Origin of the sequence: Enterococcus sp. DIV0421, from assembly GCF_051713745.1 — a bacterium.
Lineage (GTDB): Bacteria > Bacillota > Bacilli > Lactobacillales > Enterococcaceae > Enterococcus_D > Enterococcus_D casseliflavus.
This window is the reverse complement of record NZ_JBIOQM010000002.1, coordinates 115,344-173,014: the sequence shown is the minus strand read 5'-3', so window position 1 is coordinate 173,014 and position 57,671 is coordinate 115,344. Positions and strand designations below refer to the sequence as shown.

The following is a 57,671-nucleotide window of genomic DNA, read 5'->3' as shown; positions in this document are numbered from 1 at the left end:
TGTGCTATAATTTCACTAGCAAGTTTTGAATAATCTTTTGCCAAATGACTCACTCCCGTGTTTGATTTATAAAGCGCTTTATGGCGTTACTATAGCAGATTTTTTTCTCTCACCTGCGAAAGTTCGCAATTTGGAAACTGCTTACAAGAAAGGAAAGAAAATGGGCCTCTTAATCATTCGTTTATTGAATCTTTTAAATAATGCACCCACTGATTCCACCAACTACTATATCGGTTTGACCATGATCAACTATTACGATCAGATCCAAACTCTAAGTATTGGTGAATTCGCCGCTCTTTGCCATGTGTCAAAGTCAACCGTTTCAAAATTCGCCCGTACCTTAGGCTTTGATGACTATGGTGATTTAAAAGACAACGCAGCTTTCATCGAGAACCGCTTCAACAATCCGCTAAATTATCGCTCGAATATTTTGTCTGCTTTGGAGCAAGAAGGCGTAGACTCCTATTTTGACGCAGTGATACAAGACATCGATTATCTGCGGCATCATCTTGATCTGCCAGCCATCGAACGGGTCGCACAAGCAATTGTTTCGCATAAAAATGTCTTTGCTTTTGGAATATTATTCTCAGAATCGGCTGCTATTGATTTCCAGATCAAACTAGCTTACAACGGCAAGTTCATTCGGACCTTCCAAGACGATCTCGTACAGGAAGAAATCATCAAATCTGCCGATGAAGAATCGCTTTTTATTATTTTTACCAATTCCGGTGACTACCTGACCAAGCAACAAATTCGAAATGGAACGCCTCGAAAAGATTTCTTTGATCGAACCAAAGCCAAAGTCATTGTGATCACCGCCAACCCACAGATCTCGGAACTTCCTTTTGTCCAAGAAGCAATCATCTTCCCTCATCAAACCCATTTCCAAACCCATGCCTTTATGTATCAGTTCATCATGGATTTGATCGTATCGAAGTTCAAGCAGTTGACGGATCGAAAGCGCATGTAGTAATGACCCTCCATTATAGAAGAAGGGCATTTCTTCCATAATGGAGGGTTCTTTGTGAATAAGATGTCTCATTCATTCGTAAGCGTCACTCATTTATTCCTAGTTTCTTTGAAATTTTTTTAATCCTAGGCTGCTATTTATTAAATTTCTCCTCATTTATGTTTTTTGTTTCACAAACTTCACCTCGGTATGGTATAATCATTTTGTTTTTAAGAAAACTATGGGAATACAAAGGAGAAGGAAACATGAAAAAAACTAAAATCACTTTAATCGCTGCATCATTGCTTATGGGAGGCACTCTTTTAGCTGCATGTAGTTCAGATAACGATACAGCTGCAAGCTCATCATCATCAACAGCAGCTTCAACTGCTGCATCAACTGAATCATCAGATGACGTTGTTTCAACTGCTTCTATCAGTGACCAAACTTCAGTGATCGAAAAAGCATTGAGCGCAGATGGTAACTGGATCGTTGCTGTAACTGGCGACATGACATTTGATAACGATGTAACCGTTGATGGCGAATTCCACGACAAAGGTGACGACTCTGCTGATATCTACCGTAAATTTGCATTGTACTCACAAGATGAAGACCGCAACGTAACAGCTGAATACACAGTAACTGTTCCTAAATTGATCGTTAACTCAGAAAACTTCAACATCGTTCACGGTGTAATCAAAGGTGACGTTGAAGTGAATGCTAACGGCTTTGTATTGAACGGTGCAAAAGTTGAAGGTAACGTAACATTCACTTCAAAAGAATTCCAAGATTCAGCAACACTTGACGAAGATGGCGCTTCTGTAACAGGTGACGTAACAGTTAGCGAATAATCTTTCACTGGATTTCTGTGAAATAGATGAACAAAAAACGAGGTTGGCAAGTCGATCGTTGATCCCTTGCCAACTTTTTTTGTTTTTTTATAAACAATTGCATCCGCTCTCATTACTAACATTGTGTAAGTAAGAACAAAGCCCAAGAAAAAAAACTGGCTTGCTTACGCAAAACCAGTTTCTTCTTTAGGCGCTTATTCTTCAATAACTGCCCACTTGTAGTCATATTGCGCACCAGCACCGTGTGATACGACCCCTTTTACTTTTGGTGCACGTAAATGAGCTTCAACGTTTTGGTACACAGGGATGACCCCTTGTTGATCCATAATGATTTTCTCTGCATCTAACAAATCTTGCCAGCGAGCATCTGGATTGCCAGCATTTGTCGTGGCAGACGATTTCACTGCTGCATCGTACTCCTCACTTGTCCAACGACCGCGGTTGTAGGAATTGTCGGTAACAAACAAATCAGTAAAGCTGCTAGCATCCGCATAGTCAGCTCCCCAACCACCCATGACGACATCAAAGTCACCTGAGTTTGAACGATCTAAACGAACGGAGAAAGGAACAGGACTTAGGCTAACTTTCACCCCATCCAGCGTGTCTTGAATCGCACTTTGAATATACTCAATGGCCTTTTTGGTTGAATCTGTATCAGAAGCCAAAATTTCAAAGCTCAAGGAATCGATTCCTAACGCCTCTTTGGCTTTTTCCCAATGTTCTTTGGCCTTTTCTTGATCGTATTCAATGACACTTTCCGCTTCATCGACAAAATCAGTATTATCAGTTGGGTTAAAGGTCATTCCTTTTGGTATCAATCCTGTGGAAGCCAATGAACCGTCCCCTAAAATCGATGTCACTAATGCATCACGATCGATGGCATAAGAGATTGCTTTACGCAGATCCTCATTGCGGAATGGCGAATCTTCTTCGCGCTGATTCAACTCGATATAGGAAGTACGGGCTAATGGTTCTGACACAAACGCTTCATCATTGGCCATTTGCTGTGCCAATTCTCCTGTTAAGATGACGTCGTCTGCTTGCCCATCTTGGAATAGATTCAAGGAGGTCGATGATTCTTTTACGACACTAACATTGATGGTATCAAGTTTCACCGTCTCTTTGTCCCAATATTGGTCGTTCTTTTCATATGACCATTCTGTATCGGTTCCTGGCCCATCAAAGCCAGCCAACACAAAGGGTCCATTGTAAACGGCATTGTCGCTCGTTGAAGCATATTGATCGCCGTTGTCTTCTACGACTGCTTGGCTTTGTGGGAAGAAGGATGGAAATGCCAATAAGTATTGGAAGTATGGCGTAGGTGTCGTCAGCGTGATTTCTAATTCATAGTCACTGACTGCTTTGATCCCTAATTCTGAGGCATCTTTTTCACCTGCTGTTATCGCTTCGGCATTGGTTACGGGCGCAAATAAGTACGCATACTCAGAACCTGTTTCCGCACTTACGGTGCGTTGCCAACCAAACACATAATCCGCTGCCGTTACTGGTTCTCCATTTGACCATTTGGCATCTTCTCGTAGTTTCAATTTATAGGTCAGACCATCTTCACTGACTTCCGCTAATTCGGCGGCACCTGCAGGTTCGGGCTTACTATCAGCATCTAAGCGGTACAACCCTTCATACACATTATTTAAAGCACTGAAACTGATCGTATCGGTGGCTAAGGATAGATCGGCACTCGGCATTTCTTGTTGAACCACAACATTAAAAATTTGTTCGGCAGCTGCTGTCCCACTACCACTTGAACTTTCACCTGTACTTGATGTCCCTCCTGTTGAGCAACCTGCTAATACGATTCCACAAACAGCGACGACACCATATCCCCATTTTTTCTTCATCTTACCTACCCCTTATGAAAATCCAAAATTTTCAGAATTATTACAAAACTCTGAATGTAAATAAGATTTTAATAAATATTAATTATAAAAGCAAGCTATTTTTCTCATTTTATTATTATTTATTTTTTATGTTAACACTGCATGTTATTATTTATGACACAAAAACAAAAAACACAAAGCGAAAAAGATCTCACTTTGTGTTTTTTTATCTTTGGATAGAAACGTGGATTACTCCATTTTATAGCTTTGACGCGTCACTTTCCCCTCTCGTACCGTAGCGATAATAGTTGGCACAGCCCCAATCGCCGTAAAGAGATAGACCAGACCTAAGTTCCCGTAATATTGACTCGCTTCCAAATATCCTTCACGAATCAAATCAGGTAAAATACGGAAGGCATAGAAGACATCAACGTCCGTGTAATAATTCGCTACACTGATCGACCAGTCGATACGATTCCCGACATAGACCATGATGATCATGACGATAATACTACTAATAATACCTTTTGTGCTGAGTTTTCCACCTAATAATTCATACCCTTTGATGGCACAGATCGCCATCGCGATCCCAGACAATGCAGCAACATACCCCAGTTGTCCTAATAAAATAATTGCGCCGGCACCAATCAGTGAGCCAAGAAACGCACCCACGGTTCCAGCTAACCAATTTTCTTTTTTCTGCCCTTTTTCCCGTTCTTGCGCAAGGACTGCTTCTTGTTGTTTCTTAAAGCAAGCTTCACAGGCAATGACAGGAGCGCCGCCAATAGCATACAGCGAAACCGGCTCAGTGACCGCGCCGCAGAAGGTACAAGCATTTTTGAAGCCTTTCGTCTTCAAAAAATTCGTCAACTGGTCCAACGCAGTACGTAACTTGTCCACGGTTTTCCCTGCAGTCATCGCTCCGCGTAAAGTATAGGCAACTTGATATCCTTGGATCACACAGTCGATGATCTCTTTTGACTCACTTAAAACTTCTTTGACTTCTTCTTGGTTGGGAAGTTCGCCATCTTTGCTAAGTGAAAAATGAGCCACTAGAGAATAACTATTGTTATTCTCTTGAACTAAAAAAAGTTTATAACTATGATACGTTCCATAAATCACCCCAGTGGAAGTATCAACGGAGAGCCCCAACGGCTCGGCAAATTTGGTCAATGTCTTCTCGATCTTCTTATTCATTTTTCTCCTTCTTTCCAACAAACACTTACCTTTTTAGGTATAGCTAAAAGTTTAAGGAGAGTAGAAATGAAAGTCAATCAATTTGTTCAAAAAACCTAGTTTTTTTATCTATTCTGTGACAAATCGCCGCAACGCATCAGCAACCCCATGGTCTGTATTGCTAGTCGTCACAAAATCAGCTTTTGCTTTGACCAATTCGGGCGCATTCTCCATCGCAACACCAATACCAGCTGAAGCAATCATTGGCAGGTCGTTAAAATTATCGCCAATCGCTAAGGTTTGCGCCAGCGGCACTTGAAAATAGGCCGCCAATTCATTTAGCGCCTTATCTTTTCCCACAGCTTGATGAGTGACTTCCAAATAATTCTCTTTGGATAAGTAAAAGGCGCTTTCTAAAAATCCAGCGTTCTGGCAGGCAGCATGAAGCGCTTGGATTTCTGCCGTTGTGCCGATCAAAAGAAACTTATGAACCTCAAAAGCTTCTTGTGCCAACAGTTGTTCTAATGAAGTTTCTACAGGAGTCTCTTTGGTGATCGCCGCTTCTGCTCGTGCCCATTGGTCCACTCTTTCGCAATACCACTGATCACCAGAGTAGACATTGATGGAAACACCAGGAAAATCAGCTTTGATGCGCGCAACCAAAGTATTTGCTTCTGCTTTTTTGACCTCATGACTGAAAATCGGTACCAGTGTGCCCTTTTGATCGTACCCTCCAATCAGGGCACCGTTGTAACAAGCCAAGGGCCAGTCTTCTATCCCTAATTCTTGAGCTATCGGTAGCATTCCTTTCGGGGAGCGAGCGGAAGCCAAAACAAAAGGAATCGCTTGCTGCTTCAATCGTTTGATTTCTTCAATCAAATCCAGATCGATTTGATGCTTATGATCCAAGATCGTCCCATCAATATCACTTAAAATAAACCCTATCTGCTTTTTTTCCAAATAAACCATCCTTTCCCATTCCCCATCCTTTTTACGAAAGCGGATTGAGCCATCGCTTTCGACCAAAATAAGCGCCGTTTCCATAAAACGAAAACAGCTTCCTTGACCTTCTTTGCTTCCAGTTTACCATACTAGCCAATGAAAAAAGAGTGCATCGCTGCACTCTTAGGAAGTATAGATATAAAACTCGATTTCCTTCTTCATCGGTTTTTTGATCCAGCGTTTCACAGCAGCTGCCCGCTTCAAGCCCATATGCTCATCAAAACCGAAATTACAGGTGGTATCGGTATAAAGGAAAAACGGAGCCGTTTTTTTCTGCTGGACCATCGCTAAAAAGGAAGTAAAGAGCTGCTTGCCTACACCCAATCCTTGTGTTTTGGGACTAACGGCAAACAAACCAACTTCGGTCTGAAAAGGAATTTGTAAGTCTTTCAACATCGCTTGATTTAACTCAGCCACCTCCTTGGCATAATGCAGCAGCGTGTTTCTCCCTTCTTTCGTAAGCAGTAAGCAGCCAGCATGCCAAATCGTTTTCCCCCAATAGCGCGCTGGATGAAGCTTCTTCCCTCTCTTACTGTCTGCTAATAAGATACCGACAGCTTCACCATTTAAAAGAGCCACCCGCGAATAGGTCGCACGGGCAAGTTCATAACACAAAAAGACATGAGCAAAGTGCTTGGCGGTCTTCTTGTCAAATTGCTTGTCGTAGTTCCAGCTATCAATAATTACTTGCACAAGCGCAGGCAGATCTTCTCGTTTAAATGGTCGATACGTTACTTTTTTATTCATTCTATCTTCCTCCCAGTAGTTGACTATCCTTAGTATAAAGTTTACAGTAACTGTAAGGTCAAGGAGGAGTTTCATGAAAACCAAATTAAAAGTATCGGAAATGGCACGCTTCGCGCGGATCAATCCTCGGACACTCCACTATTATGACGAGATTGGGCTATTTCAACCAAACAGTAAAGACGAGAACGGGTATCGGTATTATTCCCTTGATCAACTTTTGGATCTCGGATTGATCCTGTCATTGAAAGAATTATCGATGCCCTTAAAAGAGATCCAAACAGCGCTGCAGGGGGATGCCGAGACCATGAGAAACTTATTGGAAGCCAAGCGGCAAACCATCGATGAAAAAATTCAGCAGTTGACCAACATCAAAAAAATCATCGAACGAAAAGCTGCGGACTTGCGCCTGGCTGCAGAAAAAACTTCCCCCTTCACCTTGAAGGAACAGCCAGAGGAATATTTCTCCCTTAGTCCTAGATTAAACGGCAGCTCCATCCCAGAGATGATCACCCAAGCCTACGACCTTTTGATGGCACAGCCTTATCTTTTTTCGAATAACGAGTACGGTTTTATGATTCGGACGAACAAAGACGATACGCAAGACATCGACTACGTTTACGTGCGTCAAGAAGAGCCGCAAAGGACTTCCTTCGTGAAACCAGCAGGATGCTATTTAACCGCCATTTATCAGGGGGATGACGAAGGATTGAAGCAGGTCTATCAAAAACTCAAGCAGCTGATTGCGACGCACCAATGGCAAGTCGATGACTACTTCTATGAACGATCGATCCACGAAACGACCCTTAGCAACGAGCGAGCTTATTTGACAGAGATCCAAGTTCGGATTTTATCTGAGGAATAATGATTCGTTCAAACTGCGCTAAAAAGTAAATAAAAAACGCAACGACAACGAGCAGCTTCTTTCGCCTCGTTGTCGTTGCGTTTTATTTAAATCAAATGGTTTTCTTTCAACAGATCGCCAATGTAGGTATGTTCGGTTTTCTTAACGAAGCCTTCCAAGAGTTTCCGTTCGATAAACGGCAGCTCCATTTCCGTAATTTTTTTCTTATCGGTCAGATAATAGACAGCTTTGGCCAAAGTACGTAGATCATAAGCGGAAGCAAACACTTCTGGTACCCCACGTTCCACATCTAATAGCTGATAAACAGCCTCCATTGCAGTCCGAACGGAATATTCTGTTGTAAAAACAGTGTCTCGTTCAGTCTCTGCGAAATTACCGATAAAAGCTAAGTTTTTGGAGCCATTTGGAATAACCAATGGCCGATCCCCTGGTTCACGCAGCATGAAGTAAGAAGTGATAAACGGCATGTAGACTGGAACTGCCACACTTGATTCTTTTGAAATGCGTTGGATTTCTGCTTCCGGCACGCCTAAATGGTAAAGCAGTTCTTGCACGATTTCTTGTCCAGAACATTGTTCAATTGGTTTTTTGATGTAGTTTCCTGGTGTATTTGACAACAAGCCATACACCCATGTGATCGTTTGTTGGTCTTTTTGTTCTTTAAAGTGCGGTTGGCGATGGGTCGCAAAGCTCATCATCCAATTGGAATCTTTGATGGTGATGATCCCGCCAGTGACGATTCTGCCTGTTCGTAACTTGCGATGGGTCAATTTTTCTAAATAAGGTTCCACATCAAAATTCTGCCAAGTCACGGTTGCCGAAACAAACCAGCTTTCTTCAGGCAAGTTTTCATAAAAGACTTCTGGATGACCAAACTCAGGCGATTGCGCCGCCAAGTTTTTCCATAAACGCCAGCTGCCACCAGGTGCTTTTGAGATAGGCGCTGGAGTATAATGGTCCCCTTGCGTGGAACTTTCAGTGATCGATCCGTTGGTAACAAAGACCAAGTCATCTTCTGATAAAGGAATTTCTTCGATTGCCCCCGCTTTTTCTAGCACAAGTTTTTGAGCAACTTTTTCCTCGCCCACGATCCGAACATCAATATTGCTGACGGTGCATTCATATTGGAAGTCAACTCCTTGTTCTTCCAAATAAGCAAGTAGTGGTTTGACCAATGACTCATATTGGTTGTAACGGGTAAATTTTAACGCAGTAAAATCAGGCAAGCCATCGATATGGTGCACAAAACGCAACACATAGCGGCGCATTTCAATCGCCGAATGCCATTTTTCAAAGGCGAACATCGTACACCAGTATAGCCAAAAATTGGATTCAAAGAATTCATCGCCAAAAACATCTTCGATTTTTTTCCCGATCAATTGATCTTCTGAAGTCATAAATAATTGGGTTAATTCTTTTTGTGCTGTAGCAGACAAGGTAAATTCTCCATCATCTGCTGCTCGTTGGCCGCGATTGTGAATGATCCGACAGTTAGACGAATTTGGATCATCGTGGTCCAACCAGTAAAACTCATCTAACACCGAAGCATCTTCCACCTCCAAAGATGGAATCGAGCGAAATAGATCCCACAGACACTCAAAATGATTTTCCATTTCTCGACCGCCGCGGGTCACAAATCCATCATGGGGAATGAATTTTCCGTCCAATGAACCGCCTGATAAAGAAAGTTCTTCAAGGACGTGGATTTTCTCACCCGCCATATGGCCGTCACGGATCAAGAAGACTGCCGCAGCAAGTCCTGCTAATCCCCCACCAACAATATAGGCTTCTTTCTTTTCGACATCTTTCGGTTTTCTGCTTCTTGCAAAAGCTTCGTAATTTCCGTTCGTATATCTCATGTAGATCCCTCCTAATATTGGTACGTATTTATGGTATCAGTAACTATTTTTTTTGACAAAAATTTGTACTAGTAAAAACAAGTGATTTTGACAAATCGGCCTTTTTGTCAAAAAAACAGGGCAAAGCCCACCTTTTAAAAAGATCTGCGCCCAACCCAAAAAGCGCCCATAAGAAAACTGATGGCAGCTTTCTTATGGGCGTTTCTAACAAAGGACAAACCCTTTGCCTATTCAATGAAACATTTATTTCACTCGTAGAGCGAAGCTAGCAGTCGAAAAGCCTGATTGTGCTTCAGTGACTGTATAACCCGTGCTTGGCGCATGGATATAGCTTGTATTACTGGTAGCGATCGCTACGTGGTAGGTATTCCCTTTTTGACCCCAGAACAGCAAGTCGCCAGCTTGTGCTTGCGAGACAGGAATGATCGTCCCTGCGCTTTCTTGTGGGACTGTCCAATCACCGATGTTTTTGCCCGTCACTTTTAAGAAGACGTAGCGTGTAAACCCGGAACAGTCGAAGACATCTGGTCCTTTGCCTCCCCATTGATAAGGAGTGCCGATATGTTTTCTAGCTTCTGCAACGATCGCTGCTCCGTTCACGCTCATCGGAACATTGGTATTGCCTGCGTTGTTATTGTTGCCAGGAGTCGTTGCACTGACTTCCTTCACATACGCTGCAGATACCCAGCCACCCGTTGATAACTTATACCAAGTGGCATTGCCATTGACTGACGTTCCTTGTTTTTGAGCGACTGCTTTGAAGGTCGCATTGCTGCCCAAACTGCTGACTACACTTGCAGAAGTCGATGCATTTGAGCGGACATTCATACCAGTGGTTGTTTGGAACGTTTTATTGATGGCTTGCTCACTCGCATTGCTTGAGCCATTTGATGAACCAGTGTTGCTTGAACCTGTGTTTGAATTATTGTTATTACTTGTATTTCCAGAACTAGACGTGACGTCACGCACATATGCCGCTGTGATCCAACCACCAGTCGATACTTTGTACCAAACATTGGTGCCGCCAACGGATGTGCCATTTTTCTGGGCAACGACCTTCACCGTCGTGCTGTTGCTTAGGCTACCAACGACACTCCCGCTTGTTGAGGCACTCGAACGGACATTCAATGCCGCTGTTGTTTTCACGTTCTTGTTGATAGCCGTTTCTGCAGAAACACTTGTGTTGCCGCCAGAAGAACTATTTCCTGTCGAACTGCTGGAAACATCTTTGACATAGGCCGCCGTGATCCAACCGCCTGTGGACAATTTGTACCAAGTGGTCGTGCCATTCACCGACGTTCCACTCTTTTGTGCAACGACTTTCACCGTCGCATTGCTGCTTAGTCCACGTACGACACTAGAACTAGTCGTTGCATTTGAACGGACGTTCAATGCAGTGGTCGTTTTCACTGATTTCGAAATTGCTTTTTCCGATGAAGACGACGAATTGGACGAGCCTGTATTGGCAGAAGAAGAGCCTGAAGTGCTTTTCACATAAGCCCCTGAGATCCAGCCGCCTGTTGATAGCTTATACCATGTTGTATTGCCATTCACTGAGGTACCGTTCTTTTGAGCCACCGCAGTGATTGTTGTATTTGCTCCTACACCACTTACGATAGAGGCACTTGTTGAAGCATTTGAACGAACATTCAGTGAAGCTGTTGTTTTAAATTGTCGATTGATCGCCGTTTCAGCTGACGATCTGGCAAGAGTAGCAGTTGTGTTGGTTGATGACGAAGCGTTTGTCGTTTCGGTCGCATGAGCAAGAGACGTAAAGACACCTGAAGTCGATGCTAACGCTGCTGTGATACCCAATCCTTTTTGTACGAAAAGGGACCGTTTTTGTTTCACTAAACGCTTACGTTTGATTTTCCGAGATTCCAATAAAACACCCCCTGTACCCCATTTTAACAAAAATTAATATTTTTTGATATTGTTTTCGTTTTGTATTTTTTTACTTTACGTTTAATAAAACGTGTCATTTATTTTCCTGCGTTATTCTTTTTGATCACTTTCTCTTTGGTGTTGCTCAATGGCACTCTATTTACAAAGATTTCTATAAACTACAGAAAAACGCTATTTCATTCAACGTTATTTTAATTCGCGAATAAAAACAGGATTTTTTTTGCAAACAAACCCACTTTTTGAAAAACAAGACTGTTATTTGAATAACATTTCTTTCCTGATTCCCTTTTTCAAAAATCGATACTAAAACCACCCATTTATCATTCCTTTTTTACACGAGGGATTCTGTGAAAAAATTGTTTCAAAAAGAACGCTGCTTTCACCTGTGTGATCGACGCTTAGATGAAATCCTGTTACATCGCTTCCAACCGGATGCGAATTTCTTAATAGAGAAGTCCCTCATCTCTGCCAAAAGAAATATTTTCACAATGTATTTTACAAGAAAGATTATAACATCAAGGAGAAAATCAAGGATTTGCATAAGTTTGTGAAATTATGCTATACTTAAAAAAAAGGAAGAGGTGACCGAGTATGAAAACAAAGACGAAAGAAAAAGTGTATGCTGAACGACAACATAACTATAAAACGAAAAAAGAAGAGATTTTCAAAAAAGCCCTAGATTCCGTACCGACCACAGACAAGAAAAAAGAAGAACAGAAAAAGAAAGCGTAGACTCCTGCGTTTTCTTTTTCTGTTGATTTATAAAAAAAACGAGACTTCACCGATTTTGGCGAATCTCGTCTTTTTCACAATTTTTTTTGTAAACACATGATGCTCCCTATGACTGCCATAAATCCTAGTATCTCCACCATTGTGAAGTGATCATGAAAAACAATGATCGATAAGAAAGCAGCCAGCAATGGCTCAACTGCTGTTAAAACTGTTGCAAGTGTTGAGGATAAATAGCGTAAACTTGTTAAAAAAATCAAGTACGCTAGTGCTGTTCCAAATAAAATGACCACCAGCAAATAAAGAATTACTTGAACGTTCAGTTGACTACCTATCTGCCACATTGGATGAACCACATTCCCCAAGCCTCCACCAATCAACATCCCCCAGCCGACAATTGGTAAACTCCCATATTTTTGCAAGAGTTTACGCGGCTGTATAGAATAAAAAGCTAGTGATATCGCTGATGCTAACCCCCAGCCTAGTGCAGATTGGGAAGTCGCTAATTGCTCAATCTGTCCTTTTGATGCCACAGCCGTCACACCAAGTAAGGTTACCAATAACCAGAAACATGTCTTTAACGAGGGGAGCTGCCTTTTGGCTATCGCGGCATAGAGTAAAACAAAGAAAGGTCCTGTATATTGAATAATCGTTGCAAACGAAGCATTGCTTTGCTCAATCGTTTTAAAGTAGGTAAATTGAACGAGAAACATGCCTAAGAAAGAAAACAAGAGCAGCTGAATGAAGTCCTTTTTCTCCCGAAATGGGGAAATCAATCGAGCGCGATCCTTTAACCCAATGCTTAGCAACAAACACCCTGAAAGAACCAATCTTGTTGAAACGAGCCAATTTGCTGAAATACTATATTTCGTAAATAAAATTTGTCCAGCGATGCCAGAAACTGCCCACAAAGCTGCTGCTGAACAAGCATAAACAATCCCAACTGTTTTTTTCATAAAAACACCTTTTGTCTTTCACTTTACTTTGTTAGTATTATACCGAATCAGATAGTGAACTTTTGTCAATATCCTGATTGTTTTTAACACTATTCTGTAAAAAGGTGGTGCGGTATGTACTTTGAACGCACAGAAGAAAACGAAGAAACGACCAAACATACAACTACAAATCGCTCCTTCGCAATTTATCAACGTTGCTTGCAACAAAAGCGTGGCGACCAATTGCCTCTGCATTGGCACGACGAGCTGCAAATTGTATGGGTCGAAGAAGGTAGCTTCGTGTATACGATAGACGACGAGCAAATTTTGCTAAGCAAGAATGAGGCGATCATTATTAATAGCCGTGTACTCCATGGTGCTGTTTTAGCTTCAGAAAACATCCGATATTGCTGCTTTGATTTTTCTTCAGGCTTTATTGCTGACCCTGTTTTTAAAGAAGCGATCGAACAATTAGTCCACGATCGCACCCGCAGCTATCGGCGCTTAACCTTAACCGCCCAACATCAAGCATTTGTTCAAACCGTGCGTCTGCCTCTGCTTATTGAACAACGATTTACTCTCTATGAATTGTTTTTAGCTGCCCTTTCACAGCTAATGGCTGCAAGACCTGCTTCACCAAAGAAAGAAACTATCTACTTAATGCTGGCATTTGTCCATGAGCATTATCAAGAACCATTAACGGTTCCTGCGATCGCTAAAGCTGCTGCCATCAATACACGTACTTGTACCGCCCTTTTTCGGCAATACACGACATTGACCCCAATCAACTATCTGATTGATTATCGATTGTCTCAAGCCAAAAACCTATTGATCGAAACGGATGAGCCGATCTCAACCATCTGCTACCACGTTGGCTTCAATCACTTGAGCTACTTTAGCAAAAGATTTCAGCGTAAATTTGGTTTAACGCCGCTACAGTATCGCAAAACCTATCGCGAAGATGATAGAAATTAGCTGATCGGTACCAACAGAGCCTCTCATCTAGATAAATATTGCTATATTCTATAAGCGTTTCAGTACTTTTTTCACTTTTACGCTCATTGGTCCATAAGAATCTCTTTGAAATCCTTTTCTAAAAACCACACACCCAATATTTAGTAGGCGAAAACATGTTCCTACAACATATTGTGGATAAACCTGTTGAAACTGTGCATAACTAAAAAGCCTGCGATTTTTTCGCAGACTTTTTTATTTATTGACAAGCTATTATTATTCTAGAGATAAATAATAGCTCACATTATCTGGTAGCGGTTTAAAGCCATTCTTTTTATAAAAATCCGCTGCTGGCATACTTTCTTCGGTATCTAACAGGATCGTTGGAATCTCTTTCTTGAGCAGATCCTCTTTGATCCTTTCTAAAAAAGTGGAACCAAGGCCTTTTCCTTGATGCGTGCCAGTAATTAAAAAGGTATCGATCACATACTCTTTTCCTTGATACCAGGGCTTGATAAAGCCTAATGAAAGACCAATCAATTCATTCGATGCTCGGTCTGTTAGTCGATAACCAATAAAAGTATTCATTGCCATCATTGATGATACATAGTCGGTGATTTGTGGCACTGTCAATTGGTCATTCCATGGTTCTGCTGAAAATACGGCAATATAGTGGTCCACGACTTCTGCTAAATCTGCCGTGGTTAATTCACGCATGCTTACGTTCTTTTCCATCCTATCTCCTGCTTCCATTTCTATTTCGGTAAGGGCCTATACTCGAGGAATCTACTAGTTTTTGTGCGTGTATCAATTATCGATTCGTTTGGCATAGCCATTGCCATAACTCGTATAACGACGCTCTTGGTTGACGGCCATTTTTTTATGAATCTCTGCTTCAAGATCGATGGAAAGGATTTCCGCTAACCCAAGAAGATAAATCGCCACATCCGCCAATTCTTCTCCTACCTCTTGTTGCTTCCGATACGCGTCAAAGGCTTCCCCTACTTCACCATATAAAGCCAAAAACTCTTTTTCAATATTTGTGACATTGAATTGGTGATCGATTTTGTTTTGATAAATCGCTTTTTGCATTTCTGAAAGTTTCATAGTCGCTCCTTTTGGGATAGTATACCATTTAATTAAAGTTCAAAATAGAAACTTAGTAAAAAATCACCTCAAAAAATAGTGACCCCCAAAACGTTAGAATTTTGTTCTAACTTTTGTAGGTCACTCTAGTATAGGATTCATCCTGTTTTGTTTATTCTGCCCGCTCCAATTCAGCAGATTTGATTGCAACCCGTTGAGCGATTTTTAGAAATGGAAAATAGATTGCTACACAGACGACGATGATGATCACTTGAACCAAAACAACTTTGAAATCCCCTTTTGATGCCAACAATGCACTAAGAATTGGTGGTGTCGTCCAAGGAACCATCACAGAAAGTGGCTCAATGAATCCTACTGCGGTAGCAAAGTAGCCAATCAACGTCGCAACAATTGGACTTGCAACGAAGGGAATGATCATTGGTAAATTGAAGACGATCGGTAAACCAAAGATGATTGGCTCGTTGATATTAAAAATACCCGGAGCTAGGGATAGATTGACGACATCTCGAAAAGGTTGGTAATTGCGGACGAATAAGAGCACTGCAATGATCAAGCTGATCGTAAACCCAGTCCCGCCTAGTTGTGCGAAAACCGTCACGAATGCTGAATTTAAGATATTGGGTGGCGTAGCGCCTTCTTGCACGGCTTGCATGTTTTCATTCATATTGACTAACAGCAATGGATCTAACAAGGTGCCATTGATGACGGTTTGGTGAATGCCTAAAGTAAACAGAAAATTTCCCGTTGAATAGATGATCAAGAACCCAAAAATCGATGTGTTCAATAAACGCAGTGGTTCTTGGATCACTGTTGAAATGATTTGAATCAGGTCGGTATCAAAGGCTGCTAGCACGGTCGCAACTACGGCAAAGAAGGAAATCACCAAAATAGCAGGGATCAACGTGCTGAAGGATTTGCTGACGGCAGGAGGAACTTGATCCCCTAAATTGATTTTTAGGTGCTTGTTTTCTGACAGTCGAATAAATAATTCCGTGGCAACTAACCCACAAATGATTCCAGAAAACATCCCTTTGGTCCCGACATCGTTAAATAGCATCACACCACTGATGGTCACTTCTGCTTGAGCGCCTTCTGGCAACACGGCATGAGCCATCGCCAACATGACCACTAAGCAAGTCGTTGCCACAAAGGTTGCATTGATGGCGCTCGGATTGTTTTTGTTGCGGCAAAGAAAATAAGCGATCATCGGGGCGATCAGCAGACCGGCGATATTCAATGTTCCATTGGTGATGGAATTGCCAAACACTTGCATTCGCGCCAAGGCAGCCCCTTCTAAAAACCATGGAAAGAAGACATTATTAAACAACACAGCGATCCCTGCGATAATAAAGGCAGGCATTAAGGTCGCAAACGCATCACGAAGACTTTTGAGATGAACCTGATTGCCGAGACGGACCGAAAACTCTGTAAATTTATCTAAAAACGTGCGCTTTTCTGCTGCCATTTTTGTTCCTCCTATTCTGTATATGGGTTTGCATAGATCGTACTACCATTTGTTTTGATCACTTCTTTGAACCATTCATACGATTTTTTCGGCACACGTTTCATATCTCGCAACTCATGGTTGCCACGATTGACATACACGAGCCCGTATCGTTTCTCCATATCACCTTGCGAGCTCAAAATGTCGATTAGCCCCCAACCAAGATACCCAAGACAGACCACTCCATCTTCCACCATCGCTTCAAACATCGCTCGAATATGCTCTTGATGGTAGGCAATACGGTAATCATCTTGAATCGGTTCTTTGCCATTCCAATGCTCTCTGACACCAATCCCGTTTTCAATCGGAAACACTGGCAACCGGTACCGCTGATAGACTTTATTTAAGACATCACGGAAGCCGAGTGGATCAATTTGCCAATTCCATTCCGTCGTTTCAATATACGGATTGTCTTGTTTTCCAAAAGTCATGTACCGATTTGGCGGCGTTCCTTCAGGAATTTTTTCAGCGTTCAAGGTAGAAGAAGCATAATAGCTAAAGGCAATGTAATCATTTTTCTGCGCTGCGATCGCTTCTAATTCCCCAGGTAAAATATTCATATTGAGTTGATGATTTTTCACGTATCGGTCTTGTGCTGCCGAATACTTGCCGTGCGCATAGCAATCTAATAAAGTAAAGTTCGCAAATTCATCAAACTCTCTTGCTGCTTTGATGTCTTGTGGACGACAAGTCGCTGGATACGCCTCAGAATACGCCAGCATGCCGCCGATCTTCGCATTTGTTGTTTCATGAAGATAATTACAGATTTCTGCATGGCAAACCATGACATTGTGGAAAATCTGATACAATTCTTCTGTCGTTTCTTCCCCTTCTAAATAACCGCTGATCTTAAAACCATGGTCTTGGTGGAAAAGATTTTGTTCGTTAAAGGTTAACCAATAATGGACTTTATCCGCAAAACGATCCACCATTTCTTTTCCGAAACGAATGAATGCGTCCTTCACTTCTTTGCTGATGAACCCGTTATAGGTTTTCGCCAGATGCAGAGGCATATCAAAATGGTACAAACAAATCATAGGCTCGATCCCTCGAGCTAACAGATCATCAATAAAACGATCGTAATAGGCGATCCCTTCTTCATTAAAGGCACCATCTCCATCGTGAACGACCCTTGACCAAGAAATTTGGAAACGATACATGTTCATCCCCAAATCTTGCATATAATCAAAATCTTCTGTATACGCATGATAGTTATCATTTGCTACATGCCAATCGCTAGCCTGTTCCGAAGCTTCCCGTATATCATAAACGGATAAGCTTTTACCGCCTTCATTCCAACCACCTTCTGTCTGCATACTGCTGACACTGTTTCCCCAGTAAAATTTTTTCATATTGATTCCTCCATCGTTTGTATTCGCTTACAAAACCTATTATAATTAGGCGAAACAGGCATGTAAATTTTTCAAAAACACATGTAAAGCTTTTTCTATACATGTGAATTTCAGCGGATTCTTTAGTGATATACCTTGTTTTTATCCCCTTCAAACAAAACTCAAGTCCATGAATTTCTTTACATAAGGAGTGATGACTATGACAAAATACAAAGAGATCGTTGATCAGTTGCGGACAGATATTTATGAAGGAGTTTTTCCAGCTTTATCAAAACTACCGGAACAAACGGCGTTAGCCAAACGATTTCAAACCTCGCGAATGACGATCCAAAAAGCGCTAAATCAATTGAAGCAAGAAGGCCTGATTTCTACCAAAAGAGGTCATGGCACCTATGTCAATTCAGCGACCTACCAAGGACAGATCAATGAGTATATCGGTTTAGTCAACCGATATGGCGGACGGCATAAAGTGCAAAGTAAAATCATTAGTTTCAATGTACGTTTTCCAGAAGCCAACGAAATGGATTACTTGTCTTTGCGAGAAAACGAACCTGTTTATGATATCGTACGACTGCGCTATGTTGATAACGAACCCTTTGAATTGGAGTACACGATCATGCCCATCAAAACCATTCCCGATATTGATATGGCGATCCTTGAACACTCGATCTATCGATATATCACTGATTCCTTACATCTCAAAATAGGTCCCGCCATACGTAAAATCCGTGCCGACAAAGCAGATTCCTATGATATCAAATATTTAGAAGTCGATCCCAATGATCCGATCTTAGAATTAGAACAAGTTGCTCGTCTCTCCGACGGACGGCCCTTCGAATTTTCGCAAACTCGTTATCCATACCAAAATCGTGAGATTTACTATCTTTCTGAACCTTAATGGCAAAAAAACAAGTCTGAAGAAAACTCAGACTTGTTTTTATTGTCCAGGGAAGGTGAATTCGTTAAGATTCTTCGGTTTTTTTCGCCGTTCGCTCAGGGCTGACCCAAACACCGCTGCCGTAGCCAAGGATGGTCTTGACGGCTGGAATAAAGGTAGTGACGATCGTTATGGCATTGATCATCCAGTAAAACAGCATGTAAAAAGGGGCAAAACGGAAATACTTCAGCTTGCTGCGGTTATCATCCGCCAAGAGGCTGGTAAATAGCTGCATGACCCCCGCAATCATCTCGAAACAAACGAAGAGAAAGGCCATCGTAAACATATGATAGATCCGTTCGTAATTCCCAGTTGCACCATAATAGATCAGATAGAAGACAAACAAGGCAGATGAAAGCCAGAAAAAGAATGACCAAATGATACTTAATGTTTGATCGACAAACATAGCGGTTCGACCAATGTTTTCAAAAGGATGCAAAAAGACCTTTTTAAAGTTGGTCAGCCATACTTCTGTACCGCCCTTCGCCCAGCGTTTCCGTTGTCGGTAGAGCATCTTGAGTGTTTCTGGCACCTCCATGAAAAACATCACTCGTGAAGCAAATAAAGACAGCCAACCTCGGAATTGGTGGTCCCAGGCAATACTGATATCTTCTGTTGCTCGATTTTGTCGAAACAGACCCACGTCCATCAAGGCCGCGCGGCGATACATCGTATTGGCACCGCTATAGGCATAGATGACGCCGAAAACGGCTTGCTGTGTCCGTTTGATAATTCCTACGATACTTGAAAACTCAACAGTTTGTGATTTTCCTACGATCGTTGTGCGGTTTTGAACGTCCATATTCGCCGTAATGGCAGAGATATTGATGGAGTCTTGGCGGATGAAATAATTGACATATTTCCATAACGCATCAGGTTCAGGAACCGTATCTGCATCGTTGCTCAAGATCAATTCCCCTTTGGCAAACCCTACCCCAATATTAAAGGCATGGGCTTTTCCTTGGTTTTTTTCGATGCGCAACACTCTTAGATTTGGGTACTGTTCCATCAATCGGCCTAATATCACAGGAGTTTGATCCGTTGAACCATCATCAGTCACCAACACCTCATAATTGCTGTAGTTCAGATTGTTCATTAAATAATGAATCGTGTCTTCAATAACGATTTCTTCATTGTGAGCTGGTACCATAATCGTGATCATCGGCTCGATCTCTTCGGGGATCGGTATCCACTCTAATTGTCGATAACGGAACAAAAAACGATTGCAGATCACCCCGATGAACCAAGCAAAGCCGCCCAAAATGGGATACGTGAACAGAATCATTAAAACGACTGTTAAAAATGTATCCAACCACGGGAACCCAGTATCAAAATTGACAACCATCAGCCCACCCCATTTCTACGGAAAAGTTCTTGGATCTCTCTTTCTCCGATGTTTTGCTCCGGTGCAACCGCGTAGTATTTTGCCCCGTGGCGTTCTTCTTTCGTCCCGAAGCGTTCTTCGTAAAATGCTTCTAGCAACTCTTTGCGTTTTTCCAAGGCAGCTTCATCATGCATCGATTGCTTTTGCAGCAATCGTTTGAAGCGGCGGTTGTTCCTCAAAGTTAATAAAGCAAACGTAAGAATTAAAATCAAAAAAGAAATGCCTAAAAATAACGCCAAAAAATCAAAAGTCACTGCTTCTTCCAGATATGTTCGAAAGGCAATCCGATCCGCCAGATTCGGCAGCGTCAACGGAATGGCCAGCCAGACAAAGGGAACCAAGACCATCAGCCAAGCAAGAATCGTCAAAATCGTTTGGCGGGTCTTTAAAGCGGAACGACCTTTTTGAAAATACGCATCGGTGACCAACCGTTCTTTGACTTCTTCCCGTGTCACTCGTTGTTTCATTTTACTCACTCCTTTAAAATAACTATTTATTTGCTGTGAAGAAAAAGAAGCAACAAAAGCAAGTCCTCTGGACCTGTTTCGTTCTTCTTCTGTTTGTCTCACTTGGATTTCTTGCCAACTTTCAACGCATTGAACAGCGTGTGAAATTGGCCTTTAAAGGACATCACTTGCTCAAACACATCTTCCCCATCATTCAGCATCTTGACAGTCACCCAGCCTAATGCCTCGGTGATACCACTAGCCACACTGGCATTGATTGCAGCTCCAGCAACGGTGCCGACTGCTGGGACAAATTTCAAGATATTGCCAACGGCACTGCGACCAAAACTCACAACGACTAGCTCTTTCGAAATACTTTTCGCTAACCCTTCACGCCATGTTCGCCCAAAAATACGATACAAACGGGCCATCATTGTCATCTGAACTGGCACAAGTAACACTGCATCTGAAAAGGGAATCGGTGAACAGCCGATGATCGCCGCCGTCAAAGAAGCCGCATGGATCGTGCGGTGGGCTTTTTTCCGCGTTTCATCATCTACGCCAACCAAAAACTCCTCAAACACCTGATCAAATTGATCCTTGCTTTTCGCTAACACTTTTTCCGCCTGGGCTTTTGATCCGTCATAGCCTTTCATCACCAGGGAAGCCGATTTTTTCGGCATTCGCTTCATGACATCCGCAAAAAAAGAAGTAAACTCCGCTTCTTCTTGCAGCTCTTCTCTCGTTTGACTTTGCTCGACTTGAACGGACTGTTCCGTTAATAATTCATTTTCGTTTTGCTTCTTTTTGCGTTTTATCCATGGTTTTTTCAAAGAAATGTCTCCTTCTTTCGACTCGTTGTTCATTTAAAAATCAAAGTGAGCCATGATTTTGTTCCTCTTTCTATTTTAGCTCAGGTTTTTCAAGATAGCGAAAATGTAGCTTGAGAGAGCTTACACTTGCTGAAAAATGCAAATTTGCATCTTTAGATTATTTATTTATATTATCGTTTTTTTATGCTATGATACACAAAAGGAGTGGATCGAATGAAAAAGAAATTGAATTGGAAAGTCCTTTTTTATCTAGGCTTATTGACTTACTTTCTTTTAAGCGGGATCTTCGCATTCTTTGGAGTCGAAATACCGTTTCTTTATAAACGTTGATCTTCACATTTTCTCAGAACCATATCATTCAACTCTTTGCTCTATGTTGAGAGAATCCATCATTCTATCGTCCATTCAATCTAATCAGAAAAGGTGATTTTCTTGTCCATTTTATTTGATCTATTGCAGCTGCTTGCCGTTATCTGTATCGCGTATTTATTGTTCACAAAAAACCATTTCCTCAAACAATTAACTGCTGTTCAGAAAATGGTCTTTGTCGTTTTATGTATTTCGGTGATACTGCCGGCTCTCTACGAATTTATTACTGGTTTTGCGCAGGGATTTTGGGAACGGTTGTAATTGACGTTCCTTACAAAACTCGCTGCCTTTACAAGACAAATAGATAGCTTATATCTACCAATCCTTTCTCCTTTTATTCAAGCAATGAACCAATTCTTTGGTGCTTAGAATACTAAGAAGAAAGGTTTTTTGTCTTTTTCTGTGTTGAAGTATTTTTAGATCGCACAAAAAAAGAACCCCTCAAAAGAGGAGTTCTCAAGGCTTGCTTACATCATGCCGCCCATACCCATTGATGGGTCCATTGCAGGAGCTGCTGGCGCTGCTGGTTCTGGTTTGTCGGCAACGACTGCTTCAGTTGTTAACAATAATGCGGCAACAGAAGCTGCGTTTTGTAATGCAGAACGCGTCACTTTTGTTGGGTCAACGATCCCAGCTTCTAGCATGTTTACCCATTCGCCAGTTGCTGCATTGAAACCAACGCCTAAGTCAGCGTTTTTCAATTTGTCGATGATAACTGAACCTTCGTAGCCTGCATTTTCAGCAATTTGACGAACTGGTTCTTCTAAGGCACGTAAAACGATTTTGACACCTGTTGCTGCATCGCCATCTGTTTCGATTTCTGCAACTTTGTTGATGACATTCACTAAGGCAGTTCCCCCACCTGAGACCATGCCTTCTTCAACAGCGGCACGTGTTGCATTCAATGCATCTTCAATACGTAATTTCAATTCTTTCAATTCAGTTTCAGTTGGTGCCCCAACTTTGATCACTGCAACCCCACCAGCAAGTTTTGCTAAGCGTTCTTGTAGTTTTTCACGGTCAAAGTCAGAAGTTGTATCAGCGATTTGGTTTTTGATCAATTGAACGCGTGCGTCAATTGCTTCTTTTTCACCAGCACCTTCAACGATTGTTGTGTTGTCTTTATCCACAACCACTTTGCTTGCTTGACCTAAGTTATCGATGGTTGCATCTTTCAGCTCAAGACCTAAGTCTTCAGTGATCACTGTACCACCAGTTAAGATCGCAATGTCTTCTAGCATTGCTTTACGACGGTCACCAAATCCTGGTGCTTTCACTGCAACAACATTGAATGTTCCACGGATTTTGTTCAATACAAGTGTTGGTAATGCTTCGCCATCAACGTCATCAGCGATGATCAATAATGGTTTTGATTGTTGTAAGATTTGTTCTAACAATGGCAAGATATCTTGGATGTTAGAGATTTTTTTGTCAGTGATCAAGATGTATGGATTTTCTAACGCTGCTTCCATTTTATCGTTGTCAGTTACCATGTATTGTGATAAGTAACCACGATCAAATTGCATTCCTTCCACAACATCTAATTCTGTTTCGATCCCTTTTGATTCTTCAATAGTGATAACACCGTCATTGCCGACTTTTTCCATTGCATCAGCGATGTATTGACCAACTTTTTCACTACCAGAAGAAACAGCACCAACTTGTGCGATTGCTTCTTTTGAATCAACGATTGATGAAATGTTGTGTAGCTCTTCTACAGCCACTTTTGTTGCCATTTCGATCCCACGACGAATACCTAATGGGTTCGCACCAGCGGTGACATTTTTCAATCCTTCACGAACGATTGCTTGTGTCAATAACGTAGCAGTCGTTGTTCCGTCACCAGCGATATCGTTTGTTTTTGAAGCGACTTCAGAAACAAGTTTTGCGCCCATGTTTTCAAAATGATCTTCTAATTCGATTTCTTTAGCGATCGTTACACCGTCATTTGTGATCAATGGTGAACCGTAAGATTTTTCTAAAACCACGTTACGACCTTTAGGGCCTAAGGTTACTTTTACTGTATCTGCTAATTTATCTACCCCACGAAGCATTGCTGCGCGTGCGTCTTCTGCAAATTTGATTTCTTTTGCCATGATTTCATCACCTCAAGTATTTTTTATTTTTCTTATTCTACTACTGCAATGATATCTTTTGCAGCAACGATCAAATATTCTGTTCCTTCATATTTCACTTCTGTGCCAGCGTATTTTTCGAACATTACTTGTTCGCCAACGTTGACAGCAACAGGAGCTTTTTCACCGTTTTCGAGCGTGCGTCCTTCGCCGACTGCAATAACGGTACCCGTTTGTGGTTTTTCTTTTGCTGCTGATGCAAGCACGATTCCGCCTACAGTTTTTTCTTCTTCTTTTGCGACTTCGATAATCACACGATCACCTAATGGTCTTAACACGATAAATCCCTCCAATGAATGTTATAGAATTTAGCATTAGCACTCTCTTATATCGAGTGCTAACTTACAGTTTCAATATTACTCATTTTCCCAAATTTTTGCAAGCCTTTTGCTAAATTTTTTTTGCATTTCTAATTGATTGATAAATATAGTAGGATTTTTTGTTTCTAGAAGCAACCTAGTCTATAATGAAGCAAAGGAGTGTGAGGAAACAACTATGTCTTTATCAAAATATTCTTTGTCCACGATTCTTACTTACGGCATCGTCTTTTTTCTACCGATCGCCTTCGTCCCTAGCGGACATCAAGTAGCAGCAACAACGATCGGTTACTTAGCTGGTGCAGCGATCATGTTTTTCTTGTATTTCAAACAAACAGAACCGCTATCGTTTGAACACAAAAAAACCAAAGTCTCAGCGATTCTTATTTACGGGCTAACCGGCATTGTCGCAGCGATTTTGTTACAAAATCTAGCCATCTTTATCGAATCCTTTTTCGGAGAAGTCAGCGCTTCGCAAAATACCGAAAACATCATTGCCATCGTGGTGCAAAACCCACTCTTTGCTCTCGCAGCAATGGTCGGTGGGCCAATTATGGAGGAATTTGTCTTCCGCAGAGCCTTAGTTGGCATCATTGGGAAATACAGCAATGTTTGGGTTGGTGTAGTGGTCAGCGCCGTAGCCTTTGCCTTTGCCCACAATGACAATCATCTCTTAGTCTATATTTTCTTAGGACTGTTCTTTTCTGGGCTTTATGCTTTGACCGGCAGTATTTGGACTTCCATGATCACCCATGTGGGAATGAACACTTTAGTTATTATTATTCAGTTATTGCTTCATTACGGCTATATCCAAATGCCCTAAAGAAAAAACGCTACGCAGAAATTTTGCGTAACGTTTTTTTCTTTAGACCTTCGTGCCATTGGACGCAATCACTTGCTGATACCATGCAAATGAATCTTTCTTCTGACGAGCAAGGGTTCCATTTCCTTCATTGTCTTTGTCCACATAGATCACACCATAGCGTTTCTTCATTTCCCCTGTCCCCGCAGAAATCAAGTCAATGATGCCCCACGGTGTATAACCTAATAAGTCGACGCCATCATAAGCTACTGCTTCTTTCATCATTTCGATATGGGCTTTTAGGTAGTCAATACGGTAGTCATCGTGGATTTGTCCATCCTCTTCCACCGTATCCACCGCACCAAAGCCATTTTCTACAATGAAAAGCGGCAATTCGTAGCGTTCGTTAAACCAGTTCAGGGCATAGCGCAAGCCTACGGGATCAATCTGCCAGCCCCATTCAGAAGCATCGACATAAGGATTGTCCACCAGATCTTGGCTCTCATCATAGTCATAGGTTGGATCATTCTCCTTGCCTTTGATCGCAAAAGACATATAGTAGCTAAAACCAATGTAGTCAACACAACCTTTTGCCAAAGCTGCTTCATCTTCAGGGGTGATATCTAAATCAAATTGTTTTCTTTCAAAATAGCTGCGCATATAACTCGGATAGTGCCCACGGGCATGAACATCTGAAAACCAATAGCGCCGTTGCATGGCCACCGTAGCTGCCATCATGTCTTTGGGATCGCAAGAATACGGATAGATTGGGCACATCGCGATCATCGATCCGATTTGAAACGCAGGATTGATCGCATGTCCTAGCGCCACCGCTTTTGCACTGGCAACGAGCTCGTAATGAGCTGCTTGGTACATGACTTTTTCTCGGTCTTCTCCTTCCGTAAAGAACAGACCAGAATTGGTAAATGGCGCAAAATCTTCTTTATAGTTTGCTTGATTATTGATTTCATTGAAGGTCATCCAATACTTCACTTTCTTTTGATAGCGCGTAAAACAAACTTCTGCAAAGCGGACAAACAAATCGATCAACTTACGGTTACGCCAACCTCCGTATTCGGTCACTAAATGATAAGGCATTTCAAAGTGAGACAGGGTAATGACTGGCTCGATGCCATAGCGTAAACACTCATCGAATAATTGATCATAAAAGGCCAGGCCTTCCTCATTCGGCTCGTGCTCATCCCCCTTTGGAAAAATACGGGTCCAGGCAATCGATGTTCGGAAGCACTTCAACCCTAATTCGGCAAAAAGCTTGATGTCTTCAGGATACCGATGATAAAAATCGATCGCTTCATGATTGGGATAGCTTTCGCCCGGTTGGATACCTTCCGTGATTCGGCGAGGAATTCCGTTGCCTCCGACAGTCATGACATCAGCGACACTCACGCCTTTTCCACCCTCACGATAGCCGCCTTCCAATTGGTGAGTAGCGACTGCGCCACCCCATAAAAAATCGCTTCTTAGTTTATTCATTTCTATTCAACCTGCTTCCTTGGTATTAAACGATCTCTGTTTCTTGTTTATAGTTCAAACTATCGACCTTACGAATAAAAGGATAGTAAATAAAGAAGCCGATTGCTAAAACAACAAATTGTAAGATAGCGGTACGAATGCCACCTACTAGAAAACCTGAAATGATCGGCGGGGTCGTCCATGGAACTTGCACAGCAGTAAATAGCGGTACGATACCGGTATAAAGTGCAAAATACGTGATCACGCCTGAAACCATCGGTGTCAAAATAAATGGTAATACCATGATTGGGTTCATGACGATCGGTGTCGCAAAAATAATTGGTTCATTGATATTAAAGAATGCCGGGATCAAGGAAAGACGTCCTAATTGTTTGAACTGCGCCGAACGGGCAAAAGCCACCATGTATAGCACGATCCCAATCGTCATTCCTGCGCCAGTTACCGTCATAAATTGATCCAAAAACTGCTGGGTCACGATGTGTCCGCCATTTTCTAATGTCAATGCTTTACCAGATTCAAGAATAGCCGTATTGGCTAATGAATTGGCTTGTAAAATTGGTCCCATGATCCCGCCCACGATCGTCGAACCATGAACCCCAAAGAACCACAAGAATGGCACTAAGAAGCCTAGCATCATTGCACCACCAAGAGAATCCGTCACCCCTTGCATTGGACTTTGAATCACGGTGTAGATCCATTCGACCACGGTTGTTTGAAAAACTTTATCAAAGAAAATATAAATGCCTAATGCGATGGTCGTCAAAACAGCGGCTGGAATCAATGCTGTAAATGAGTTTGCGACATTGGTGGGTACTTGCTCTGGCAGTTTGATTCGGATGTCGCGTTTCAAGAACCACGTATAACCCCAACCCACAAAAAGTCCCACTAAGATGGCACTGATCATTCCTTGTCCACCGGTCCACGTCTTATCAATGACATTTGCGATGGTCACATTTGCTTCAGCATCCGTCACACTTGACTCCATAGTTAATAAGAAAATAACTAAACCAATCATTCCTGCAGGGAGTCCTTCGTAACCTTCTGCTTTTACATATGAATAGGCGATGCCCATTACGGCGAAAAAGGCCATAATTGCAAAAGAGGCGCCATAGGCTTGGTTGAAGTATTCACCTAAGCCGCTATTCGTTACCCAATCCGCAATCGACTGGACGGGAAAGTTTGCTAATAGCAGGAAAATCGATCCTACGATTGAAAAGGGCATCGTATAGAGCATACCGTTTCTTAATGCAGTGATTGCTTTCGTATTGACAAATTTTAATATTGGGGGTAATAATTTCTCATTGATCCATTCGTTCATCTCACATCACTCCTAAAATAAAATTCCATCCACTGGCCAGTGAATTCGCTTACAAATAAATCTTAATAGATAATATTCCCCTTGCCTATAGCTTTTCCAAGTTATGAAACATGTTCCAACAAAAAAAACAGCCGAAGCTGTTTTTTTACGATCACTTAGATTTGCTTGTAGACTTGATGGGCTAAAAGTTCGATCAGTGTAATCACCGGGACTTGCGTCGTCAGGTTCAAATCGACTTCTTTTCCCCCACTGACGACGGGCATATAGTAGGAAATATTGTAATCTGCCATTTGGGCGATCGTCGATTTTTCATCATTGGTGATGCTGAGTACTTTTGCCCCATACCGTTTGAAGTCCTCCGTTTGCTTGATCATTTGAATGGTTTCCCCCGAAACTGATAAAATGATCGCTAACGTATTTTCCATCCCACGAGGCGGTACTGGCAAAAAGGGATCGACGATGCTATAGGCATTGATGCCTAAATTAGCAAAATAGCGACTGCCATAGGTGCCAAGAATGCCACTTGTGCCGATACCTGAAAACGCCACATGGCGTGCGGAAAGAATCAGTTCTACCGCTGGCTGGATAAACTTACGGTAATCTTCATTATTGACTTTTTTTAAAAATGTATTGACTTGGATCGTTGCATCATAGAAAAGATCAAACGCTCGTGCATCTTGTTCCTTTTTTTGACAGATCGCATACTTTAACTCTGAATACCCGCGATAGCCTAATTTCGTGATACATCGTAAAATCGTCGAGGTCGAGACATGGCATGCAGCTGAAAATTCGCGGATCGTCAACTGATCGATCTCTTCAAAATGCTGGACAATGTACTTGTAAACAGCCATTTCAAGCTCGTTCAGACGCTTGATTTTTTCTTCATCAAACATACCTGCTGCCTCCACCCGACAATTTTATCCTTTGTTTGATCGATTAGATTGCAAATAATTCCGTCGCTTTGTCAGGATCGGTATCATAGACTTCAAATGTTTCTCCAACACCTAGATCATGTTCTTTCATGGTGTTGACCATCGTTAAGTGCGCCAACTCTTTCAAGTTGTTTTCTTTACTTAAATGACCAAGATAGACCCGTTTGGTATTGTCGGTCAAGATATCCGTCATGACCAGAGCGCCATCTTCATTCGATAAGTGACCACGGTCTCCAAGAATTCGTTGTTTGAGGCTCCATGGGTAAGGGCCCATTCGCAGCATTTCTAGGTCATGGTTGCTTTCCACAAGATACGCATCGGCGCCTTTGATAATGCCTCGCACATGATCGCTGCAATAACCGGTATCCGTCAACATTACGAATGATTTGCCGTCTTTATGGAAACGATAAAATTGCGGCGCTGCAGCATCGTGAGAGACGCCAAAGCTTTCAATGTCCAAGTCACCCAAGGTCAGCACTTTTCCCATTTCAAAGATATGTTTTTGTTCGACAGCGACGTTACCGATCATTGGATCCATCGCTTGCCATGTTTTTGTATTCGCATAGACATCAAGTTTGTATTTTCGCGCCAGTACTCCGACACCGTGGATATGATCTCGATGTTCGTGGGTCACAAGAATGGCGTCCAAATCTTCTGGTTTACGCCCTACTTCATCCAATAATGAAGTGATCTTCTTGCCGCTCAAACCGGCATCCACTAAGATCCGCTTTTTATTGCTTTCGATATAGAGCGAATTTCCTGAGCTTCCGCTGGCTAGAATACTTACTTGAAAGGCATTTTCCTTCATCATGGTTTACGTGACTTCCTCTCTGGTTGTTTCAACGAGTTCCATTATACCCGCTTTTTTATGGATTTTCTACCTTTTGAACGGCATTATTCGTGATGATCCGATTGCTAAAGGCATTGACCGTTTCGATTTGGATGGTGTCATCGCCATCTAATTGGAACGCAATAAACCATGCAGGAATGTACACATTTTTTTCCCTAACCTTCAAAATCATCGTATAGGCTAATTCCGTCCAGAGAATTTTCGAGTGACTCGGCAGCTTGTTGTTTAGATAAAGCGTATTTACTGCTTCTTTTTCTGAATAGACCGTCATCTTTTCCCTTAGAGGCGTAATATTGGAGATATGTGTTTGCGTGTAACGAGCAATCTGCAATAGATCATCCGTTTGTTCTAAGGTGATATCGATTCGACTTGAGCTGTCATTGAAAGGAATGCCTTCATAGGATTGAACCGCCACCACGGTCGGATGATTGGCGTTCAAGACAGAGAGGTTTTCCAAATAGTCATATTCATCCCCAAACAGGACTTGATCTTTTCGTTGCAAAAAACCATTGACGGTTTCTTCCGTTTGAGAATCATCACTGATGTAAAAGCCATTGGTTGAGACATGGATCAACTGCTGCCCTTTGACCGTCGACCCTCTTTTGAACTGCGTATTGAGTTGCGGATTTCGTAGCTCCACATCAAAATCCGTCTGTTCACCGCTCAAATAATAGCCACTCAAGACCTCATCTGATAATTCGCCAGAATACCGAATGTCCTCAGACTCGAGACGTTGTTCGATAGGAATCGTTTGGTTTGATTGTGAAACCATCTGATGCTCGCTGCGAGCCTCACTGTAAACATTGAATAAAAAGACGTTCAGACCAAGAAAAGCGAGGAAAAAAATCCATTCGATTCGTTTAAAATCCAATTAATTCTCCTCCGTTTCTGCTAATTTTGTCATTAATGCATCATAACTGATCCAAGACGAGTCATAATTGACATACCAAGCAGGCGTCAAATCAACGAGTGGTGCATCTTTGATCTCCCCCCATTGATAGCCAACGATGATCTGTTGCAATAAATCAGGATCAGCCCCTGCCGCAATCAGCTCATTTTTGACCGACAAACTAGAGGGCAATTCAATCTCGGTTTCAGAAGGAATCGGCACTTGAATCGCGTTCAAACTGGCAGAAATCGTCATTTCCCGACTGCCGGTCTGACCACTTTCTGAAAAAGCCACACTGATCACCCCTTGACCACCAGTACTAAAGACTGGATAGCCTTCAACGAAAACCCGATAATCCAAGTGCTTGTCTTGTTGATCAAAATAGCGGATCGTCCCAAAATTGTTGCCTAAACGAATAATATAATCCGCACTCAACATCGCCAGATCCGTTTCATCGGAACTGTCTGTGGTAGTTTCAAACTTGACTTGCTGCTGATCTTGCAAGACCGTCATGTTTTGCCCACCTTCATAATAGTAGGTATCGACACTTTCATCATTGATCTTGACGTTTTTAGGATTGCTGAAAAAAGCTTCTCGAAATAAGCTCTGAGATTGGGTCGAAGAATAGTAGCTGTATTTTTTCAGCTTGATCGAATCCTGCGTATAATATTGCTTGCTGGATCGTTCTTCATCTGCCACCATTGTGGTCCATTCCCGAGGGTTGTCTGCTAGTAAGTGTTTTACTTGGCTTTTGTCCCAGTCGATTTTGCCTCGCACCACTCGTTGATGGGTAAAATCAACAAATTGGATCGTGTTTTCTTCAAGGTCAAACTGGATGCGGGAAAACGGAAAATCCTCTGTTTCACTTTCGTCCTCTAAGGACAGCTCTTTTTCAAAGGTTTTCTCATAATCTTTCAAGTAAAACGTTGTATAGTAGTTTAAGGACACCCCTTGATTGACTTCTTGGGCTTTTGAAAAAGCTTGTTCCTCGCCATAGGTTCGCAGCGTCAAATCACTGATCGTTGCCTCATTGATCGCCTCTTGGATCTCACGAATCACCGCTTCAGAGTTGGTTTCTTTGATCGCGTCCTCGTCATTCCAAGTCAAATACAGGGGCAAAAACAAATCGCTTTTTTGTTTGTAGGTTTGAACCGAAGGATTGACGCCGGTATCTGTTTCCGTGCTGGCATTGTTGAACCCAGTCGGATTCAGCCAAATCATATAGGAGAAATAAAAACTCAAGGCGATCATCACGATCAAGCCTACACGAATGATTTTTTCTGAGATTCTCATACCCACCAATCCTCCTCATACGGTTCATACGGCAACATGATGTAAAATGTTGACCCGCGATTTTCTCGACTTTCCGCCCAAATCGCACCGCCATGAGCTTTGATGACTTCTCGTGAGATCGCCAATCCTAAGCCAGTACCTCCTTGCTGACGGGCACGAGCTTTGTCGACTCGGTAAAAACGATCAAAGATCTTCGTGAGATCTTTTTTCGGAATCCCTAGTCCTTGGTCATTGATGCTAAGTACGATGTTGTTATGGGTCTCCATCAATTTCACCGTAATGATCCCGCCATCTGGCGAATATTTGATGGCATTATTCATGATGTTATCGATCACTTGGATCATTTTATCGGTGTCGACTTCCACCCACAATTCTCGTTTAGTGAACTCCCGACGAATCAAGTATTTTTTGCTTTCATTCGTCACCATCATGTCAAAACGATCCAACACGAAATTGACCATTTCATTGAAGTTGATGTATTCCAACTGCAGTTGCGAATTGCCGCTATCCATCCGCGACAGACTCAACAAGTCATTGATCATCCGAATCATTCGATCCGTTTCATCCAACGTCACTTTCAAAAAGTTCGGCGCAATTTCTGGGTCTTTCCAAGCACCCTCACTCAACGCTTCGATGTAGCTGCGCATACTCGTTAATGGTGTCCGTAACTCATGAGAAACGTTGGAAACGAACTCTCGCCGTTCCTGTTCATTTTTTTCTTGCTCTGTAACATCGTGCATCACCGCAACTAACCCAGAAATAAAGCCAGACTCCCGACGAATCATGGAGAAATCGATGCGCAAAATCATATTTGCTCCCGTCAAATCATTGCTAGGACGCTCCAACAGCATGTCTTCAGGATTTTCCAAAAGCTTTCGTAACGTGTATTCTTCATCGATTTCCAATAACGTCAAAATCGACTGCCCGATCGCTTCTTCGTTGCTGACATTTAACAAGGACATCGCCATCTCATTGATGGTAATGACTTTGCCTCGTCGGTCGGTGGCAACAACGCCGTCTGTCATGTGAGACAAGACGCTGTCCAAGCGGTTTCGCTCGGATTCCATCGCCTCTTGAGTCTCTTCGATTCGTTCTCCTAGTTGATTAAAGGTCTCCGCCAGTTGCCCCAATTCATCTTTTCCATGAATCGCGACCTTGCGGCTATAATCTCCTTTGGCGATGCGAATCGCTTGTTCGCGCATCTCCCCGATCGGTTGGGTGATGGAACGAGAGACCAATAGTGCCACAATGATCGAAATCACTGCCGCAATCAGCGAGGCTGTCACAAAAATGACCGCAGTCGTACTGACTTCATTGTATTTTGACTCAAGATTGCTCCGTAAATAAAGGGTTCCTAAAACGGTATCCCCTGTCGGTGATTGGATCGACTGCACGATATTGAACACCCGCTGGCCGCTGGATTCATCATAGAGGACTTCACTGCGGTTCGTATCGTAATCACGGTAATCATTTTTTTCTCCCACCGAGCCACGATCATTGATATTGGTGGTTGCACGAATGATCCCTTGCTCATCCACCACCCGCATCTCCAAAATTTCCGATGAGTTGGTACTCGTTAAGATTCGATTCAAGGAAGCATTCATGGAATCCCAATCTAAACCGTCATCATTATCCATTCGACTCAATTCAGAGCCTAACGTTACCACTAACGTGCTGGCACGTGCCTCCATGTCGCGTTTGAAGGCATCGACCGTTGTTCTTTCCAATTCGCGAATAAAATACGCCCCGATAATCTGGATCGCAATCAATAAGATCAAGATAAAAGTCAGGGCGATTTTGAAGTTCACCGATTGAAAAAAGCGAACTTTATTTTTCATAGCTTATTCCTGTTCTGGGTTCCGCAAGTAATAGCCCACTCCGCGACGAGTAACCAAATAATTTGGATGGCTCGGGCTGTCTTCGATTTTTTCACGTAAACGACGCACCGTCACGTCAACGGTCCGAACATCACCAAAGTAGTCATAGCCCCAAACCGTTTGCAATAAATGCTCCCGGGTCATCACTTGACCAAGATGTTTTGCCAAGTAGTGCATCAATTCAAACTCCCGGTGCGTCAATTCGATGGCTGCACCATTTTTAGTGACCATGTACGCATCAGGATGAATGGTTAAATCACCAATCGTTAATTCGCTGTTGGCGTTATCGTCTGCTTCCTTCGCAGCTGCCGAGCCACGACGCAGATTGGCTTTGACGCGGGCCACCAATTCCCGGTTTGAAAATGGTTTGGTTACATAATCGTCCGCACCAAGCTCGAGGCCTAGTACTTTATCGATTTCAGAATCTTTTGCTGTGACCATGATGATCGGCATGTCATGGGTTTTGCGCACTTCCCGTGCAACTTCCAACCCATCCATTTTTGGCAGCATCAAATCAAGCAAAATCAGATCAGGATCGACCTCGGCTACTTTTTCTAATGCCTCTTCTCCATCATAGGCGGTATATACTTCATATCCTTCTTTGGTTAAATTAAATTTGACGATATCAGAAATTGGTTTCTCATCGTCCACGACTAGGATCTTTTTCAAAAATGTCACCTCAATTTTTTTTGGTTTCTTACTTATTATACATTATTTAAACGGGCTTTTCATCTTTCCCAAAAACCGCAGCCTTATTCTTAAGGAAAGCACAAAAAAAGAAAGGCACGGGGCCTTTCTTTTTTACTCTTCTAAAAGCTGGATACCGATCCCTAACAACCCAGGACCCGTGTGGACGACTAATGCGGGAGAAATTTGTCCAAATAAGATTTCTTTGACCTTAGGAAATTCGGCTTCTAATCGTGCTTTCATTTCTTTGGCTTCTTGCAGTGCATCACCTTGCGCCACAGCTAAACGCACATGGCGATGATCACCGATGAATTGCTTGATCAAGTCAACGGTTTTGTCCAAGCTTTTCTTCCGTCCACGAGATTTTGCGACCGTATAGTAGATCCCTTCTTCATTACAAGAGATAATTGGATTCAATTTCAAGGCATTGCCTAAGATGGATGCAACCAGACCGATGCGGCCGCCTTTTTGTAAATACTCTAAGGTAGCTACGTTGAAAAAGACTTTGTTTTTCGGCACTTCATTCGTTAATTGTGCCCGCAGTTCTTCCCAAGTCACGCCTTTTTCTAACAGTTCTGCTGCACGAATCGCTTGCAGCCCTGCACCGATTCCGATATTTTTCGTATCAAGCACGAAAACCTCAAGATCCGTCCGTTGTTCACCTAACAGGCGAACGACGTTAAACGTTCCGCTCAATCCGCTGGAGATGGTTACGGCAAAGACTTTCTCATACCCATCGGCTTTGATCCGATCAAAGATTTCCCCGATCGCAACACCGTCAGGTAACGAGGTACTAGGGATCTCTTGCGGCAAGCGCTCGTAAATTTCTTCCGCAGTAATATCAACTTTATCGGTATAGGTCCGATCCTTGTAGATAATTTGCAATGGCAGCATATACATGCCGTATTGCTCCATGATCTGTGCGGGAACATCGGTACCTGAATCAACTAATAGGGCAATTTTCTCTTTATTCATGGGCTTCTCCTTTATGTGTGTCTAAATAAATGACTTCTAATTCAATCGTTTTTTCTGCCAATAGTTTGTTGGCAAAGGAACGCGTCGCACCTTTCATGGCTACTAATTCAATTGGGATCGGTTCCGACGTCATTTGTTCGGGTTCTCCCATCGCTTCTTTGCCGACAAGGTGGATCGCTTTTTCTTGTTCTTCACAAAATACATTGTAGGCATTTCTGATGCCGACAACTTTCCCTTGAAAAAGGATCCCTGTCTTTATTTCAGGAATCGTCAGCACTTGCTTGAGCATCGTGATCGCAATCAAAAATGCGAGATGCTTTTGATTGTAACGTTTCTTCTCTGGTGCTGGAATCATCCCTTTTTTGACATAATTATTGACCATGGAAGAGGTCAATAGCGGATGCTTTTCCGTTTGGATCACCGGCGATAAATATTGGTCGATCAATGTGATCACCTGATCCATATACAGTTCCAGCGTTGGCAATTCTTCCCATCTCGGCAGGTGGAACTTCAGCAATGAATTGCCCCAATTTTTCATGTCTGCTTGTAATTTTTCCATGTCATCCTCCATTTTGACGAACAGAAGGTTAGATTATCACAAACTAATCATCTAGTTTTGATAACTAGATACATTTTATCACGGTTTTCTGAGTTTTTAAAGCAATCTGATCAATCTTTTAAGAATTTCCTATCATTTGAATTTGGGAAACAAATGGTGTTTTATTAAGATAACGCCAGTTTCTCAACTGAAAAAAGCGCATATTTTTTTCAAAAGAATGATTGATTTTTCAACAATGGAGTGCTAAGATAATGAAGTACTTTTGGTACGGGCCGTTAGCTCAGTTGGTAGAGCAGCTGACTCTTAATCACCTGCCCTCTTATGTAGAGGTGTATTTATAAACGTGATATATAGAGGTTTTAATGAGGTTTACTTAGTTGATAATCTTCAAGCCATTTAATTGCCAACAATTTGCCAACAAACTAACAGACTTTTTTTAATAGTAATCGTTTAAAGACTTGCCATTCAATTTTGATCAAGTCTTTTTTTGTTATTTATTTTTTGAATCCAAATGTATTTGCTAAATTTTCTGCAGAAGCATATTTAAAACTTGGATCAAGGTGTGCGTAAAGATTAGCAGTTGTCGTATAAGAGGCATGACCAAGCCACTCTTGTACCTTCTTCATGTGCTCACCATTTCCAATCATTATAGAAGCGGTTGTGTGTCTCAAATCGTGGAATCGTATCCTTTTTATATTGTTTCTCTTGATTACCTTCGCAAATCTTTTGGAAACGAAATCTGGTCTTATGATATTTCCATTTTCCATGGTAAAGAGGTAATTGTCGTCTTCGTAATTATATTCAGCTCCGAAAAGCTTTTTATTTTTTTCCTTCCACCTCGCTAATTTCACTAACTCCTCTTTAACTGTTTCTATTAAAGGAACAGAACGATAGCTGGAAGCATTTTTAGTTCTGTCTTCTTTAAGAACAGTTGTTAAGTCTTCTTTATTTTCCAAAACTACATGTTTAATGGTAATCGTCTTATTCACAAAATCAATCGCATCCCATTTAAGCCCTAAAACTTCACTTCTTCTAAATCCATAAAATACTGTTAATAGAATTATTGGATAGAGCTTCTCGCCTTTGAATATTTGAAGTAGTTTTAGCACATCATCCTTTGTGTAAAAGTTGGGCACGAAGGAGTCCTTTTTTGGTCTACGTACACGGTCAGCAATATTTTTATCTATCTGTTCTGTCATAAAAGCTTCCTGTAAAGCTTTTCTAATAAAGGCGTGATAGTGTAGAGCCGTATTTCCAGTGCACCCATCATCTAATATTTTTTGATAGAACCTTTGCAAGTGGACCGGTTTTAAGTCAGATAACATAATTCCACTTGGTTCAAAATAATCCTTTATCCTAATATCGATGTAACGTTTATAACTAAAGTAAGACGTTTTAGATAGTTGTGGTTTAGCAGTTTCAAGATAACTATATAGGTAATCGACAAAAGGAGTTTCGATTCTTTCCTGTTTTAAAACAAGATAATCCTCTCGTTTCATAGCAATTTCTTGCTCAATCTCAGATATAAATTGTTCTTTTATTCTTTCAGCTCTTTTCTTATTTCCTTTCTTTTTTAGTTTGGTATCTCTCCATCGTTGAGAAGTTTTTCCAAAATCATCTTTTATTGCAACAACAACTTGGAGAGTTCCTCTTTTTTCTACAATATTCGCTCGTAATTTCAATTCAAATCCTCCTAAAACTGAAAAAAGCAAGCTATGGAAAACGCAATTCTAACACCTTTATTATACCATAGCCTGTGTATGCTCATCTGCCACATTTTGGGCATCTTGTAAGTATTCGATCACACACATTTTAGGAATCTTGTAGTTGCTGCCTATCTTGACATGTTTTATCTTGTTCGATTTTAGTAACCCATAAGCTTTATTTCTCCCTATCCCTCCTAACATTTCTCTCAATTCATTTATTCCAACCAGATCTTTATAGTTCTCAAACATGACGTCATAAATGTTTCGCTCCATTTTTACCTCCTTAAAAAAACCATAGATTATTGTTGCCAACATTTTAAAATAGTGATATTATATCAAAGTAATAATTTTTGGGCCATTAGCTTAGTTGGTAGAGCACTTGACTCTTAATCAAGGTGTCGAAGGTTCGAGTCCTTCATGGCCCATTGGGTGCCAAACCCACGGAACAGGTAAATGTTGGTGCGAAAGCATTTCGAAAACATTTATGCTGTTCCTTTTTTTATTTTAAACATTTTCTAAACCACCTTGGAAAAGGTACACAGGAGTCTCCTCCTCCCCCTGTTCATCAGCGGGACGCTTACGTGAGTATCATTATCTTCAACAATTATCTCTTTGCCTAAAGTTTCCATGCTTTAGTCGCAACTTTTGGTTTATCGCTCCTTCAAATCTAAGAGATCTTGGCGCAAAAGTTGCCTGCTACTTAATCACTGAAAAGAATTTAGAAAATGGGCTATTCGGTTATCAATGAGCAATAAAAGAACGAAAGCGTTCCTTTCTAAAATAGTTTTACCAAATTTTTTTCAGAAGATATATAAGTACAGGCTAGAATGACACATATTGAAAAGTAGTTGATCCGAAACACAAAAACTAGTGATTCTAAAAGAACAGTATGTCTCCTTCCTTCAATTAATTGTTAGTGATTGAAGACGCCACTGGATTCATTTATCGTTCATTTTGATTTTCTTCTATATTGATAATATCCCTTATATGCTCGCTCAACATTAACATGAGTATCATTGTGCATCCTCTTAAGATAGTTGCTTTGCAAATTACTATAAGATATAGATATTAGCTTTTCTTTCACCAAGTATTCATAAATAGTTTTAGAGCTAGTTGGGATACCTTTTTCTTTTAAAAAAGAAGCTATATATAACGAAATAATGTCATAATTATTCTTATATTTTTGGTAATAATTCTCTCTTACATATTCTTCATAAACTCTCTCTTGCGAAACTTTCTTGTCGTATTCAAATCTTTGATTCTTTAACAGAACATATTCTTTTGATAAAGTAACAATTTCATCCATGATTTCTATTAGACGAGTTTCTATTTCTCTACTTCCCATATCACTTTCACCTCTAAATAGTTAGGCTGTGCTCTTTCCAAGAATTAAAATAGTTTTGTCTATATTCTTTTGGAGATAACCCGGTTTCCTTTTTAAAAAAAATAGTAAATGCACTGGCGTTAAAGAAACCAGCTTTCTCACCAATCTCAAAAATTTTTTCATCTGTCGATTCCAATAAATTTTTCGCTAACGTAATTTTGATATCATTAATTAAGTCCTGAGGCACTTTATTTAATTTGTTCATACAAAAACGATTTAAAGTTGGTTTGGACATGTGCATAAACTCTGCTAAGTCACTAACGGTCACATTTCCAGATAAATTCTCTTGTATGAATGCTATTAACTTAAATATTTCAAAGTATTCTTTTAGCGTAGAAAGATTCAAGCGAAATGCCTTTCTTATTATTATTTCGATAGCAGGATTCACTACATATGTTCGATCTCTCGTTTCAAACCTTGTGAAAAGTAACTGGATTAAGCTAGATAACTCTTGATTGATTATCAGATCAATCTTTTGAATATAGTTTGAAGAAGGCTTACAAAATAAATTCAACTCGACAATAATAATTTGATTCAGTAAGCTCTGCGAAATGTAATGGAAGATCATATGTGATTCTATCAGAATTATTTCTACCTCAGATTTCTCCATATACAGTCCTTTCTTCCTCAACAGGATAGCCCAACCATTTGCGCCATGATCATTTGGAGAATAGTTATTACCATTTGTATAATAGATATTTTTGATTTCTATCATTCTTTTCACCCTCCTACTTTATGCTACTCACTTTATTTGTAAAAGTTGACATATTCTGTACGTGTTCATCAACTTCTTAATTCACTTTTATCATAAAAAATTAATAATTAAAACGCTTTCAAAAAATGATGATTAAAAATGTAAAATTATTGATTCAAATTATAAATTATTATTTTCACTTCTAAATATTTCAATCCATCAATGTTATATTACCAGTATATAATTTTTCTTTATTACCCGATTCACTACACAATCCAAAATTCAGTAAAATATATTACATATTGAGAAATAACAAAGATTAAAAAACTGTATTAACGAATTAAAAATAACTTCTTACCTTAACTATCAAAATTTCAAGTCTGCTCACGAAGTCCTGCAAAAAATATTTTTTAATAATCAAATAGTGTAGCAGAATTTTCGAACGTCTAAATCCCACTTTATAAGAGTTAATTGAAGCCTTTGGAGACACAAACCTGGATTTATTCTTTCTCCTTATTTATTGAACTTCCCAAAGTTTTATATAACGGTTTTCGAGTAAATCTTCAAAATTTTCTAACCTCAGAAGAAAAAATTATCACTAATGCGATGTTTTATCCTTACTCTAATAGAAAAATTAAAGATAAGAATACCCAGACAAAGACAATAGTAGGAGTATCCTACGGATTTGAATCATTTGGGTAATTGATAAACAGGGGCTTTTTGATCATCAATTGTTCAATATGGGAAAACAAAAAATCTGAGCCAGAATGAGGTTCAATCTGACACAGATTTTACTTTGCACAACTAATCAAGTCTTAATGACTAAGAGCCATTTTTGATCATGTATTAAATTCAAATCTACTTATTATTACATGCCCAGAAAAATCTTTCACTTACTGAAAAGCTATTCCTGCATTACTTGTAAAGTCATTGTTTATGCTTTGTGAAATCAAGAAATGGAAAATAGTTGCGTCCATGCTAAGCAAAGTCCCTTTTTATAATGTTTTTTGTTTAGATTTCATATTCCTCCACCACTAACTTTTAAGAAAATATTTTTCCTCTTTCTCCTGATATCAAGAGATATTAAATATTATTGAATTTTTCGTTTTCATGCTGAGATCATAGCCACATAACTCTTTAAAATATGTTCTATAATCATTTTCGGTGATTCGAATGAGTTCATTGCTTGAAAATTCTTGAATTTCACACAATTCCACTAAAAGATTTAACTTTGCATCAAGCCCAAAAATTTCCAGAAAATCTTGCCAAAATGTTGTTTTTGAAATATTATCAGTCAGCTCTATCAGTCTGACTATCTGTTTATTGACATACTCTCGCATTTCTAATGTATCTCTGCAAGACTCACCCAATTCTTGCCAAAAATAGTTAGTATATTCTTTTTCTGTTGCGAATAGAAGCATATTTATTTCCTTTTCCAAACTTTTAAAATGTTATATTCGTTACCTTCCAGCTACCTATTATTTTCACTCCCACGATATTTTTACGTTCTCTATCCGTTTAAAGAAACTGTACAAGCCTAAAAGTAGGTTTTTCGTATAGCAATCAGGTGAATATCGTTATACACTTAGACATGTAAAAATACACTGAACCTTTGAAAGAACCACTACCATATCACTGATTTTACTTTAAACAACATAAACAACTGTAATGATCGTTTACTATGCGCATTAAGCATTAATTTTGTTGCTAGAGAATCCACTTATTTTGGCCTCCTAGCACTATGCAATCTTCTGAGGTTACTTTCTCTTCCTTATAAGAATCACTAAGAGTAATAGTATAACAAGAAAAATCGAGACTAATAACCAGTAATTAGTTTGGCTAGGAATAGTTATATCTTGTCGATTAAATGTCTTAGATGTCTGATCATCTACCGCAAATGTTCTCGTCCACTCCCATTCCAGTTCTCCAGAATTTGCTTGTAGATGAAGAACATAAGTACCTGGAACAAATGACTCACCATTCAAAGGAATTGGAAAGGCAAAATTGGAGTGTGGCGCCATTTGCATTCCTGATGCCTCTGTGGAATAGAGGCGTTCTGTTTGATCTTCATTATAAATTGAGGCAATAACCTGTAACTGATTAACAAACGTCCCCGATTGATTCTGGATCTGAGCACTGAACACATTTCTAAAGTTTAATTGATCCGCATAGACAGCTAAGAGATCTAGCTCGGGAGAAAGTTGCTCCCGCTTATTCGATACAACGAGGCCCATAACATAAGACAGTGTGTTCTCAATAGCCATTGATTCTTCTGACAAATGCTCGCTATCTTTGATTTCTTCCACGCGAATTCCTGCTGCTAGAACACCTTCAAATGGTTTATCTTCTGGTAAGGTCAATAAGAGATCTACTTGTTTCGTCTCCCCTTCACTAAGAGTAATCTTGCCATCACCTTGAATATAATCAGCCAAAAAAAATGGTAGGGTGTCATCTGGGACATCGGCGTCGCTACCATATTCCACTACACCACTCACATTTGTAAAAGCTGTATGTACGGATATTGATAAGTTGATCTCTTCATCAGACATATTTCGTAACTCCAAAGATAACGTCTGGCTTTCTCCAGGCTCAAGATTCAGATCAAAATAGCCTACCTCAGAATTCACTTGATTTTCACTCAGAATCGGTCTAACTGAAAAACCAGCAGATTGATCAGCAAAAGCAACTGGGCAAAAAAACAGGGTCAATATAAAAATTACCACTATGTACATCATAGTTTTCTTACTGTCAAATAGTATTTTATTCATAACGATCTTCCTCTCTATATTCCACGGGGATTGCCTTCATTTCTTTTGCTACTACCATTAGTGCCAAATTCCTACCCAGCATAGCAAAATTCATGAATCATATACGCTCGATTTGTGCATGGGACGATGACCAAACTGACCATCATGATTACTAATGAGGAGCAGTACCGCCAGATTCCTCTCGCTTGTAATCCTCGCAAATGGCCAAACAGAAAAATAGCCTAACAACCAAAATGATTTCCTATTGGATGTTAGGCTGTTTGAACATCTGGTGAAGTACGCATCCAGTTGATTTCTATCATTGAATGACATTATCAGGGACCGATTGAAGAATCCACTCCAAGGTGGTTTCATATGTTCCAGTTTGACGTTCCTGTTCGGACTCTAAGTGCAGTACAACACTCTCAGCCGCTTGGTCTGTTGTACCAAAGGCAAATAGCCAAGTTTCTAATCCCGATCCTGCTTGTGCCTGAGCGACAGTAGATGAAACACCCGGAAGGAGCGAGAGTTGTTCTGAATGGGTAGGCTGATTTTCTTGACCGGATGCTGCTATTGCTTGAATATGATGAAACTGCAAAGAAGCGCCAGCTAAAACATGCCCTGTTTCGCTATTCTTAAACTGTTCTCGTTGTTTCACAGATAAGCGCCACCCATCACTTTGATTTCTTCCACGTCTATCAGAAACTTGCACAAAATTTGCACGTGTTTCATTTGCTGTTGTTCTTAATGGTTCGGCGTATAGTGTTTCCGGTGCAAAATACGATATTTCTTGATCCCCAAACTGAATCGTAGGAACAAAATCAATGCTTAAAAATCCTTGATTTTCTGGCAGATCTGGCATCACCTCTGGATGCAATTCTTCTTGAGGATTCTCTGGATCTTTAGGTGAGACTTGTAACGGCCTTATTGTTACTGGAACGGTGTAATCCATTTGAGCGTATTGCCCAGAGGATAACTTTTCTTGCACTCGAACAACCATGGATGAATCTCCTGGCTGATTCGTATCAGGCATTTCAATGATCTCCGCTATAGAAACGTACCCTTCAGCAATGTCAAAATCAAAAAAACTTTCTGCTACTACCAATAACTCCTCTTCAGAAATATATTGCCAAACCTCATTGTTCAGCAACGGCTTCAACTGATTGATCACTAACGGTCTTAGGTTAGTTGCTGTCACTTCATAAAATGCACTATTTTTATGATTCGTGTGATCTGTGCCTACATTTTCTTCTGCTTCATCTTGCATAAGTACATTCCATTCTAGATTAGAGAAGCCAGCTAAGGCGCCATCAAATTCCTCTCCTGATGAAAACAAGTGCGTCGCGCTGACGATATCACCAACCGATAACTGCAGACGTCCATTTTCTCCCACCGCATTTTCAAAATCTTGTTGTGCTTCGGCAGGTGTTTGCTGAGTAGACAACGTAAAGTCAAAAAAATGTTGGCCTTGGTTTACAAGAATAGTGGCGGAGCCTGAGTATGCATGAAGTGAAGCAAACTCTTGATTTGGCAACTGTTGGATCATTGGTGTAGTTGGATTTGTCCCACCGCGTCCTGGCGATAGGGACAGTTCGGGGCCCGATTCTCCAACGTGATGTGTAAAAGCGGCTATTGTTCGCCACTCCTCGAAGTTATTCGCCCATGTTCCACGTAAACGTATTGTGTTGCCCCAACGAACGGAAATGGGAATGCGGACAGATAACGTATGCACCGTTCGATATGTAATGGTCACATCTTTAAATCGATCACCTATATAAAGATAGGGGGATGAATCAATGTAAGTAACATCGTACTCCCCTGAAGACAACAAGACACCATCTGCCGTTACCGTATGAATCGCACTGCCTAAATCAATGTCTTGGGTTCCCTCTCCTAGAAGGATTGTCTGGGGCCTTACTTGTGCTTCAAGATCAATTGTTTCTTCCCAAACATATACGCCAGGATTCGCACCATTATATCCAGACATAAATGCAGTTGAACTAGCAAATGAAACAAAATTAGTTGAACTAGCCAAACTATCTTGAAGTACCCAACGCCCCGTATAGGTTTCCGTTGCCGGTATATTGGATAACCAGGTACCGTTAATTCTTGTTCCGGTACCTAAAGTGAGTTGCTCGAAAGATGTCGCTCTAAACATGTTAATAACCTGGATACTGCGATGCCATGAACTTATATCTAGTTTTTTTAAATTGGACATTTCAGCAAACATTGTGGTAGTACTGGTAACATTGGACATATCCCATTGACTCAAATCTAATTCTGTTATACTACTTGCTCCTTGAAACATTGAGTTCATATTTGTTACATTAGCAGTATCAAACTTTTCAATCCCTTGTATATTTTTCAATTGAGTTAATCTCAAAAACAAGCTTGTAGCACTACTATCCAGGATGACTCGATCTTCAAGAATTATCTGTTCAACATCAGTATAGGTTTTCCAAGGCGCTAGTCCGGTCAACCCAACCTCGCCTCCCCTGAGAACGATTGTTGACGATACCAAATCATAGGTCCATGGAACTGTCCCCCATACGCCAGTGATCAACTGACCTGCGGAAGAGTGGTTTTCAGAAGAAACCGCATTCTCTTCTTGCTTGCTTTCTGAAGTGTCCCTACCACTATCACTGGGAGAAACCGCGTCATCTCTTGCCACTTTATCGCTTGATTGTATTTCATCTTCCTCATTATGATCACTACTTTCCTCAACACTATCTTCCATGAAAGAATCGCTAGTTTCCTCATAGACTTCGTTTATAGATACTGTTTGAGCAAAAGTTAGCAATGGGGATGAATGACTGATTAAAGAAAATATCGCTATTAAAACTATGAATTTCTTCATTTTCTTCTCCTCATATTTCAACGAAATAATCTTCTTACAAATATTGTTGATCTCATTCATATAAAAGAGACCAACAATATTCTGCCAATACGTTTTTCGTTGTTCTTAAATAACAGGGGCCAGCGAAGAAGGGACATTGCTTAGACTCCAATTCAATTCACTTGTGAATTGGCCGTTTGCTCGTTCTCCTGGAATTTCTAAAACAATATTCGGATTCACCTCACCATTTAACGTTCCCCAGGTAATCGAATTCCATCCACGCCCGTTAAGCACTTCTGCACCCATAAGAATTTGGCTGCCATGTTCCGCCGAAATAGTGACAGGATTTGAGTGAATAGCAACCTCGGAATCCCAAGCTTGAGAAAGTCTTGGGTTACGAAACGTAATGGATGCACCATTCAATTGCACATTATTATCATTGATAAATGGTGTTACTTGTTCAACTCTCAATGTCCATCCTGTTGATACATCACGAGTATCACGAATTTGAGCAAAATGTGGACGCAAAACTTCTTCCCCAGAATCGTCATTCACTTCAAAGGATTCTGCCTGGGCCTCAAATTTTAATAAACCTGTTGAGTTAACATTGTCGTGGATCCCAAAATTTAAAGTGGGCACGTAGGTTATGGAAAATTCCCCGGTTTGTACTGGGGGAATGATAATTCCAGGACCTGGGTCTGGATCTGGATCAACCGTATCAACATCATCAATTATCGAAAGAGTTACTTCTCCTTCTGTTTCTGCATTTCTTGTTATTTGTTCGGCTGAAGCTGTAACAACATTTCCAAACAATAGGCTGCTAAGTAATCCAAGTGCTAAATACTTCTTTTTCACTTCTTTTTCCTTCTTTCCTTTTCTTTAATAGGACAAAAACGATCAACAAGATGCCTCCTAAAAAGACATTATGTGTTTCTGTTGTAGCCATTAACTTGGGAAACCTTCCTGGCTTCTTGTATGAGGGGATTTCTTGAATGTCTGCCTGACCTCCATTTGGTGGCTCCGGTTGTATTTCGTCTTGAATGATATTCTGAAAGGTAATCGAACTATTCGATTGAACCGTTTGGGCAGAAACAGTTGGGACAAAAATCCACAATGCTAACAAACAAAACCAAATACATTTCCTCTTTAATAATTGCACATATAATCACCCCTTTTTGAACTTGTGAAAATAGTATCAACCGCATTAAAATTCTACGTTTCCCCATATTTCGTTGGTGTTGGATCAGGTTTTTCTTTAGGGACATACACACTCGTTAAACTAATTATTCGACCTGTTTCAACTTTTTAATTTTCTTGTATAACAACTGATTTGTCTCATAATTCTTCGATTTTGAGAGAGGAACAAAAAAGACATCCGATCCGATCGAATGTCCTAGAAAAGTTATCAGATTAGGTTTTCTATTTTAGAGAATACATAACATATGTTTATTCTAAAAAACGAAGGTTTTTGATACTTTTGTCTGTAAGTTTGTATGCATACCTTTTTCTTACATGATTAAGGTTACATGATTTTTTGGTCAAATTGGAATCAATATTTTCATATGAAGATGAAATAAATGAAAAAAAACACTTGTTAATACCTTTAACGAGTGTACGGAGATTAGAGAAATGGTTTTCGATACGGATCAATTTTTCTTTCCAGATTCCGCCAGCCATGCTCATCTGGGACAGTTTTTAATAACAAGTAATCAATTTCAATAATATAGTCTAAGAAGTATCGATTATAGTTTGTGACAATCAAATCAATATGATCGGCATTTAACATTTCTTGTATCAGATGTTGTAACGGCAAAAAGGTCAACGTGTGCTTTGTGCCAAACTGCTGCATTGCACGAGTTCGAGTCTGTTGGCAGATGAAATAATCACCTTCTAAAAGAAAGTAAATTCTTTTAGAAGGTGATTAAAATCAAAAATCAAATCGCTGTATATCCTTAAACTCACACAAATATCTACAAAATTAGTTAATAGAAATGGGTTTGAAGAATCAGTTCTGATCCAACAGTTTCATAAATTATAAAGCCAATAATTCTTATGTAAACTAAAAAAGGGAATTACAATCGTTTGTAACACATTAAACATGCATACACAAACTTTCAAAAGGTCCCATTTTCAGTTGTGAATTTAGTAAAAACCTAAACTCTATATTGCTACTACTCTATCTTTATGATAAAGTCTGAAATACTTCCCCGAGTAGTCATTCTAGAATCTCTTCAAACATTTATGCACGTTATCTAACACTTTATTCTATAAAATGCATTTATGCAAGTGATTCATGTAGAAAACAATACTAATTTATCGTGACTAAGGTATTAAAAATCTATAGAATCAGTTTAAATGCTTAGCAATTGTTTATAATTTATGACTGTTTTTTCTGAGGTATCAGTCACTGCTGCAGTCGATAAGGTGACAACTGCAGAGTTTCCTAGTAGCTTTATAATTGTTCCAACTACTTGTTTTTTTCTATATTTAAATAAGACTTGTTGATCTTTATGAAATTCTTGTCCTTCTACTGAAGGTTCTTGTGGTTTCCATTGTGAAAAACTCATTCTTTTTCCTCCTTTAAAGTATGAAAAAACCCGCCTCAAACATGTTGAGACGGGTTAAAAAGACATTTTTTTATGCTTTGTAGATATTAACGGCTTGCATGCCACGTTGACCTTCTTCAGTATCAAAAGTAACTGCTTGACCTTCATCTAAAGATTTAAATCCATCCGCTTGAATTGCTGAAAAATGAGCAAAGACGTCTTGACCGTCTTCTCCTATAATGAACCCAAAACCTTTATCTGAATTAAACCATTTTACTGTCCCTTTATTCATACTATTTCCTCCTTGTACATCTCTGCGTATGCGTTTTGTTGCGATAAATGTTTGATTTGCAAAAGGAGAGTATAAATTAAGTATAGCACTCTTAATACGTTTCAAATTATATCACTACAAGTTGTATACCACATAATCAGATAGGATTGTAGTTTTTTTAAAAAAGGTATTTTTTTAAATTAAAACTTAAGAAAATGAGTTTTAACTCTAAAGATGTATTATCACAAATATAACATACTACTCAGTCTCCATCATCCGATTCATAAACCATTCTACTTGTTGGGGTGCATCGTGATCAAAGAACGCAGATTCTTCCCTATCTAAATCTGCTATTTTTTCAATGTCTTCATGTGAATGCTCAAAATCAAAACTCGCTATGTTTTCAGCCATTCGTTCGGGACGAACTGATTTTGCTAATGCGACAATCCCTCTATTCATCAACCAACGAAGGACAACTTGACCAACCGTCTTGCCATATTGTTTACCAGTTTCCGCTAATACAGGATTGGTAAATAGGTCATGACGTCCTTTGCTTTTTTTGATATTCGTCGAATTGTCTCCTCTTTGTTATTCCCATAATAAACCCTGGTCTTAGCTGCAGAGCAAGTGTTCTGTGGAAATTATTTGTCTATCATATTAAAGCTATCACAAGATAAAACGCTTATACTTTAGAATAGATTGTAAGTTTTCGTTTTTGCTCCATCAAAAAGTATGTCGATTCATCGTATTGTTATATGTATCTAATTTAAAGATACGATTTTTTGTATTTTAATATTCATTATGCTTAAATAATGCTAAAATAAAAAAACGAAGGGTACTAGGCGCAGTCCAGAAAAACTTCCCCAAGTTTTCTGTGCCAGTACTCTTCTTAGATTAATGCATGTTGCTTACTCAGCCTACGTTATAAAATCTTTTTTTGCAAGCAATATACGCCACTGTACTAATTATGATTATTTGTCTTTTGTTTATCTAAAATCAACAAATCACTGATATATTAACGTGTTAAGGTGTAGAAATAATATTAATTGATCAAGCAACGGTGCATAAATAATACTTAGGAATCCCTTACGTTTTTTCTGTTTTTACTTTTGTCTTCTTTAAAGTGCTATACTGGATAAGTATCATGAAAGTAGGTGTTCAAATATGAATACTAATTTTTACCCAGTTGAAGTTTTTAGTTCAGACTATCGTTTATATTCCTCAAAAGCAAAAACAAGTTTGTATGATTTTCAATCCAGACCGCCTTTGATCACCTCATTTGCCGTGTTAAATTTGAAAGAGTTGCGCAATATTCAACTCAAGTTATTTATTTACGATATTGATATCGAAAAATTTTCTACTTTAGAGGAAGCTAAATCTAGATGCAACTCTCTTATGTATAAATGATTTAACTAGCTGATTATAGCTAGTTTTTTTGTTTATCTGTTTCTAATAAACTAAAACTAAACCCAAATGTTCATCGTTCATCCGCTTGATAAAAAGAAATATCTAACGCTATACTTTTGATAATAGACTAAGACGTTGATAACTTTATCGAATGATACGAAAATATCTTCCGTCCGCTATTGGAGAGTCGGATAAAATATATTTTTGGATGGTTCCTTTAAAGAGTTTTTCTCCTTCACAACAACTTTTTAAGGAAGTATACACCTTTTTCGAACCATCCAGATAATAAACAATGATCCCTTGAATCTGATTATAATTAATCGGTGAACGTCGAGTGCAAGAAAGCTGGTCTCCTAACAATTTCACCTGATTAACTATCACTGGGTCATTAAGCCAATCCTTGTTAAGTGTCAATTTTACAATTAACTGATGAATAGCTTCTTTTTGCATTTTATTCCTCCATTCAAAAAATCGACTATCTATTTACTTATAAATAGTAAATCATCATATACACTAAGAATGTTCTCCATTGATTTCAGTTACTTATTAAATTTTTATAATTTATAACTGTTCTTTCTGTAGTATTCGTCACTTCTGAATGTGATAAGCTTACAACTGCTGAATTACTGAGTAGTTTTATAATTGTTCCTGCTACTTGTTTTTTTCTATATTTAAATAAGACTTGTTGATCTTTATGAAATTCTTGTCCTTCTACTGAAGGTTCTTGTGGTTTCCATTGTGAAAAACTCATTCTCACCCCTCCTTTAAAGTATGAAAAAACCCGCCTCACACACGTTGAGACGAGTTTAAAAGATCCTTTTATGCTTTATATATATTAGCAGCTTGCAAGCCACGTTGACCTTCTTCAGTATCAAAAGTAACTGCTTGACCTTCATCTAAAGATTTAAATCCATCCGCTTGAATCGCTGAAAAATGAGCAAAGACATCTTGACCATCTTCTCCTGTAATGAACCCAAAACCTTTATCTGAATTAAACCATTTCACTGTACCTTTATTCATACTGTTTCCTCCTTGTGCATCTCTACGTATGCGTTTTGTTGCAATAAATGTTTGATTAGCAAAAGGAGAGTATAAGTTTAAGTATAGCACTCTTAATACGTTTCAAAATATATCACTATAAGTAGTATACCACATAATTATATAGGAATGTAGTTTTTTGGAAATAAGGTATTTTTTTAAAGCAAAGCTTAATGACATGAAATTTACGCCTGATGCACATGGCAATTTTTGTCTATGTAAGTATCTCTTAAAAGCTCTTCCTATATCTACATAATAATATTTCTTAACCCCAAAAATAGAAGTAAACTAAATCTCCATACTTAAATGAATCACTAGTTTGCTTCTATTCTTTGGGATCAATCTTCGTTGAATTGTTTTTTAGCATGTCTGTTGTTAAATTCTTTAAGGTATCAAATTCACCCTGATACGTAGCAATTCTAACTACAAATTCTACAACTTCCTGATTTTCCATTTTTAGGGAATGGCCATTTAGCTTAAGAAAAACATATGCAGCTAAAAATGCTGTACGTTTGTTTGCATTATGAAATGGATGTTTTTTGATCAGGTTTATTAACAGGACTGCTGTTTTGCTGAACCCATCATGATATAAATCTTTTTCAAAAATATGTTGTTTGGGTTCATTAACAGCCATACTCAACGCATTTTTATCAATGATACCAATTGTTTCCTGCGGTGAATAATTCTTTATTTGAATGACATTTAATTTTACTATATCTTTTTCACTTAAATAGATCATCCATCAACGAGTTCCTTAAATGCAACATCACATTCAGATAGAGCTTGGTTCACATACATATCAATTTCAAGATCTAAATTGCTTTCTTCCTTCACGATCGCATCCATCATTTTGTCTTCATCAATAAAAATTGTATCTCCAGACTTCAAACCCTTTTGTAATAAACTTTCTTTTGATAAAGTTACAACTATTGAGTTACCTACTTCTCTAATCTTCCTTTTTTTAATATTCATATTATCAGCTCCCATATTATGTATACACCGTATATCCTAAACGCTCAAAAGTTTTTATTCTGTGTATAGTATCCCTTAGAAAGCACTGTGGCAAAGACGAGTACTACTTTAATGCATATAATAAGTTGGAAAACAAAGTTGTTAAAGCTTAAAAAATTAGGATGGAGACATTATGACAAAAATTGTAGATTTACAAGGTGATTCAAGAATCATGGGATCAATGAAACCGGACAGATTCGTGGCAGGTATTACTAAAATTGCTCAGTACCATTCAGCAACACCAAAAGGTGATGTGTGGGTATTTGAAAACCATTGGCGTAATTTAGGATGGGGGAACTAGAGCCTACCATAAAGTTATTTTGCATAACGGATCAGTTCAATTGTTTTATTGGGATAACGTGATTAAAAAATGGCGTAGGTGGATACGGTTGTTTAGCCATTGGACCGACAATAGACCGAAATCTGACATCTTATTAAAAGCGGACTTACAATTTTAATAAAAAAAACCGCTTGAAAAAAAGCGGATGTGCATAGTTACCAAGAGTAAAATCTATAGTTCGAAATTAAGCTAATATAAATTGACAAAAAATGCTTGCTAATGAATTTTTTTTAATGTAGGGTTATTATGCAAGGTGTATTAAAAAAGAAGAGTACTAGGCTAGAAAGTTTGGGGAAGTTTTGGGGGAAGTCTTTCTAAGCTTACCTAGCACTCTTCTTTTTTATCTTATCATTATTATTACATAATAGATATTATTAATTAAACTATCGTCCAATTTTTTTCTTACGACCAAATCCCTCTTATTCAGATTCGAACAGGAAGGATTTTATATTATCGTGGTTGGCTCTAACAATTAGATCAACAAATTTCTTGATAAGTGCTTTCCCTGCTAAAGATTAATGTGTTGTCCTCAAATAACGAACTATCGGTTGCATTTGTTTCTGTATCTCCTTTCTCAATCCAATTTGACCACTACCTTGCCATTAGGATGACCCTCTTTGACAAATGTTATAGCTTCGTTCACTTGTTCTAATGCGAACTCATGTGAATCAATTTTTGGTACGATATTTTCTTTTTCTACGATTTCTGATATTGCTCGTAATTGCTGCCCATTCGCTTGAACAAAAATAAAACAATACTCAACACCATGTTTCTTCGCTTTTTGATCTATCTTGGCGCCTGCTACTCCGAATACCAATTGTTTCCATTTTGGCATGTTTTGATTGACTGCAAATTGCTTATTTGGCCCTGCAATCAAACTAAGTAATTTCCCGCCAGATTTGATGATAGAAAGCTCCCGATCAATTTCTTTCGCGCCTAGCGTATCTATAACAAAATCAACTTTATCTAGAACTTCCCAATAGTTTTCTTTTTTATAATTTAAATATCGATCTGCACCTGCTTGGAGAATTCGTTCTTTTGCAGCTGCATTTCCTGATACAATGACATGTAACCCAAGATGTTTCGCAAGTGGCACTGCCATTTGCCCGAAGCTCCCTGAGCCACCAGAAATAAAAACAGATTGACCAGCTTGAACTTGTAATATTTCTGTCAATCCTTGATAAGCGGTAAGTCCAGTCAAAGGAACACCAGCCCCGGTAACAAAATCTAAATTCGTGGGTAAAAACCAAATTGCTGATTGATCGACTGCGACATATTCCGCAAATGCGCCAATTTTATCCACTGGTAATCTTGTATAGACTTTATCTCCTTTTTTAAAATTGGTTACTTCACTTCCGGCAGCTTCGATTATCCCCGTTAATTCATTTCCAAGTGTCAATGGTTTTGGGTAGTCTTGAATCAACTTTACAGCACCCGTAATATTTAAAGTTTCTAATGGATTGACTGCGGCCACTTTTACTTTAATTAGCACCTCATGCTTTGAAATTTTTGGAATTGGAATATCTGTAATTTTTACATCAATTGATTTGGAATAATGATTGATTTGCGCTGCTTTCATCTAAATTTCACTCTCCTATTAAAGAAACCACCAATATTTTTTTATTGATGGTTTCTTTTGTTGTCTAGTTCATTTCAGGATAATCGGCATAGCCAACTTCTCCTTGGTTGACATAAAACGTATTTGGATTCGGTGCATCTAAGGGATACTCATTTTTTAATCGTTCCACTAGATCAGGATTCGCCAAAGAGATGACTCCTACCGAAACAAGATCAGCTAAATCATTCTCTAAATCACTCGCTAAACTTGATAATGGGCGATATGGTCTGTTTACGATTAAAACACTGTCCCATAAATGGCTAATATCTTGTAAAAACGCTTCTTTTCCTACATGCAGTGGATTAAATAGCCGTTTACTCCATGAATTTCCACACCATCTGCTCCTGCTTCGATTGCTAAAGAGGCAGCATGACGGTACTCATCAATGATAGTAGGAATATCTTTTGTTTGTATGGCTTTCGGAACAGGAATATCTTGCATTCCTGTAAGTGTAAACATTTTTTCTTTAGGTGCGATTGCTTTTTTATGAGAGGGCAAGTTATCCGGGTGTGATATTCTCCCAACATACATTAATTGAATAAAAATTTTCCCACCTTTTGCATGGACTTCATCAATTATTGTCTTCCATGCGTTGGCTTGTTCGATAGTATAAATTCCTGCGTATTAAGATAACCTTGACCTATTTCTGATGGTTGTACGCCTTCAGTAATAATCAATCCCATTAAAGTGTGTTGTCCGTAGTACTTTTCTGCGTATTCTCCAGGAAGACCATCTTCTGTTGCGCGATTACGAGTCATCGGCGCCATAACCAGCCTGTTTTTTAATAGGATCTCCCCTAATTGATTTTCTTCGAATAATTTATCCATTTTGTTTTCTCCCTTATCTTATAATCTTTGTCATATTGGGTGAATTCCATCATTCAATACAAATTCGTTCTTTTCATTTACAATCCCTACGATATGATCACTTTCATATAGCTTGATCAAGAATTGTGCCATTTCCTTTGCTGTATGATACTGTTTCACACCCGTGCTATAGTCAAAACTATCAAGATTATTAGCTTTAGCAATAAATTCTGTTTCCGTGATTGCTGGTGTCAAAACTTTCGCTTTCAGTCGATGTCCTTGCAATTCTTTCGCTAAACCCTCGGTATAAAAGCTAACATAATAATTTGTTGCCGAATAAATGGTATTACCTAATGCAAGTATATAACCCATAGCTGATGAAACATTGATTAATTGTGTATTTTCTTTATCGGCATATTCTTGTGCAAAAAGAGTAGACAAAATAGTTACTGCATCAATGTTTACTCGTAACATAGATTCTATTTTCAGGAGGTCTTCATTAATGATTAAACCCGAATCTCCTAAGCCTGCATTATTAATCCATGTTTCAATATTATAGGATTTCAAGTCTTCATATAATTCATAGACCTGTCCTCGATCAGATAAATCGCTACTTTTGAGAACAATGTTAAGTGTATTATCTTCAAAAAGAATCTTTTCCTACAGTTCCTCTAATTTATCCATTCGTCTGGCTACTAATATCAAATTCTTTCCTTTTGCGGAAAATGCCAGAGCTGCTTCATAGCCAATTCCTGAACTAGCTCCTGTAATCACTGTAAATTCTATGTTTTGTGACTCCTTTAGAATATATTTTTTAGTGTTTGGTCAATAATTATATTTAATTTTTGAGAATCATTCGTTGTTTTTGCCAATACTCGAATACCAACTAATTCATTATGAAGATAGTATGCTAACGCTTGTATATTCGTATTTGGCGTCAATTGATTTTTCTCTTGCGCTTTCTCCAATATCTCAGAAATAATTTGAACTTCACGATCAAAATAATCTTGAACTTCTTTAGCTATACTAGGATCAATGTATGCTAGTTCGGTTGCAGAATTTACAATTAAGCATCCTGCCCTATTTTTCTCCGTCGAAAGAACGATTGAAAAAAGACCCTTTAAACGATCATATCCTGATATTCTTACAGATAACGTTTTTTCTATTTTACGAGAAATCATTTCTTCATAGCGCTTTAGGGATAGAACAAATAGATTGTGCTTATCGCCAAAAGTATCATAAATGCTACGTCGATGAATCCCCATTGCATCGACTAAATCCTGTATCGAAGTAGCTCCATATCCATTTTCCCAAAAGACATCCATCGCTCGATCTAAAACTTCTTGAGTATCAAACTCCTTTGGTCTCCCCATATTATCAACTCCTTTGTTTGTAATTTTCATTTGGTCCATTATTTAGAACGAGCCTTCTAAAAAATATCTAAAAAAGAAATCCTCTTTTCGAAATTATTAGAACGATCATTCTCGAAATAGCATAATTATTAAATTTTACAAAGTATTTTGTTTAAAACGCTAAATAAGCTTAATTTACTAACCCTTGTAAAGTAAAAAGATTATTTTGCTTCTCATGTAACCTAATAAACTCTTTACACTAACATTATTCCCATACAATCCATTTGCTATTTTCCACCAATAGAGACATAATTCTGAAGGATATATTTCATCCGGATCAGTTAGAATAAGCTCTTCCTAGTCTATTCCTACCCACATTTAATAAAATAGTATAGTATCTTAAGTAATCAACCTACAAACAAATAATACGTTGCGAGAAAAATATCAGGCTTGTCATATAAAGTTTTAACAGTAGCTTTTAAAACCATAAAGAAAATAGTAAAGAACGGAACTAAACTGAATCATACATAAGCAAAAATACTTTTTAATTTCTTTCTATTTAAGCGCTTACTACCAATAAGGAGATATAGAAGGTTGAATATGTTATACTACATAAAAGGAAGTGATCGCATGATTTACAAGACTGTAATATGGTTAGTGCCAGAAAATAATAGTTATGTTGGCTTCCATGAAGAAAGAATCTCATTCGTCAATTTAAATACAGAGGAGCTTTCCAATTTATATATCATCACTCGTAGTTATAAGTATCAAGATGTATTGCGTAGAATTTTTGATGAAAATATGAATCATAACGATAATGATGTTAGGTTTTATTTCTACAAAGATGAATATCTTGCTGTTAGAGTTCTTGATTGATTCTTATTTTCAATTCTCAAAAATTAAAAATACAAAAAAGAAAATGTTATTATAAAGACCAATTTTGCTCATTTATGAACAAAATACTAGCTTTCACTTTTTATTAATTTATTTTCAATAAATTTTGATTATTCTAAACAGCCTCTTCTCGAATACGCTTTTCAAAATCTACTATACCTTGGAATTAATTAATAGTAATCTGAGCACTAATGAAAGGAGACTATATTTAATGTACGTTGTAAAAGTATTGCATGGCTATATAACACCTAACGGGTACCGAACACTTTTTAAAAGCAAAGCAAGATTATTTCAATATAAATCTGAAGCAGAAGAATTTGCATCCAAGATAGGCGGAAGAGTAAATAAAGTAGAATAGTTGATTGGAAGTAGAGAAGTCATTTTTTCGCTAAAAAAATTTATATATTTCACTTGATTCACTCCACTTTATGTTAATATTTGCTTATTTTTACTTTTATGATTAACCTAAACTATATTTACTATGTCTTCAGAACCAAAATTTTATGGAATATCAAACCTTCACCAGAATTAAATGACAGAACTGAAGCTATAGTACTTTCTCTTATATTAACTTTTTCAATAAGTTTAGGCTATTCAAGATTGATAGAGTTAATTTGTATCTCACAGTCAAATTCATGCTTTAATTGAAATTTGTCATAATTTCCTTTAAGCAGTGTTCATTAAAGAGATGTATAATTAATACTCTGGTGCAGTATTCTAATTCTTCATTAGCTTTATCTGATTTATTATTTTATTTTAAAATTATACAAAGAGGTGACTTTATGTTAAAAACAAAAATTGATATTGTTTCACTAATGAAAAATGTATCCATACAAGCGGCTGATTCTTTCGATAGTACCTCAGTTATTGCAGAGTTCGAAACACCCATTGAAGTACTTGAGTTTTCAGAGAAAAAATTCAATTCCACATCCGAAGAATTCCTACAAACCTTCCATAAAATTTTCCAGGATGCCTATGTTACAGAACTCATTAAACAATTAAAAGATCAAAATGTTAGTTTCAAATATCTCTCTTAAAAATCAATTGAAGTAATACCTATAAAAATGTCTAAAAGAATGACCAGCTTGATATTCACAAGTAATTTTTTAATTATTTGTAATGGATTTTTAAACAATTAAGTTTTCTTAATTGTT

General features: G+C 39.2%; 57 protein-coding genes, 1 tRNA gene and 5 pseudogenes (1 of these 63 only partly in view). 13 read left to right on the top strand and 50 right to left on the bottom strand.

Annotated elements, in window-relative coordinates; genetic code table 11:
• Positions 1–53 carry the 5' portion of a beta-glucoside-specific PTS transporter subunit IIABC gene (locus IGI96_RS11970; RefSeq protein ID WP_086338607.1) on the bottom strand. The gene continues 1,819 nt to the left of window position 1, outside the view, so 53 of the gene's 1,872 nt are visible here — the first part of the coding sequence; the start codon lies at positions 51–53; its stop codon lies beyond the left edge, outside the window.
• 107 nt (positions 54–160) lie between these two features.
• Between IGI96_RS11970 and IGI96_RS11965 the strand changes: the two genes are divergently transcribed.
• Positions 161–970 (top strand): MurR/RpiR family transcriptional regulator, encoded by an 810-nt coding sequence (locus IGI96_RS11965; RefSeq protein ID WP_008377267.1) that lies wholly within the window; start codon positions 161–163, stop codon positions 968–970.
• Positions 971–1,215: 245 nt separating this feature from the next.
• Entirely contained in the window at positions 1,216–1,800 is a 585-nt protein-coding gene (locus IGI96_RS11960; RefSeq protein ID WP_010747631.1) for a polymer-forming cytoskeletal protein, read from the top strand.
• Positions 1,801–1,994: 194 nt separating this feature from the next.
• Here the strand turns inward: IGI96_RS11960 and IGI96_RS11955 are convergent, their stop codons facing one another.
• The 4 genes from IGI96_RS11955 to IGI96_RS11940 all read right to left on the bottom strand — a co-directional run bounded on the left by IGI96_RS11955 (position 1,995) and on the right by IGI96_RS11940 (position 6,563).
• A complete protein-coding gene (locus IGI96_RS11955; protein ID WP_016610573.1) occupies positions 1,995–3,659 on the bottom strand; it encodes a peptide ABC transporter substrate-binding protein in 1,665 nt (554 codons plus the stop codon).
• A gap of 228 nt (positions 3,660–3,887) precedes the next feature.
• Entirely contained in the window at positions 3,888–4,835 is a 948-nt protein-coding gene (locus IGI96_RS11950; protein WP_086338608.1) for a hypothetical protein, read from the bottom strand.
• Positions 4,836–4,943: 108 nt separating this feature from the next.
• On the bottom strand, positions 4,944–5,783 hold the full coding sequence (locus IGI96_RS11945) for a Cof-type HAD-IIB family hydrolase (protein WP_176323982.1): 840 nt from the start codon (positions 5,781–5,783) through the stop codon (positions 4,944–4,946).
• 156 nt (positions 5,784–5,939) lie between these two features.
• Positions 5,940–6,563: a GNAT family N-acetyltransferase gene (locus IGI96_RS11940; protein WP_086338610.1), complete on the bottom strand. Its 624-nt coding sequence runs from the start codon at positions 6,561–6,563 to the stop codon at positions 5,940–5,942.
• A gap of 73 nt (positions 6,564–6,636) precedes the next feature.
• Between IGI96_RS11940 and IGI96_RS11935 the strand changes: the two genes are divergently transcribed.
• Positions 6,637–7,425, top strand: coding sequence for a MerR family transcriptional regulator (locus IGI96_RS11935; protein WP_086338611.1), 789 nt, complete (start codon positions 6,637–6,639; stop codon positions 7,423–7,425).
• A gap of 86 nt (positions 7,426–7,511) precedes the next feature.
• Here the strand turns inward: IGI96_RS11935 and IGI96_RS11930 are convergent, their stop codons facing one another.
• Positions 7,512–9,284: an oleate hydratase gene (locus IGI96_RS11930; protein WP_010747625.1), complete on the bottom strand. Its 1,773-nt coding sequence runs from the start codon at positions 9,282–9,284 to the stop codon at positions 7,512–7,514.
• Between the two features lie 243 nt (positions 9,285–9,527).
• Positions 9,528–11,168: an SH3 domain-containing protein gene (locus tag IGI96_RS11925; RefSeq protein ID WP_086338612.1), complete on the bottom strand. Its 1,641-nt coding sequence runs from the start codon at positions 11,166–11,168 to the stop codon at positions 9,528–9,530.
• 612 nt (positions 11,169–11,780) lie between these two features.
• Here IGI96_RS11925 and IGI96_RS11920 point away from each other — a divergent pair.
• Positions 11,781–11,921 carry a hypothetical protein gene (locus IGI96_RS11920; RefSeq protein ID WP_005237363.1) on the top strand — a complete coding sequence of 47 codons (141 nt, stop codon included), beginning with the start codon at positions 11,781–11,783 and terminating at the stop codon, positions 11,919–11,921.
• Between the two features lie 74 nt (positions 11,922–11,995).
• Here the strand turns inward: IGI96_RS11920 and IGI96_RS11915 are convergent, their stop codons facing one another.
• The gene (locus tag IGI96_RS11915; protein WP_086338613.1) at positions 11,996–12,874 is read right to left on the bottom strand and encodes a DMT family transporter; all 879 of its coding nucleotides are present in this window, start codon (positions 12,872–12,874) and stop codon (positions 11,996–11,998) included.
• Between the two features lie 114 nt (positions 12,875–12,988).
• Here IGI96_RS11915 and IGI96_RS11910 point away from each other — a divergent pair, with 114 nt between their 5' ends.
• Entirely contained in the window at positions 12,989–13,828 is an 840-nt protein-coding gene (locus IGI96_RS11910) for an AraC family transcriptional regulator (RefSeq protein WP_270287914.1), read from the top strand.
• A gap of 255 nt (positions 13,829–14,083) precedes the next feature.
• Here the strand turns inward: IGI96_RS11910 and IGI96_RS11905 are convergent, their stop codons facing one another.
• The 4 genes from IGI96_RS11905 to IGI96_RS11890 all read right to left on the bottom strand — a co-directional run bounded on the left by IGI96_RS11905 (position 14,084) and on the right by IGI96_RS11890 (position 17,770).
• Positions 14,084–14,542 (bottom strand): GNAT family N-acetyltransferase, encoded by a 459-nt coding sequence (locus IGI96_RS11905; protein WP_005225310.1) that lies wholly within the window; start codon positions 14,540–14,542, stop codon positions 14,084–14,086.
• 72 nt (positions 14,543–14,614) lie between these two features.
• The gene (locus IGI96_RS11900) at positions 14,615–14,914 is read right to left on the bottom strand and encodes a MazG-like family protein (protein ID WP_086338615.1); all 300 of its coding nucleotides are present in this window, start codon (positions 14,912–14,914) and stop codon (positions 14,615–14,617) included.
• 151 nt (positions 14,915–15,065) lie between these two features.
• Positions 15,066–16,379, bottom strand: a complete 1,314-nt coding sequence (locus IGI96_RS11895) for a PTS sugar transporter subunit IIC (protein WP_086338616.1) — start codon at positions 16,377–16,379, stop codon at positions 15,066–15,068.
• Positions 16,380–16,390: 11 nt separating this feature from the next.
• The gene (locus IGI96_RS11890; RefSeq protein WP_086338617.1) at positions 16,391–17,770 is read right to left on the bottom strand and encodes a glycoside hydrolase family 1 protein; all 1,380 of its coding nucleotides are present in this window, start codon (positions 17,768–17,770) and stop codon (positions 16,391–16,393) included.
• A gap of 199 nt (positions 17,771–17,969) precedes the next feature.
• Between IGI96_RS11890 and IGI96_RS11885 the strand changes: the two genes are divergently transcribed.
• Positions 17,970–18,668: a GntR family transcriptional regulator gene (locus IGI96_RS11885; RefSeq protein ID WP_034858220.1), complete on the top strand. Its 699-nt coding sequence runs from the start codon at positions 17,970–17,972 to the stop codon at positions 18,666–18,668.
• Between the two features lie 64 nt (positions 18,669–18,732).
• On the opposite strand, the gene IGI96_RS11880 is transcribed toward IGI96_RS11885, so the two are convergent.
• The 3 genes from IGI96_RS11880 to IGI96_RS11870 form a co-directional block, all read right to left on the bottom strand.
• On the bottom strand, positions 18,733–20,052 hold the full coding sequence (locus IGI96_RS11880; protein ID WP_086338618.1) for a glycosyltransferase family 2 protein: 1,320 nt from the start codon (positions 20,050–20,052) through the stop codon (positions 18,733–18,735).
• Positions 20,052–20,558 (bottom strand): hypothetical protein, encoded by a 507-nt coding sequence (locus tag IGI96_RS11875; protein WP_034858218.1) that lies wholly within the window; start codon positions 20,556–20,558, stop codon positions 20,052–20,054. Before IGI96_RS11875 ends, IGI96_RS11880 begins: the two co-directional genes overlap by 1 nt.
• 98 nt (positions 20,559–20,656) lie before the next feature.
• A complete protein-coding gene (locus IGI96_RS11870) occupies positions 20,657–21,403 on the bottom strand; it encodes a YcjF family protein (RefSeq protein ID WP_016610552.1) in 747 nt (248 codons plus the stop codon).
• A 399-nt stretch (positions 21,404–21,802) separates the two neighbouring features.
• On the opposite strand from IGI96_RS11870, the gene IGI96_RS11865 reads away from it, so the two are divergent.
• A complete protein-coding gene (locus IGI96_RS11865) occupies positions 21,803–22,000 on the top strand; it encodes a hypothetical protein (RefSeq protein WP_016610551.1) in 198 nt (65 codons plus the stop codon).
• A gap of 206 nt (positions 22,001–22,206) precedes the next feature.
• Here the strand turns inward: IGI96_RS11865 and groL are convergent, their stop codons facing one another.
• Both groL and groES read right to left on the bottom strand, forming a co-directional pair.
• Positions 22,207–23,835 (bottom strand): chaperonin GroEL, encoded by a 1,629-nt coding sequence (gene groL, locus IGI96_RS11860; protein WP_005237384.1) that lies wholly within the window; start codon positions 23,833–23,835, stop codon positions 22,207–22,209.
• Positions 23,836–23,867: 32 nt separating this feature from the next.
• Entirely contained in the window at positions 23,868–24,152 is a 285-nt protein-coding gene (groES, locus tag IGI96_RS11855; RefSeq protein WP_005225291.1) for a co-chaperone GroES, read from the bottom strand.
• A gap of 217 nt (positions 24,153–24,369) precedes the next feature.
• Between groES and IGI96_RS11850 the strand changes: the two genes are divergently transcribed.
• Complete coding sequence (locus IGI96_RS11850) at positions 24,370–25,014, top strand: CPBP family intramembrane glutamic endopeptidase (protein WP_005225290.1); 645 nt, start codon at positions 24,370–24,372, stop codon at positions 25,012–25,014.
• 42 nt (positions 25,015–25,056) lie between these two features.
• On the opposite strand, the gene IGI96_RS11845 is transcribed toward IGI96_RS11850, so the two are convergent.
• From IGI96_RS11845 to IGI96_RS11790, 12 genes are all read right to left on the bottom strand, one after another.
• Positions 25,057–26,487, bottom strand: a complete 1,431-nt coding sequence (locus IGI96_RS11845; RefSeq protein ID WP_438785173.1) for a 6-phospho-beta-glucosidase — start codon at positions 26,485–26,487, stop codon at positions 25,057–25,059.
• Between the two features lie 25 nt (positions 26,488–26,512).
• Entirely contained in the window at positions 26,513–27,805 is a 1,293-nt protein-coding gene (locus IGI96_RS11840; protein ID WP_005225288.1) for a PTS sugar transporter subunit IIC, read from the bottom strand.
• Positions 27,806–27,960: 155 nt separating this feature from the next.
• Positions 27,961–28,698, bottom strand: coding sequence for a MurR/RpiR family transcriptional regulator (locus tag IGI96_RS11835; protein ID WP_034858213.1), 738 nt, complete (start codon positions 28,696–28,698; stop codon positions 27,961–27,963).
• Between the two features lie 43 nt (positions 28,699–28,741).
• Positions 28,742–29,548: an MBL fold metallo-hydrolase gene (locus tag IGI96_RS11830; protein WP_005231151.1), complete on the bottom strand. Its 807-nt coding sequence runs from the start codon at positions 29,546–29,548 to the stop codon at positions 28,742–28,744.
• A gap of 55 nt (positions 29,549–29,603) precedes the next feature.
• On the bottom strand, positions 29,604–30,458 hold the full coding sequence (locus tag IGI96_RS11825; RefSeq protein WP_005225285.1) for a two-component system regulatory protein YycI: 855 nt from the start codon (positions 30,456–30,458) through the stop codon (positions 29,604–29,606).
• Complete coding sequence (locus tag IGI96_RS11820) at positions 30,459–31,769, bottom strand: YycH family regulatory protein (RefSeq protein WP_016610546.1); 1,311 nt, start codon at positions 31,767–31,769, stop codon at positions 30,459–30,461.
• A complete protein-coding gene (walK, locus tag IGI96_RS11815) occupies positions 31,766–33,607 on the bottom strand; it encodes a cell wall metabolism sensor histidine kinase WalK (protein ID WP_016610545.1) in 1,842 nt (613 codons plus the stop codon). Before walK ends, IGI96_RS11820 begins: the two co-directional genes overlap by 4 nt.
• Before the next feature lie 3 nt (positions 33,608–33,610).
• Positions 33,611–34,315 carry a response regulator YycF gene (gene yycF / locus IGI96_RS11810; RefSeq protein ID WP_010747607.1) on the bottom strand — a complete coding sequence of 235 codons (705 nt, stop codon included), beginning with the start codon at positions 34,313–34,315 and terminating at the stop codon, positions 33,611–33,613.
• A 132-nt stretch (positions 34,316–34,447) separates the two neighbouring features.
• Positions 34,448–35,308 carry a DegV family protein gene (locus IGI96_RS11805; protein WP_438785172.1) on the bottom strand — a complete coding sequence of 287 codons (861 nt, stop codon included), beginning with the start codon at positions 35,306–35,308 and terminating at the stop codon, positions 34,448–34,450.
• Positions 35,301–35,867 carry a DUF1836 domain-containing protein gene (locus IGI96_RS11800; RefSeq protein ID WP_034858210.1) on the bottom strand — a complete coding sequence of 189 codons (567 nt, stop codon included), beginning with the start codon at positions 35,865–35,867 and terminating at the stop codon, positions 35,301–35,303. Before IGI96_RS11800 ends, IGI96_RS11805 begins: the two co-directional genes overlap by 8 nt.
• Positions 35,868–36,361: 494 nt before the next feature.
• Positions 36,362–37,549, bottom strand: a complete 1,188-nt coding sequence (locus IGI96_RS11795; RefSeq protein ID WP_438785171.1) for a tyrosine-type recombinase/integrase — start codon at positions 37,547–37,549, stop codon at positions 36,362–36,364.
• A 60-nt stretch (positions 37,550–37,609) separates the two neighbouring features.
• Positions 37,610–37,846, bottom strand: coding sequence for a helix-turn-helix domain-containing protein (locus tag IGI96_RS11790; protein WP_438785170.1), 237 nt, complete (start codon positions 37,844–37,846; stop codon positions 37,610–37,612).
• Between the two features lie 79 nt (positions 37,847–37,925).
• Between IGI96_RS11790 and IGI96_RS11785 the strand changes: the two genes are divergently transcribed.
• Positions 37,926–37,998, top strand: a tRNA-Lys gene (locus IGI96_RS11785).
• A 524-nt stretch (positions 37,999–38,522) separates the two neighbouring features.
• Here the strand turns inward: IGI96_RS11785 and IGI96_RS11780 are convergent.
• Positions 38,523–38,918, bottom strand: coding sequence for a hypothetical protein (locus IGI96_RS11780; RefSeq protein WP_086339282.1), 396 nt, complete (start codon positions 38,916–38,918; stop codon positions 38,523–38,525).
• A gap of 13 nt (positions 38,919–38,931) precedes the next feature.
• The gene (locus IGI96_RS11775; protein ID WP_086339281.1) at positions 38,932–39,672 is read right to left on the bottom strand and encodes a helix-turn-helix domain-containing protein; all 741 of its coding nucleotides are present in this window, start codon (positions 39,670–39,672) and stop codon (positions 38,932–38,934) included.
• A 443-nt stretch (positions 39,673–40,115) separates the two neighbouring features.
• On the opposite strand from IGI96_RS11775, the pseudogene IGI96_RS11770 reads away from it, so the two are divergent.
• Positions 40,116–40,353 (top strand): annotated as a pseudogene (locus IGI96_RS11770) (ISL3 family transposase); the annotation flags it as partial.
• Positions 40,354–40,724: 371 nt separating this feature from the next.
• On the opposite strand, the gene IGI96_RS11765 reads toward IGI96_RS11770, so the two are convergent.
• From IGI96_RS11765 to IGI96_RS11700, 14 genes and pseudogenes are all read right to left on the bottom strand, one after another.
• A complete protein-coding gene (locus IGI96_RS11765) occupies positions 40,725–41,072 on the bottom strand; it encodes a DUF7006 family protein (protein WP_086339280.1) in 348 nt (115 codons plus the stop codon).
• Positions 41,073–41,408: 336 nt separating this feature from the next.
• Positions 41,409–42,419 (bottom strand): DUF916 and DUF3324 domain-containing protein, encoded by a 1,011-nt coding sequence (locus IGI96_RS11760; protein WP_086339279.1) that lies wholly within the window; start codon positions 42,417–42,419, stop codon positions 41,409–41,411.
• Between the two features lie 298 nt (positions 42,420–42,717).
• Positions 42,718–45,315 carry a WxL domain-containing protein gene (locus tag IGI96_RS11755; protein ID WP_086339278.1) on the bottom strand — a complete coding sequence of 866 codons (2,598 nt, stop codon included), beginning with the start codon at positions 45,313–45,315 and terminating at the stop codon, positions 42,718–42,720.
• A 45-nt stretch (positions 45,316–45,360) separates the two neighbouring features.
• Complete coding sequence (locus IGI96_RS11750) at positions 45,361–46,089, bottom strand: WxL domain-containing protein (protein WP_086339277.1); 729 nt, start codon at positions 46,087–46,089, stop codon at positions 45,361–45,363.
• Complete coding sequence (locus tag IGI96_RS11745) at positions 46,055–46,393, bottom strand: hypothetical protein (RefSeq protein ID WP_016620695.1); 339 nt, start codon at positions 46,391–46,393, stop codon at positions 46,055–46,057. The genes IGI96_RS11750 and IGI96_RS11745 overlap by 35 nt, the downstream gene beginning before the upstream one ends.
• Positions 46,394–46,855: 462 nt before the next feature.
• Positions 46,856–47,205, bottom strand: a pseudogene (locus IGI96_RS11740) (helix-turn-helix domain-containing protein); the annotation flags it as partial.
• 380 nt (positions 47,206–47,585) lie between these two features.
• Positions 47,586–47,801, bottom strand: a complete 216-nt coding sequence (locus IGI96_RS11735; RefSeq protein ID WP_086339276.1) for a hypothetical protein — start codon at positions 47,799–47,801, stop codon at positions 47,586–47,588.
• A gap of 70 nt (positions 47,802–47,871) precedes the next feature.
• Positions 47,872–48,072 (bottom strand): cold-shock protein, encoded by a 201-nt coding sequence (locus tag IGI96_RS11730; protein ID WP_086339275.1) that lies wholly within the window; start codon positions 48,070–48,072, stop codon positions 47,872–47,874.
• A 237-nt stretch (positions 48,073–48,309) separates the two neighbouring features.
• Positions 48,310–48,606: pseudogene (locus IGI96_RS11725) on the bottom strand (aldo/keto reductase); the annotation flags it as partial.
• Positions 48,607–49,602: 996 nt separating this feature from the next.
• The gene (locus IGI96_RS11720) at positions 49,603–49,908 is read right to left on the bottom strand and encodes a hypothetical protein (RefSeq protein WP_086339274.1); all 306 of its coding nucleotides are present in this window, start codon (positions 49,906–49,908) and stop codon (positions 49,603–49,605) included.
• Between the two features lie 85 nt (positions 49,909–49,993).
• Positions 49,994–50,209, bottom strand: a complete 216-nt coding sequence (locus IGI96_RS11715; RefSeq protein WP_086339273.1) for a hypothetical protein — start codon at positions 50,207–50,209, stop codon at positions 49,994–49,996.
• A 68-nt stretch (positions 50,210–50,277) separates the two neighbouring features.
• The gene (locus IGI96_RS11710; protein WP_005237682.1) at positions 50,278–50,478 is read right to left on the bottom strand and encodes a cold-shock protein; all 201 of its coding nucleotides are present in this window, start codon (positions 50,476–50,478) and stop codon (positions 50,278–50,280) included.
• A gap of 343 nt (positions 50,479–50,821) precedes the next feature.
• Entirely contained in the window at positions 50,822–51,235 is a 414-nt protein-coding gene (locus tag IGI96_RS11705) for a type II toxin-antitoxin system death-on-curing family toxin (RefSeq protein ID WP_086339272.1), read from the bottom strand.
• Positions 51,232–51,468, bottom strand: a complete 237-nt coding sequence (locus IGI96_RS11700; RefSeq protein WP_086339271.1) for an AbrB/MazE/SpoVT family DNA-binding domain-containing protein — start codon at positions 51,466–51,468, stop codon at positions 51,232–51,234. The genes IGI96_RS11705 and IGI96_RS11700 overlap by 4 nt, the downstream gene beginning before the upstream one ends.
• A gap of 172 nt (positions 51,469–51,640) precedes the next feature.
• On the opposite strand from IGI96_RS11700, the gene IGI96_RS11695 reads away from it, so the two are divergent.
• Positions 51,641–51,808 carry a hypothetical protein gene (locus IGI96_RS11695; protein WP_176324029.1) on the top strand — a complete coding sequence of 56 codons (168 nt, stop codon included), beginning with the start codon at positions 51,641–51,643 and terminating at the stop codon, positions 51,806–51,808.
• Between the two features lie 613 nt (positions 51,809–52,421).
• Here IGI96_RS11695 and IGI96_RS11690 read toward each other — a convergent pair.
• The 5 genes and pseudogenes from IGI96_RS11690 to IGI96_RS11670 form a co-directional block, all read right to left on the bottom strand.
• A complete protein-coding gene (locus IGI96_RS11690) occupies positions 52,422–53,426 on the bottom strand; it encodes an NADP-dependent oxidoreductase (RefSeq protein WP_086339270.1) in 1,005 nt (334 codons plus the stop codon).
• Between the two features lie 64 nt (positions 53,427–53,490).
• The gene (locus IGI96_RS11685) at positions 53,491–53,613 is read right to left on the bottom strand and encodes a hypothetical protein (RefSeq protein WP_254907905.1); all 123 of its coding nucleotides are present in this window, start codon (positions 53,611–53,613) and stop codon (positions 53,491–53,493) included.
• 140 nt (positions 53,614–53,753) lie between these two features.
• Positions 53,754–54,232: pseudogene (locus tag IGI96_RS11680) on the bottom strand (hypothetical protein).
• A 90-nt stretch (positions 54,233–54,322) separates the two neighbouring features.
• Positions 54,323–55,057 (bottom strand): annotated as a pseudogene (locus IGI96_RS11675) (SDR family NAD(P)-dependent oxidoreductase).
• Between the two features lie 14 nt (positions 55,058–55,071).
• The gene (locus IGI96_RS11670; protein ID WP_254907904.1) at positions 55,072–55,683 is read right to left on the bottom strand and encodes a TetR/AcrR family transcriptional regulator; all 612 of its coding nucleotides are present in this window, start codon (positions 55,681–55,683) and stop codon (positions 55,072–55,074) included.
• Between the two features lie 570 nt (positions 55,684–56,253).
• Between IGI96_RS11670 and IGI96_RS11665 the strand changes: the two genes are divergently transcribed.
• Together IGI96_RS11665 and IGI96_RS11660 are read left to right on the top strand one after the other, a co-directional pair.
• Entirely contained in the window at positions 56,254–56,499 is a 246-nt protein-coding gene (locus IGI96_RS11665) for a hypothetical protein (RefSeq protein WP_042890047.1), read from the top strand.
• 800 nt (positions 56,500–57,299) lie between these two features.
• Complete coding sequence (locus tag IGI96_RS11660) at positions 57,300–57,554, top strand: toxin-antitoxin system, toxin component (RefSeq protein ID WP_086339268.1); 255 nt, start codon at positions 57,300–57,302, stop codon at positions 57,552–57,554.
• The last annotated feature ends 117 nt before the right edge of the window (positions 57,555–57,671 follow it).

Coding starts and splice junctions, on each gene's coding strand:
- IGI96_RS11670 (WP_254907904.1), bottom strand. CDS start 55,683: ATGGACCAAATGAAAATTACAAACAAAGGAGTTGATAATATGGGGAGA.
- IGI96_RS11950 (WP_086338608.1), bottom strand. CDS start 4,835: ATGAATAAGAAGATCGAGAAGACATTGACCAAATTTGCCGAGCCGTTG.
- IGI96_RS11945 (WP_176323982.1), bottom strand. CDS start 5,783: ATGGTTTATTTGGAAAAAAAGCAGATAGGGTTTATTTTAAGTGATATT.
- IGI96_RS11690 (WP_086339270.1), bottom strand. CDS start 53,426: ATGAAAGCAGCGCAAATCAATCATTATTCCAAATCAATTGATGTAAAA.
- IGI96_RS11835 (WP_034858213.1), bottom strand. CDS start 28,698: ATGTTTGATGAAGAAAAAATCAAGCGTCTGAACGAGCTTGAAATGGCT.
- IGI96_RS11665 (WP_042890047.1), top strand. CDS start 56,254: ATGATTTACAAGACTGTAATATGGTTAGTGCCAGAAAATAATAGTTAT.
- IGI96_RS11890 (WP_086338617.1), bottom strand. CDS start 17,770: ATGAAAAAATTTTACTGGGGAAACAGTGTCAGCAGTATGCAGACAGAA.
- IGI96_RS11715 (WP_086339273.1), bottom strand. CDS start 50,209: ATGAGTTTTTCACAATGGAAACCACAAGAACCTTCAGTAGAAGGACAA.
- IGI96_RS11895 (WP_086338616.1), bottom strand. CDS start 16,379: ATGGCAGCAGAAAAGCGCACGTTTTTAGATAAATTTACAGAGTTTTCG.
- IGI96_RS11900 (WP_086338615.1), bottom strand. CDS start 14,914: ATGAAACTTTCAGAAATGCAAAAAGCGATTTATCAAAACAAAATCGAT.
- IGI96_RS11930 (WP_010747625.1), bottom strand. CDS start 9,284: ATGAGATATACGAACGGAAATTACGAAGCTTTTGCAAGAAGCAGAAAA.
- IGI96_RS11940 (WP_086338610.1), bottom strand. CDS start 6,563: ATGAATAAAAAAGTAACGTATCGACCATTTAAACGAGAAGATCTGCCT.
- IGI96_RS11840 (WP_005225288.1), bottom strand. CDS start 27,805: ATGAACGAATGGATCAATGAGAAATTATTACCCCCAATATTAAAATTT.
- IGI96_RS11800 (WP_034858210.1), bottom strand. CDS start 35,867: ATGGAAAAATTACAAGCAGACATGAAAAATTGGGGCAATTCATTGCTG.
- IGI96_RS11830 (WP_005231151.1), bottom strand. CDS start 29,548: ATGATGAAGGAAAATGCCTTTCAAGTAAGTATTCTAGCCAGCGGAAGC.
- IGI96_RS11775 (WP_086339281.1), bottom strand. CDS start 39,672: ATGATAGAAATCAAAAATATCTATTATACAAATGGTAATAACTATTCT.
- IGI96_RS11845 (WP_438785173.1), bottom strand. CDS start 26,487: ATGAATAAACTAAGAAGCGATTTTTTATGGGGTGGCGCAGTCGCTACT.
- IGI96_RS11805 (WP_438785172.1), bottom strand. CDS start 35,308: ATGAATAAAGAGAAAATTGCCCTATTAGTTGATTCAGGTACCGATGTT.
- IGI96_RS11850 (WP_005225290.1), top strand. CDS start 24,370: ATGTCTTTATCAAAATATTCTTTGTCCACGATTCTTACTTACGGCATC.
- IGI96_RS11730 (WP_086339275.1), bottom strand. CDS start 48,072: ATGAATAAAGGGACAGTAAAATGGTTTAATTCAGATAAAGGTTTTGGG.
- IGI96_RS11720 (WP_086339274.1), bottom strand. CDS start 49,908: ATGCAAAAAGAAGCTATTCATCAGTTAATTGTAAAATTGACACTTAAC.
- IGI96_RS11905 (WP_005225310.1), bottom strand. CDS start 14,542: ATGGAAAAGAACGTAAGCATGCGTGAATTAACCACGGCAGATTTAGCA.
- IGI96_RS11955 (WP_016610573.1), bottom strand. CDS start 3,659: ATGAAGAAAAAATGGGGATATGGTGTCGTCGCTGTTTGTGGAATCGTA.
- IGI96_RS11920 (WP_005237363.1), top strand. CDS start 11,781: ATGAAAACAAAGACGAAAGAAAAAGTGTATGCTGAACGACAACATAAC.
- IGI96_RS11660 (WP_086339268.1), top strand. CDS start 57,300: ATGTTAAAAACAAAAATTGATATTGTTTCACTAATGAAAAATGTATCC.
- IGI96_RS11880 (WP_086338618.1), bottom strand. CDS start 20,052: ATGGTTGTCAATTTTGATACTGGGTTCCCGTGGTTGGATACATTTTTA.
- IGI96_RS11790 (WP_438785170.1), bottom strand. CDS start 37,846: ATGGAGCGAAACATTTATGACGTCATGTTTGAGAACTATAAAGATCTG.
- IGI96_RS11755 (WP_086339278.1), bottom strand. CDS start 45,315: ATGAATGAGATCAACAATATTTGTAAGAAGATTATTTCGTTGAAATAT.
- groL (WP_005237384.1), bottom strand. CDS start 23,835: ATGGCAAAAGAAATCAAATTTGCAGAAGACGCACGCGCAGCAATGCTT.
- IGI96_RS11765 (WP_086339280.1), bottom strand. CDS start 41,072: ATGCTTCTATTCGCAACAGAAAAAGAATATACTAACTATTTTTGGCAA.
- IGI96_RS11960 (WP_010747631.1), top strand. CDS start 1,216: ATGAAAAAAACTAAAATCACTTTAATCGCTGCATCATTGCTTATGGGA.
- IGI96_RS11705 (WP_086339272.1), bottom strand. CDS start 51,235: ATGATCTATTTAAGTGAAAAAGATATAGTAAAATTAAATGTCATTCAA.
- IGI96_RS11935 (WP_086338611.1), top strand. CDS start 6,637: ATGAAAACCAAATTAAAAGTATCGGAAATGGCACGCTTCGCGCGGATC.
- IGI96_RS11965 (WP_008377267.1), top strand. CDS start 161: ATGGGCCTCTTAATCATTCGTTTATTGAATCTTTTAAATAATGCACCC.
- IGI96_RS11915 (WP_086338613.1), bottom strand. CDS start 12,874: ATGAAAAAAACAGTTGGGATTGTTTATGCTTGTTCAGCAGCAGCTTTG.
- IGI96_RS11780 (WP_086339282.1), bottom strand. CDS start 38,918: ATGGGAAGTAGAGAAATAGAAACTCGTCTAATAGAAATCATGGATGAA.
- IGI96_RS11870 (WP_016610552.1), bottom strand. CDS start 21,403: ATGAACAACGAGTCGAAAGAAGGAGACATTTCTTTGAAAAAACCATGG.
- IGI96_RS11760 (WP_086339279.1), bottom strand. CDS start 42,419: ATGAATAAAATACTATTTGACAGTAAGAAAACTATGATGTACATAGTG.
- walK (WP_016610545.1), bottom strand. CDS start 33,607: ATGAAAAATAAAGTTCGCTTTTTTCAATCGGTGAACTTCAAAATCGCC.
- IGI96_RS11695 (WP_176324029.1), top strand. CDS start 51,641: ATGACAAAAATTGTAGATTTACAAGGTGATTCAAGAATCATGGGATCA.
- IGI96_RS11820 (WP_016610546.1), bottom strand. CDS start 31,769: ATGAGAATCTCAGAAAAAATCATTCGTGTAGGCTTGATCGTGATGATC.
- IGI96_RS11885 (WP_034858220.1), top strand. CDS start 17,970: ATGACAAAATACAAAGAGATCGTTGATCAGTTGCGGACAGATATTTAT.
- IGI96_RS11875 (WP_034858218.1), bottom strand. CDS start 20,558: ATGAAACAACGAGTGACACGGGAAGAAGTCAAAGAACGGTTGGTCACC.
- IGI96_RS11710 (WP_005237682.1), bottom strand. CDS start 50,478: ATGAATAAAGGTACAGTGAAATGGTTTAATTCAGATAAAGGTTTTGGG.
- IGI96_RS11735 (WP_086339276.1), bottom strand. CDS start 47,801: ATGAGTTTTTCACAATGGAAACCACAAGAACCTTCAGTAGAAGGACAA.
- IGI96_RS11910 (WP_270287914.1), top strand. CDS start 12,989: ATGTACTTTGAACGCACAGAAGAAAACGAAGAAACGACCAAACATACA.
- IGI96_RS11700 (WP_086339271.1), bottom strand. CDS start 51,468: ATGAATATTAAAAAAAGGAAGATTAGAGAAGTAGGTAACTCAATAGTT.